The sequence below is a fragment of the Bacillus sp. GW823-FHT06A11 genome (assembly GCF_058795355.1).
This window is the reverse complement of record NZ_JBXAHS010000005.1, coordinates 215,213-272,883: the sequence shown is the minus strand read 5'-3', so window position 1 is coordinate 272,883 and position 57,671 is coordinate 215,213. Positions and strand designations below refer to the sequence as shown.

The following is a 57,671-nucleotide window of genomic DNA, read 5'->3' as shown; positions in this document are numbered from 1 at the left end:
TTAATTGAAGAAAGACATGATTAGATTGATGCATCTTTTTTTGATGTCTGTTTTGTGAAATCATACAAAGCGATTGCACCTAAAAGAACAAGTATACCTCGAGGAGCATCTATCAAAATAGTTTCCCACATTTCTGGCATTGTCCATTTAATATCTGCTGTTGATGCAAGATATGATTGAAAATAACCGATTGAAAAATCAATTATACATAAAAATACAAATATTGTTAGACCAATTCGAATTAATTTCTTATTTGTAAACATATAACACCTCTCAAAACCCATTGGATATTTTTGATTTAAGGTTTTTATATATAAAAATCTTTATATATAATTTTAACATACAAAAAACCCAAATAAATACAATATGCATATTTGCATATTGTAAACAGTATTCCATGATGGTTAAGAAATTCCTACAAGTAAAAAAAGAGCCCACTAGGACTCCTTTTTATTTTAAATTTTAATAGTTAATTATAGCTTGTCCAGCCGGATACCAGGTTCCGTTATTTGCTAGGGCGAAACCATAGACAGTCTGACCAGAGCCTATTTTTTGTTTAACATTATTTAATGATTCATATCCATATGCCTGATAACCATTCCCGCTTTGTGGATATGCTACTGCTAATGTATTATAATTATTTGGATTCGAATAGCTATTTGTCCAAGCTATTTTTTGATAATACGTTGAAGTGAATGGATTTTCTAAGCCTTTTACAGCAAACTCAACAGTGCTCCCATAGACATTAACAGTAGTATATGCCGTACTTAAAGTATTTAAGTCTGCAACCTTTTCCTTACTTAAAGTTGGTGTGTTTTCTGCCGCCATCACACCGCCAGCTCCAGATAACATGACCCCAGTCGCTAATGCTCCAATTGCTAGTTTCTTTAACATAAAAAATCCCCCTTTAATAGTTTTATAGCTTGCACCTTCATCATACTTTTGATTTTCATTTATGTAAATATATTACAATTTTAGAAACATAAAACTATTTATTGCGAATGTTGAGTTAAGATATGTTGTCTGATAATAACGATAGATGGTTATTATCATATGAAAAAGTCCTACATTAAGTAGGACTAAATAGCCTTAGCAATCTCATAAATAACGGAATCATTTGCACCACTTTATAACCGATACCTGCCCTTGAAATTAGACTGAATCCTCGCTCCTGACTACCAACCATAATGAACAAACTACCACATAACGCTACAACGGATGCTATTGGGTATGACACCACTTTAATTAAGAATATAACCGGTTCAAACGCATTTACAATACGATTGTATAATTGGCCCTCTATATAATTCTTTATCTTTCCGTCATTTGATTGGACATCTTTAAATACCTCATTCACATCCGGATTTTAACCATCAGCAAATACATGAGGAATATCTATAATATTGCTGAATATAATTACACTGCCAATCATAATTCTCATTCGCGCCGCCACGGGTGCGTATTTTTTGCATCCTTTTTGAACAAGCTCCACTTTTTCTTCGTGCCATAGTTACCATATGGATCATCTCCTTATTTTTAAATGTCCATTTTGTTCAATAAAAAAAGAACACTATAAAGTGCCCTAAGCTTCTGAGTATAAAATATACGACAATGCCTTGCCCGTTCTAATGGCGCAACCTAAAAGAGCTTTATAGCGGAATATATATAGCTCTCGGAAAAGGAATAAGTTGGTTGGCATTGACTCGATATTGTATGTTTGGGAATTCCTTATGTGCAATAAAAAAGCTCTATACCTATTTATAGAGCTCTTTAAGTGAGTAACGGTGTATTTATATTGACCTGATATTATATGATAAAAGCCTCCTTATGTACAAACGAAAGACAGCACTCCCCCAATAAGTGCTCTCCCTTGAAAAAATATAGGGGAACATGTTGGAAACCGTTCAGTGTCATTATATGATATTCGCCTAAGTCATGTATTAAAGGGGGTTAATGTGTAATTTCTATACAACAAAGAAAAAAGCACCCGAATGGATGCTTAAATTAAACTTATTCATTATCAATATCTCTACTTTCATCATTAACTGATTTAGGGTCTAACATGATTCCTATATCCGGCGGCAAAATTAACTCTATACCAGCTACTGGTTGATTGTCCTCATTAAAATAATACTTCTTTATCTTATTCAATTCTTCATTTTTCTTATTTTCACTCATATTATCCCGCCTTTTATGTATGATATTAAAAACTTTTCTTAATATGTACATTGAGAAAGATAATATACTATTTTTCAACTCTCACACAACTTATAAAATTTTCACATAATAAAAGAACACCCATAATTGATAGGTGCTCTGATATATAAAGTGGTTTCCATCCACACATTCCAATATATGCTCGTCCATCTCGAAAGATGCAAACAAAAAAGCACCTAAATAGGTGCCTTTTCGAAACGTATAACGCGAGTAGCCCCCACCACTCTGTATGGTTCCGTTATCCATTAGACCTTTAATAATTTGTGTTTCTTATTAGCCATCTTCTCTTTTGCTGCTTCAATGCTATTTACTAATTTCTTATGGTCCTGATCAAATTGAATCATTCCATCAAACATAGCTGGTGCTACTGCTTCTTCAACATAAGGAAGAAACAAATTGCTCCCATCTTCTCCGCTTTCTCCAGGTAATCCAATTGATGCTGTGCAATGTTCTTCAAATCAAAACGTGTACCTTTCTCTGTAGACTTCGCTTCAAATGCGATAGCTCGCTTATACACACCGTCATAGTCTACTGTACTTTTAGCTTCATAAAATTCATTTAGTACACGGCCACCTTTATTTAATACCTTCACAGGAGCCGGGCGCTTGCTTATAAGCACCACTCCCCCTCTTTGATACATTTTTTTCATTCGCTAGATTGATAAGCATTCCAAATGCAATCCCACGGTTTCCTAGTCCCGTTGTTACTCCTCACTTTCTATTAAAAGGAGTATTTTGTTCAGTTGTCTCCATTACATACAATAAACGTGCTTCATGATATAATATTTTCATTTACATAAATTTACTATTTCATAAAAGGAGGTAACTATTATGAAAAAATGGATTATTGCTATCATATATTGTTCTCTTTTAACAACATTTTCTTATTTATCTATTAAAACTGTACTTTTATCCGCTACTACCTCTACTTCATTCCCAAATCTTCATTTCTTTGTTGGAATGTTCGGATTAACCTTTGGCATTTGGCTATTCGTATTTGGAATACGAAAATATATTTTGTTTGCCACGGAGGATGAAAAAGAACGCCGAAAACTTAAAACCATGTTTTCTATTATTTCAGTTTTATCTTGCTACGTTGCAACTCTGTTATTTTTTATTTAATTCAGCCTACAGTTTGTACATATACTATTTCTGCCCCTGAATAAAACTCAATATTCCGTCAATACTGTAAACAACCCATTTCGAACCATATTCCATTACCTGAGCAGTTAGCTTTTGCTAGCTGCTCTTTATTTGTACAAGGTACTCAATTGACTGGCGCACATATAATATTCTGAGTTCCTTTCTTTATAAAATAGTCGTTATAAAATGAGACTCGTCACGAGAGCACTTTACTAAGTGCTCTTTTTATATTCCAACTTAATACAAAATAAAATTTTTATTCTAATCTTCTCTAACATCTTCCTTAATGAAAAACGACTCACAGTTTGTATAAGCCAAGCATATATTTACTTAGACAAGACATAGTTTTTTACTGTACATGTACAATTTTTGTGCATGTTTTTTTGTTCAATACAATAACTATTTTATTAAAAATCCTTAATGAGCTACTCCTTAAAGTTTTGTAATATTAATGTCACTAAAATCAATTTTTCCACTATAAACTCTTTACTATAATTTTCTATATACACAAACAAGGAGAGTGTTATATGAAAAAATCATTAGTTATATCTGTATTACTCGCACTATTTTCTAGTTTTGCTATTGGATGCGAAAGATCACCTACTATAAATAGAATGGGAACCGAACAATATTATGTACAGATAACAAACAACGGTGAGATAAAAGGGAACCAACGATTCTATACTTTATCTACTTATAATAAGGATGGGATAGAAAAAACAGTTACATTTGGAAGTGTAAAACCTGGAAATAAACCTCTTAAAGAAAATGCCTTCATCCGCCTTTATGTCAACCAAAAATATGACAACAATACTGAGATAATCATAGAGAGTTGAACTACCCCCACTTTCACTTTGTTTAGAAGTGAGGGATTCCTAAGTAAAGAGTTCTATCGAACTCTAATTGATTAGGCTAACCCCGCAGTCCTTGCGGTTAGAAGCCTTATCGCTTCATTCTTTATATTGATACTTGCGTTAATATCCCTATCATGGTGTGTACGACAAGAAGGACAGTCCCATTCACGTAGGTTTAGATTTTTAACGTCTTTATTTTGATATCCACAACAAGAACATAATTGGCTGGAAGGAAATGTTTTCGATACGACAATGACTTGTTTTCCATACCATTTTGCTTTATATTCCAACATTGTTCGAAATTGTGACCATGATACCTCACTAATTGCTTTTGCTAACTTATGATTCTTTAACATATTCGATACTTGCAAATCCTCTATACCGATAACATCGTGATTTTTGATGATTTCAGTTGAGATTTTGTGCAAGTAATCTTTCCTAGCATTTGATATGTATTCATGAATTCTAGCTACCTTTACTCGTTGTTTATTCCAGCGAGAAGATCCTTTCATTCTTCTAGAAAGAACACGCTGCGCTTTCGCCACCTTATCTTCTAATAATCGAAAAAACTTCGGATTTTTATAGGGTTTACCATCTGACAAAATAGCGAAATCTTTTAGTCCTACATCTATTCCAATGTAAGAATGTGTTTTCGGAAGTTCTTGTACTTCTGTTTCAACTAATAGTGACACGAAGTATCTGCCAGAAGGGTTTCGTCTAACAGTCGCATTTACAATACGTCCCTTTACTTCGCGGCTTTTGGCAAATCGAACAAGGCCTAGTTTCGGCAACTTTATTTTGTTCCCTACAACGGCAATGTTTTCATTTGTTTGTTTTGTGGTGTAAGATTGTACGTTATTCTTCTTGGATTTGAAACGCGGGGCACTATTTTGTTTTTTGAAAAATCGTGTATATGCATCCGCAAGGTTGCGAACAGACGACTGAATCGCAATACTATCCACTTCTTTGAGCCAAACAAACTCTTTCTTCATGGCAGGAAGTTTGGCAGAGCATGTACCATATGTTAAACCTTTTCCAGTCTCTTTGTATACGTGATCCCATAGGGATAGGAAATGATTGAATACAAAGCGAGAACAACCTATCGTTTTGTTAATTAGAATTGCTTGTGCTTGATTTGGATAGATACGAAACTTAAAGGCTTTATTAATTATCATTTAATTCACCTCCATTTCAGTATATGACTATTATATACCAAACGTACATTCGATAGGTAGTGGAGTAAAACTTTCTGTAAGTCGAACAATTAAGATGGCTTCCTGCCATCCCTTGTTCGAAGCCAATTCATCTCCCACCTACTCACTCGGCTGTGACCCTTCACGCTCCTTGAGGAAGGAGTCTTCTTGGCTAAAATGATAAAAACATAATAAAAAAGAGTGCGATTAAGATATGCACTCCTTCAAAAGAATTTACCACTCTCGATGGTCACCGTGATCATGATTACGATCGCGTTCATGATCACGTCTACGACGACACTCATCACAATCGCAGTCACGTCTACAATGACAGTTGTTAAAATCGTTTCTTCTGCGTCTACGACCGCATCCACAAAATACTAAATCATCCCAAAATCTATTACAATCTCGAGAATGTCCAAAATTATTATTCCATCCCATAGATATGATTCCCTCCTCTAAAAATTGAATTCATCATATTCTATGATTAAAAGTTAGAAATGGTTTGTTTACTAGTCTATGTTTCAGACTAATAATATTTCAATTTGCAAATCTATCTGATCCCTAATCTTTCCTTAACAACAAACAAGACGCCACCCAGATTACGGCAAGCGCCTACGATAATTGCTATAAACTTAATCAAACTTATTTATCCTGACTTTATTTATTCCTTTGTTTCCATACCCCATTCTCTTTACGATAAGTATTCTTGCCATCCATGAAGTCAGCTGTATTACCCGGAATGCTATATTTCTTATTTTTTTCTTAGCCTTCTTCTTCAGTCTCTTCTCTTTTTGAATAACTTGCAAATCTGCCTTCCATTGTTTCAACAAATCCTTTTCACGTCGCATCGAATTTGTACCCCTTGGATTAAAATGTGAACTAAATAATTAGATTCTACCTATTTATATAGAATCCTTTAATCCAAATGTCCATTTTATTCTACCCCTCGTTTAATATGTACCAATTTATGTTTTTCCTTCTATATAGGCCAACGATATATTATAATCCTTTATATCCCCAAGGAGGTTTACCATGCTTTATTTCCATAAAATATTTTCCGTCTTAGGATTCTTTTGGTTTTTATACGGTTTTATTGGTCTCATATTTTTATTACTATTCCTTAGCGTATCGTAACAATGCGTATACATGTATGCTTAATGTGTAATTTCTATATAACAAAGAAAAAAGCACCCGTTATGGATGCTTTTGATTACTTATGCGCTTAATTTTCCAGTAATCTCTTCTGCTGTTAAATCGTATTGTTATTCCTCACTGTCTATAAAAATAATTAGTTCGTTAAGTTTCAATATGTAATATTGTATACTCTTTACTTTCAATTTCCATATATGCAATAATTTATTTATAAAAATACAAAATATTAGTAAGGATGATTTATATGAACAAATTCCGGAAGAAGATAATTAAATCCTTACAAACTTCTTGGGGATGCTTAGCATTTGGTGTATTAATATTTGCTATCTTCTTAATTATAGATCTAACAGATACACCTTTAAATACATTAAGTTGGAGAGATTGGCTAGGTTCTTCAGTAGGTGCAGCCATTGTATCTGTAGGAATGTTTACTTTAAGTAACTTGGATTTAAAATAATTTTTCCGTCAATACTATATGTAGGCTGTATGTCAAAACTCATTTGAAGTAATTTTCTTTGTATCTCCTTGTATGGAGCAGTTAACTTTTACTAACTGCTCTTTTAGTCGTGAGCATTATTGACAAGCTATCATATAATGTAGTCATGCCTTTCTAAAAATTAAGTTCGTCACTTGAATTATAAAAATGGGATTAAACCCTATAATCTTTTCAAGAATCAGCCATATTTTATTCCTGAAAAAGTGCTTTATTTTACTGAAAGGTGGTTCCGGAAACAACTGCCTTTTTGTTTATGACAAAAGGATTATTTTTTTCAAATGTTTACTACTAATGATCAATAAATATCTTATAATTATTATATACGAAATAATTTGTTTAGGAGCAGATAAAATGCCAGTTACACTAGAACTTATTCTTTTTATTCTTATAGCAATTAGTGCTGTTGGCTATTTGATAAAAGAATCTCAAAAAACTAAGAAAAGAACACTTGGAATTTCACTAGAACTTTTAGTTCTTTTCTGGTCAATATGGAGAATATCGACTATTATAATCCAAATTTCGGAATATAATCTCTCGTGAATAAAACCCAATATTCCGTCAATACTTTATATGACATTAGATTTTCTCCTTGTTCCCCCTTGGAGAACCGAGCAGTTAGCTTTTGCTGGCTGCTCTTTGTCTGTAAAAATACACTCAATTAACAAGAAACGCATATAATATTCTGTGTTCCTTTCTTTATAAAATAAAGTAGTCTTCACAAAATGGATCTCGTCACGAGAGCACTTAATAAAGTGCTCTTTTTTGGCTTTAAAATAAACAAAATGAAATTTTTATTTATTTTTCTTTCATATATAATATTTTAATATTTGTTTATGATATAGTTGTAACTTTTGTACAACATATAGCTGTATCCAGTGAAACTTCTAAAATTGTACAACCGAGCAATTAGCTACTTTAGCTAGCTGCCTTGTTATGTAAAATAAGGCATTTATAAAAAGCTTTCTCAACACCCAACCGATGGAATTCAATTACCTTTTATGGTAATCTATTGGTAATATCATAAAAATCTATCGTTCCATTAACAGGACCCGTCCCCCTAATCGGGTCCTGTTAAATGTTCTCTATTAAAATGGTGTTTTGGTTCGACTATCGTCTTTACTTCCCCACGTCCTACAATTCAATATGCAATATTACATATTTGGTATATCAAATTTATAAACATGTAATAATTGCTTTATACAATGTTTATAATTATTATCGAAAGGAGAATACTACATGTCTTTCTTTTCGTGGTCTCCTCTTATTTTCTTAACAGTTGTTGCAATCATCATTTCTATTAAAAAGACTAAGAAACAATAGCTTTAAATAGTTACAATAAGTTATTTTTAGGAGGTGTAGTTATGTCATTTGCAGCATGGAGTGCAATTTTTATGACTTTAATCGGAGCAATGTCAGGAGTAATATTTGGTACAATTTCTTCTAAAAGAAGTAAAAATATCAACTAAAAACCTACTAATAAAAATAAATTTTTATTTTAGTGACAGCTGATACAATCTTAATATTCTAGCTGTCATTTTCTATTCAAATAACTATTTTTTCACTTTTTTGATACATTTATGAAACATTTATATGTTATCTTCAGTAGGTTCTTTTCATAAATTGTGTGAATTATACCTACACAAGAAGCTCTAGATCCCTAAATCTAGGGCTCCTTCGTTTAAATAAATATTTTTTCAATTCGATGTATAGACAACTATATATTTAAATGTTAAAATATTATTGTGATTCCTGCATGGTTTCACATACGACTTTTTTTCTTCGGTTATGGGGTTCTTACGTAATAGTAAGAGCCATTTTTTTATTCCAATAATTTTTTTGTTAAAAATTTACACACACGTACTTTTCGATATATAATTAAATTATCAATATATTAGGAGTGTTAAGTATGTCAGGAACAATAATGATTTTGTTATATATTTGTTTCGGAATGAGTGTCGTTTTTAGCTTAATAAGGGAATTTCGAAAACCACAGAAAAACCAGTTCTTAATTTTAGTTGATTCTTTAATTTTGCTAGGAGCTCTATTCCTAGTTAGCAGTATCTTCATCTAAATCAATAACCACGTAACTCGGTACTATTAAGATTTCTTTACCGCATACATTACATTTAGGATTTCCATGTGCAGAAATCCCTTTAATAATTTCAATTTCTAATAAATCTATTTCTGTGTTATCAAATATTTCAATCACATGTAAAAGTTACGTAAAGATTACTATGATTTAATTCTTCCACCCCAGAAACGTTATATAATGAAATTGCAAACATTAGGTTTTTACCTTTCTGTACGACATAATTCTTTGCTAGGAGCAAATCCTAGCCTTTTTTATTTCACCCTCCGTTGATTCGAAGTCCAGATTCCCTCTTTCAATTACATTAGCCTGCATGCTAGTCTCTTTAGGGAATTCAATGTAATCAACAAGTACACTAACCTTCCCTCTAAAACCACTATCCTCAGTTCCAAGAATCACGCGTCATACCACTACGCGGACGTACCTGCAATTCATATCCTGGTGGAATCTCCAAAGCTAATCCCATTTGTACAACCTTTGTTTGGCCCGGTCATATAATCGTGTCCTCTGCTGCTACAAAATCAAAACCAGCACCACCAGACTTTGCATATCTTGGTAACTCCACATCTTTTATAGATTTTCCGAACGGGAAACCCCACTACGGTGCGATAGCACCCACTTTAGGAATGGGATGAGAGTGAGGTCAAATGCGATGTACAAATAAAACACCGAAGGTACGTTCTCTACATCAAGAATTTGAATTGGGATCATTTTCATAATAGGAAAATAAAAGTCTCTAAAACAATCTTGTTCTCTGAAAACAGAATACATAGGAGGTTGAAGTAACAAATTCTTCTACTCCGTAAAATGTATTGAGTCGTCAAGCACAAGACGCTAAAACACATTTGAGAACTCACAATCTGACTCGTTTGGTAATAGAGAATGAGTGCCGTATCTGCTATATGCACTGGATACGGAGTGTTGATGGCACACCGCAATCTTGCACGTCAGCGATACTAGAAATAGACTTCGCCTTTGGTAGTAAGAATCCCACTGACATTAGTCAGCTTGTGGCTTTAGCCGTGGGAGTGTCAATTACCTCCCTTTGCTTTGATTAATAATTGAGTCACTTCGTAAACATCATGTTGTATTTCCATCATTCTTGATACACTCCTTTAATTAGATTCCACAACTCTTGTTCAGTCATCTCATAAAGTTGTCGACCAGTCTTTTCCTCTTTATAAATTCCTTTTTGTAGTAAAACATCGATATAGATTTGTTTCCTGTCCATGTTGCCTCCTAGCTACTTTTCTTCTTAGGTCTCCTTATAGGTGTAGTTGCTGCCCTTTGTGGACTCCATCCTCCTTTTAATACTCTTTTACTAAATGTGCTATATGAAATACCGTTCTCTTCAGCTAAATTGACCATATCTTCCATTGTTGCTCTTAATTTCTTTACAGGCTTTTTTGCTGCTTCCTCTGGTGACATCCCTTTATAAACACGAGTTAAAAATGTTTTCTTTTTAACCCCATTTTCTAATGCTATTCTTAACCACTTTTGTTCCCTAAATTGATATTTCCGAGGCGGTGTATTAATTGCCTTACCAACATCCCATCCCATTTGATACACCCTACGATATAACATGTTATAGCCAATGCCGTTCTTCTCGGCTGCTTGATAATCTTCCTTTTCTAGCCATCTATTTATCATCATGGCGCTATGCCTCCTAATCCAAATTCATAATCTCCTCTAAAGTTCTATCTGAAATATGGGTGGTAATGATTTGTATGTTCCCGTATTTCTTTTTAGCCATTTCTAAAGCTGCGCCCCCGGACTTCGCGTCAAACCAACGGAGCTTCCATTTCTCGTCTTTATCATAAAACTCTACTGAATACGTCATAATGCTATTACGTTTCAAAAACTTATCCGCTGTACTTGTTGCAGTATAATCAAAACTTCCGACTACATCCTCTAGTGTTAGTTGTTTCATGCTCCTAACCCCATTGGGCGCGATTTGATTTTGTTCTTATCTGCCTGATCCATGATTAATGCGGCGATTTCTAGTTGATGCCTTCCTAGCTCTTTTGCTATTTCGAGAATACCTTTATCCTCATCCCACATTTTTCTTAATTGAATCACTTCACTTTCATCAAACACTAAGTCTAATTCTTCTAAAGCGATATATAAGTTACGACGCGATTTCTTCATGTACCTTTCCTGTTGCAACGCCATTATGTAATTCTCCTTTTCCAAATCCGTTCCAAGTCGTGGCATCCCATTTCCCCTCCAGTTGTAATTGATGAATTTCCCTTAGCTCCGCCATAACAGCATGACGTCTTCTATCCACTTCTTCAGGACTGCGATTCCCTGCTTCGCAAATACAAGGTACAAATTGAAAGCAGCCATTACCCATATCGTTCTTAATTATTCCCGTTCCGTTACATGCACACATTTTAATTCCCCCTTTAAAACTGATAATGTCTTTCTTCTGTAATACTTTGTTTCTTTGAAAGTAATCGTTCTGAAGTTATTGAGAATCCGCGATACAATCCGTTCATCATAAGCCCCCTCTAAACACACTCCTGTAAGGTTTGTTGTAAATATAGTAGATTGAACCTTACTATTTTATTTGATCTATTTTTAACTTGTTGTAATTCCTTTTTATAAGTAACCCTTGCTTCTCAAGTTTGTTTATTATCCTTCGTAATGTAGCAGAAGACCATAAAGGAAATTGCTTAAGTCATTCATCGTAACTGTTATAGCCTTCATTGAAATTCTTTAATTTATTTACCAATAATGAACTTGTTGTAAAATATCGCTTCATTTAATACAATCGTTTTATTAATCCCAATAAAACGATTAACGGTTGTTAATGTATAAGTAATTTGCTCATTTAGTTCACTTTCTTCATCCAACACTCATAACTCACATTGTCCTCCATGCCAGTAAACCGAACCTTTTCTCTCCCTCTGAACTTACCTTCATGATAAAAGGTTCTTTCTGCCCTATATATTCGTTTAATTGGCGTTACATAGTCATAACCTCGTTTTTCTAAATCACGAACTGCTATTAACATCTCCTTCATAGACCCACGCCTTACAGGTATCTTAAACATCACGCATTCGCCCTTTCGCATACCGCTATGTTGCCTTTAACCCACTTTGTTGATTTCTTAAGTACTTCTTCTGCTTGTTTTAATGTCAATTCGACAATTTCTTTAATACTTAATTGTCCTTTAATCCTGTCTTCATCTACTTTTCGACGAGTAGCTAATTTTTTATGTTTAATTTAATTGCACTAACTTGTTGAGCATTAATTATTTCCTCTTGGATTTCTAGTAAATCTTCACCCGCATAAATTTATAAACCTAATCCGTGAATTGCAATTGCTTTTACTAAGCACCGCTGGATACTCGTGTTAATGTCAAAGCTGTTACGCTCTGCAATTGGCTTGTTTTGATTGTTTAGTAGTGGGTGACTTTGACTTAGTGATTTTCTTGTACAGTTAATTCCCCCCCTACAAAGTAACCACAATCTGTTTTGAGGTAAGGCCCTCCATTAAATCGTTTTACTTCCCATATTGCTGTTGGATCTACTTTTTAACTGCCCATGATAAGTAGTTAAAACGCCCTTTCTTTTCAACATGTTCCGTGCAATCTATTTAAGCTAATTTAGAAAAGTAGTTTTCAGTTGTCATATGAATTTCCCCTTTTTAAAATGGTGCTATTTCCGTTTGTTTACTAGCTTCATAGACTTGCATAAGTGCTTGTAATCCATATTCGTAAGCTACAACCATTGATGCGGCGTTAGGCTCTTTGCTTTGCTTATATCGTTCAACCAAATTCATTAAAATTTGAATTTCAGCTTCAATTTTGGTTTGTAGTCCCACCTTATTCACCTGCCACTTTCTCTGTAGAATGAGACATTACATATTGCGTAATGCACTCTGTTTCTGCGTGTAAGTAATCACCACCAAAATCTAAGTAACTTTCACCGAAGTATATTTCTCCATTGCAACCTTCACATTCTTCAATAAAGTCTCTTGCTGATGAGTCATGATAATTACCGTAAGTAATTGGATTTTCAATCATATTTCATTCCTCCTTATTTACTGAGAGAAAACGTATGTTATAATACATGTAGCTAATTTTAGGGAATATTTTCTCTACAACGCTCGTTGCCATCGAGCGTTTTTTCATTTTTAATAGATAACTACCTAACAATCTGTTAAAATTTAGTTACCGATATGTGTAACAACTGGCCTGTGCTTCTGTACGGGCTTTTTTAATGCTTTCAGGCATCATAATACTCAGGAACCAGTCTATTAGGTAGGGCACCCTATTAGATTACCGAATATTACGAAAAGCAAGAGCTTGTCGTATTCACTCTATAAAAACGCTATTACAAACATAATCCCTTTTGGCTCCTATGGATTATCAACTTTTTTCATAATTTTTATCTTTGTTTTTTTATATTCATAATTTCGTAACATCTTTATATAATGTTTTAATAGATTTTATGTTAAACTTATAACATTCCAAGAAGTCCTTTACTTTTAGAATCGACAATTCTTCAATACCCTTAGTCTTGCCCTACATCCCCTGTAGGGCTTTTATCATTAGCTAGGGTGGTTATACCTCAACCTTATCTGTTCTGTTATGCACAACTCTAGTTCTTAAATTCCTTATGATCCACAAGATTTTCTTTTGTTCATATTCATCACGCTGCTGCTTATTCGTCATCTTGTTACCATCCCATTTTTTGTCCCAGACATCTATTCATTCGGTGTACCAGGTATTCCAATAAACATATTACTGACAATACTATTACCAGTGATAATGTGCTTTCCTCCATCATTTACATCGCTGCCCTATCGATTTCTGGAATAATTCCGCGTTTCGTTAGTATTTCATGAATAAATCTGTACTCATTGTAAACACTCCTCATAATTTTTTTAATAACAAAGCAAATCAACCATCTTCTCTGTTTTCTTAGAAATTTTTTTATAATAAAGAAAAGCTGATGGATAAAACCTCCATCAGCTTTTCTATTTCTTGCTATTCAATTAGAAGCTAACTGTCGCTGCTTCCTCTCCTGAATTAATCATTCGTTGTTCAATCTTTCCTAGCAGTTCCTTTATCTTACTTGAATAAAGTTTAACTGCTTTCGTAGATTGAGCATTCTTAAGCTCTTCTGTCCATTCTGCTAAATCTTCCTTTTCTTGATCATCTAGATAATCAAAAACTTCCTTTCGAGACATGGGGCTCACCTCAACTTAACTCTTTGTATTTGGCCGTTACATAACCAAATCTCCTCATCTCTCTATTTCTATTTATAACAGATTACTCCTCTTTTATTCCTTATTCTTTTTTTCGAGTTCGGTCAATTTCTTTGAAATAGACTGAAGCTCGTCAGTTTTTACTTGTTCCGTCGCCAAACGATTGTGCAGCAGGAAAGCTTGCCCTGAAATCCCAGCAAGAATACTCACCTTTAGAATATCCATCATTGTTTCAGGGTTAAACATTGCAACACCAACGAGTGAAGCAATACTTCCTACAAACATCTCTCCCAAGAAACCCGGGTGAAATGCAAGCTTTTTCTTACGAGGCAACAAAAACTTTTTGTTTGTGATGTAATGACTAGCCAATCCTGAGACCATACCAGCGACAACTGACACAATTACTGTAACCAACATAATATGCACCCCTTTTCGAAAAACTTTTGACATTGCAGCAGCAGTTTCTATTTAATAATTAGTTGCTATGACACAGCATCACCCCTTTCAGGCAAAAACAAATAACCTTCCAGGAAAATGAATTGTTTACACAATGAAATAAAGTAACATAAAGTTCCTTTTTGTGTAATTTCATTAACCCGAAAGGCTATAAGTAGTTAGTGATATAAAAAAGAAAAATAAAAAAATGCAACTAAATTATATCACAATGAAGTTCGTTTCATCTTTAAATTCAGAAAATTTATTCTGTTATTTAACTTTCTCAAGTTAACAAATCAAATTCTTTGATACCTTTACACTAATAATTCGAAAGCCTGATTATTATTTATTTTTTCAATCTGCCATCAATTATGCTATAGATTACAATACAATTTTGATGAATATAGAATTCCAGTATCTCAAATGCTACCTTTTTATCCTCTACATTTTCAAAGTTACATAAATTTATTATTCTAGTTCCTGTGATTTCGCCTAAATTAGTATGATTTTCAAACAATTCAGGTCTCATATAATCCTCAGCTGCGACTATTGATTCAAGTTGAAAGTTCTGATTCAATAATTCTTTAACTGAGAATGACTCTTTACGTATAAACTTTAGAACTTCCGCTAAATCAATAGGTACCATTATAACGGCCACTTTTTTATAATTTTCATAGCCGATATATCCACCCTTCATAGAAAATAAAAAAGACAAGGAATTAATCCTCGTCTTTTTCATAACCGCAGTCATTTTTTTCTTCATATTCTATTACCATAACCAAAAGCGATTGGCCTTGTTCACGTTCCATGAACCCGTTTGGTGTTATTTTTTTAACCATTTTCTCGTAATTTGCACAATACTTCAAAAAGCTATTCACTTCTTCATCAATTCTTAATGCATCAGCAATAACAGTTCTAATTTGCAACATAATAAATCCCTCCAAGTAATTTTTTATTTTAAATATGCAATCTCAGAAATTCGAAATCCGTCTATTTCTGGTACATATTTAAATTCCAGAATTAAGTTGTTTTGTTTTACCAAAAACAATCCTTTTTTTACTTTTGTAACAGTTCTTGGTTTTTTATAATTAAATAGACTTGGTTTACTTATATAAGTAACTTTGTAATTCTTATTTGTACTAAAGTAGTCTGATATAAATTCATCAGCTAATTCTACAGTAGTTACATGATTTCCTAAAAACATTTCTAGTTCTTTTTTGTTTTGATAAATGGTTAGGTGGCCATTCTTATCAATATCATCAAATATTAATTTGAATTGCCCTCCTAAGTCATTAATCACATTTTGTGATAATTCATCTTCAAACAAATAATCGTATTGAATTTTTTGTTTCAAATCTTCTACTTTGATTGGAGTTAAAGCATCTGTTTGAGGTTCATCCTTTATAAAGGTGTTATAAAAAACAAACATCATAGCTAAAACGCCTAACACTAAGAACAATCTCTTAATCTTCATAAATTCTTCATCCTTTCACAATGTGATGTTCTCCAAAAAACGCAAAAAAGCCCTTTTCGGAGTAATATTTAAAAAGAAAGTAAAAGTAAAAAACTTAAACTATCTTTGAAAATCGAAACCCCGAAAGGGCTATAGTGGTTATAGATATAAAAAGTTGAAATTTAAAAAAGGTATACTTAATTTTAACAAATTACACCTTTAAAAACAACAATATTCAGAATATTTAATCCGTTAAATTTATGTTATGATGAATATTATAAACCCTCAGAATGGAGTTTGATTTACAATTGAAAAAACGTCTAATTTCTGTTTTTCCAATATTAATATTTATAATTGGCGTTACCTTACTTTTACTAAGACAGTTCGTTTTTTTTCCATATAAGGTTTCTGGAGTCTCTATGGAAAATACCTTATTTAATAATGACAAGGTTTTAATTAATCATCTCACCCATTCAATAGACGATCTGCAAAGATTTGATATAGTTGTTGTTAATTCCCCCCTAGAAAACACTTCTAATAAAAAAACAATTATAAAAAGAGTAGTTGGTTTACCTGGAGATAGAATAGAATATAAATCACAGATGCTTTATATAAATGGACTTCAGGTAAAAGATGCATACTCAAAAGATAAAACAGCTGATTTTTCATTGAAAAATATTTATGGTTTCGAAAGGGTTCCAAATAATACAATTTTTGTATTAGGGGATAATCGTGAAGAAAGCTTAGACAGTAGATTTAAAGAAATAGGATTTATATCTTTGAATGATATTGAAGGTAAGGTAATTTTACGCTATAAACCATTAAATAAATTTATGAAATTTTAATACAATTAATTAAACATATAAAAAAGGTCCAACTGTAGGAAAGTCGGACCTTTTTAAAATATGATTTTGATTAGTTAAGTTCGACTGATAAAAAACTTATAGATGAACCTTCTAAAATCTTCGCTATTATAGATTTCTGCTAAAATCTTATTTAGCTACACCATTAAAATTTGATGCAAGTAATCCATTATCCTGCTCTTTAGAAGTTGTTCCTGCAGTTTTCTGTTCTGGTTTTTGTTCGGGTTTCTGCTCTGGCTTTTCTTTCTCAAGAACTATAACATTTACTGTTTCAGTTGAGCTATTTCCTACCTTATCGGTTGCCGTTACTTGAACTGATATTGTGCCTGGCTTACTTGTATCATACGCTCCTACTGTTATTACTGGATTTGGATCTTTATTATCTTTTACACTCACTAAACTTTCTGGACTTAATTTATCTCCCACATGTACGGTTACACCTTGTTTCGCTGTTATTACTGGTGCTTCCGTATCCTTCTCCTCTTCCTTTTCTACTACTTTTACTGTTACCGTTACAGTTGAGCTGTTACCCGTATTATCAGTTGCCGTTACTTGAACTGATATTGTACCCGGTTTACTTGTATCGTACACTCCCACTGTTACTACTGGGTTTGGATCTTTATTATCTTTTACACTCACTAAACTTTCTGGACTTAATTTATCTCCTACATGTACGGTTACACCTTGTTTCACTGTTATTACTGGTGCTTCTGTATCCTTTTCCTCTTCTTTTTCTACTACTTTAACGATTAGTGTTGTACTCGAGCTATTTCCTGATGCATCTGTTGCCGTTACTGTTACTTGAATTTCTCCTGCCTTACTTGTATCGTACGCTCCTACTATTACTACTGGGTTTAGATCTTTATTATCTCTTACGTCTACTAAATCGCCTGCATTTAAGCTATCTCCTACATAAACAGTTACACCTTGTTTCGCTGTAATTACTGGTGCTTCTGTATCCTTTTCTTCTTCTTTTTCGACTACGTTGACAGTTACTGTTGTACTTGAGCTATTTCCTGATGCATCTGTTGCCGTTACTGTTACTTGAATTTCCCCTACCTTACCTGTATCGTACGCTCCCACTATTACCACTGGGTTTGGATCTTTATTATCTTTTACTTTTACTAAATCGCCTGCACTTAAACTATCTCCTACATGTATAGTTACACCTTGCTTTGCTGTAATTACTGGTGCCACTGTATCTTTTTCAGGTTTCTCCGGTTTTGTTGTACCACCATCATTACCATCTCCGCCTGTTGGTGGTTTTGTACCGCCTCCACCATCATTACCATCTCCACCTGTTGGTGGTTTTGTATTTCCTCCACCATTATTACCTTCACCACCTGTTGGTGGTTTTATATCTCCCCCTCCACTATTACTTTCACCACCTGTTAGTGGTTTTGCATCTCCTACGTTACTAGAATCTCCAGAAGCTGGCGGTTTTTTATCATGATTAACTGGAGGCATTGAATTATCTGCAATAGCAACCCCATCATTGATATTTAAATCGCCACCAAATACAAAGTTCTTACTATCCTTATTATCCGAAACAGAAGGATTGTTTGTTGCTGATGCTATTGAAGTATTTAAATCTGAAAAACGATTATTTGATTTATCACCGTCAATAACTGATGCTAGATTTCTATCTGAATTTATAGCCGCGGTAGCAATTGAATCAGTTAAATCATCAAATTTCTTTTTAGTTTTGTTATTTTCAATGATTCCGGCTAAATTTTGATCAGAGCTACGTTTTGCATTATCAATGATTTCATCAAAATCGTTAGTATTTAAATTTTCATTCGTTTCATTCTTACTTTCATCTTTTTTCTCATCTTTCTTCTTTTCTTTTTCAGTATCTTTTTTCTTTTTAGATACTGATGCTGTTTTGGTGCTCTTTTTTTCCGAAGAAAACAGCGAGCAGCCTGAAACTACCCCAACACTTAAGGTAGTAGCAGTAGTTGCAAGTAAAACTTTCTTGAAGATTTTTGAATAATCTAAAGGCACAATCAATTCCTCCCCATTACTTAACCTGCACTTATAGTTGCAACAGATGTAGCAGAACTATTAGGTGTAGAATTACTAATTTTTTCGAGTAAATCTTTATTTCCAACCTTTTGAGCAAACTTTTTAGCTTCCTCAGATTTATTTAATTTCAAATAACTATTAACAATAATTCCTTCTCTTCTACCATCTAGTGGCACTTGATCTATTAATTTGATAACTTCTTCATGTTTGTTATCTAACGCAGCAATTTCAAAATTAATTAGTGAATTTTTAGTTTTAAGTTCTTTTACCTTTTTCAAGTTATCAACAGCTATATAATATGAAACTACTGATTCTGCAAAATCTTGCTCTAAGTCAATAGCCTTTTGTGCTTTACCGCTTAAAAGATAAGTAAATAAAACTGCCTTTTTATCTTCTTTTCCTAATTTTTTATAATCCACTTTATCAAATTCCAAGGCAGCATCTTGATATTTTTGAACTGCAGATAGCCTTAATCCATTTATTAAATTCGCATTAACTTCTAAACTATTTACATTATTTGCAGATGCAGCCTGTGAATTCTTCAAATTACTAAAGGCAAAACCTGCTACTACTAATAAAACAATTGATGTGACTCCTATAATAGCGTACTTATATTTTTTCATATTATTTAAGATTCCTTTTTTATCGATTACAACTTTCTCTTTTTGTTCAAATTTAGTTTCATTTGGTAGATCTCTTTCCTTATTTAAATTAATCTCATCACTTTCTGGTTCACTTTTAGCTACAACTATTTTTTGTCTCTGTTGTGCTTCTTTTATTTTCTTTTCTTCCTCTAATCTTCTTTTTCTTACTTCTTCAAGTTTTCTCTCTTCTTCCTTCCGTCGAGCTTCTACCTCTTTTCTTGCTTCTTCTTCGGCCCTTCTATGCGCTTCTGCTTCTGCTCGTTTTCTTGCTTCTTCCTCTGCTTTTCTACGCGCTTCCGCTTCTGCCTGGTTTCTTGCTTCTTCTTCGGCTCTTCTACGCGCTTCTGCTTCTGCTCGTTTTCTTGCTTCTTCCTCTGCTTTTCTACGCGCTTCCGCTTCTGCCTGGTTTCTCGCTTCTTCCTCTGCTTTTCTACGCGCTTCCGCTTCTGCCTGGTTTCTTGCTTCTTCCTCTGCTTTTCTACGCGCTTCCGCTTCTGCCTGGTTTCTTGCTTCTTCTGCCCTTCTACGCGCTTCCGCTTCTTCACGTTTCCTTGCTTCTGCTTCTGCCTTTCTACGTGCTTCCGCTTCTGCTCGTTTTCTTGCTTCTTCTTCTGCCTTTCTACGTGCTTCTACTTCTTCACGTTCCCTTGCTTCTTCTATTTTTAAATCATTTTCAGAAGTGCCTGCCTGTTTTTGAATTGTAGTGATCCAATCAAGAGCTGGGTTACTATTTGAAGATTCATTTTTAGGTGAATTTACATTTACACTTTCTTCACGTTGGTTCCGCGGTTGTTCTGAATGCTCTTGTGGTATTTGCTCACTTATTGTATCTTTATAGACATCCTCATATTGTTCTTCTTCCTCTGCTAGTAATCGCTCACGTCGTTCTTTTTCTTGTCTAATCCTTTCTTTAATTACGTTTCTTTTTCTATTATTATGCATATAACAACAATGGCCTCCTTTCTATTGGTACCTCATAAATGAGAGTAATTAAATTATTTATCCTTCATAATTAATCATGAGATATTTCTATAGAAAAACTAAGGAAAAATAAAGATAATATTATTTTTTTAAGCATGATAAATAAAAAAGGATAAACAGGTAGCACCCATTTATCCTTCTTTTTATTTTACATCTATTGAGTTTTTAGTACATGTTATCCCCTTAACACACCCCTTTTCTAAAATTTTCAGACAGAAAAAGGATACAACACGCTCGTTATACTGTATATTCTGATGAATACAAAAATATATTTTCACACCATATTAAGTTCATCCATTACTTTCAACTTTTCATGTAATAGATTAAAAATTTCTTCTTTATAGTCACATTTCTTCAATTTTTTAATTGCTTCATCCTTTATTTGTGACACTCTTTCAGTTGTTATCATAAGTGCTTTTGCAATTTCTTTATGCAAATATACTTTACCATCTAGAAGACCAAAACATAGATTTAGTACCATCTTTTGCTTTGGGTTTAATACTTCATCAAATATTAACCATATCTCGTAATTTAAGTCTTCAATTACCATCTCATTTGTTGACGGAATTGCTGAACTATCATCATAGAATGGATTTAATATACCTATATCTTCATTTATTGTATCTACATCCAAAGTAATAGTAGTAGCTCGCTTATAATATACGTTGTGCTTAATGACTGTTTCGCTAGTTACATTTAACTCTTTTGCTACTTCTTCCACTGAAGGGGTTCTGTTGTACATTTGTAGATATTTATCTTCTAACTCGACATATCTTAAATTAAATTGATTCACATAATTAGGGATTTTAAAAGATCCGGACTTTTTTTTACATATAATTCCTAACATACTTTTTTGTATCCACCAAAAAGCGTACGTGGAAAAGCAATACCCTAATGCCGGATTAAAATCTTCCATTGCCCGTAACATTCCCTCATTACCTTCTTGGACCAGATCATCAAACTCTATATCAGGGTGCTTGTTTTTGTACTTTCTTGCAATAGATAATACTAGTCCTACATTCACATGAAACAAATAATCACGTAGATCCTTTTCACCATGTTTGTACCGCTGAAATAATTTTAAACTTTCTTGTTTTGATAGTACCTTATAATTCCCAATTTCCTTAATTTCAAAAGTGTTTTCTTCTAGATTTGCCATTGGCTTAATACTTCTTGCAGTAGAACTTTGTGTTATAGTTTTATCTAATGATTCATCGCGATTCAAGCTACTATATGAATGATTCATACTTATTCCTCCCTTCTCATTTTTAACGAATTGTTTCTAAAAACATCTTTGTCTCCTTTTGTACGTTACTAATCAACTTACAATTCCTTGCACATGTATTGGCAACTTCTTTATGTGCTTTCGTTTTTCTCAATTCTATATAAATATCGCATCCTTTGCAGATGCTACTAATACCTTCCATTATTTCTAATTGTCTTCTTCTCTCATATAAAAACTGCTCTTTTGTTTTCTTCTCGCTTACTCGTCTCCCCATTTGTTTCACCTCGTATACATGAATAGTATTATTTAGTAATTAAAAACTACTATCGGTATTACATAGATACGAAACTTCGCCTTCAAAACTCTTCCAAATTTCTCCTGTATGTATATGATATAGGATTATAACAAAATGTAAAATAAATTATTCTAAAATTTCCAAAAAATTACCGATATATTAAAATATCCATCATTTCCTTATGATTAAACTAATTATATTTATATAAATCTTGATAATCATCAAAGTTTATATATACAATTTAAACCCTTATGACTATCAAGAACACGTATAAAACAATGGATGTATTGTATTCTTCTATACAATACATCCTTCGATTTTATAAAAACCACTCATTCTAGTTATGGTATAGAAAAGTACTTAATCATTTCTAGCCCTTATTAATATATCTCTTAATTTATTTCAAGTGAACTACCCGCCACTTAACGTCCTAACGGACTGTTTGAAGTCGGGGCTTCTCGGTTAGTCGTTACTTTTGGTAGCTAACGAATTCGTCCTAAGACAGCCGAGCTAACTCCCTTGTTCCAAGGGTTATTTTATTGCTATCTATGCTAACGCTAATAGGCGTATTGCTTCATTTTTGATATTGATAGCTGCGTTATAATCTCTATCGAGATTTACACCGCATATACAAGAGTAGACTCGCTCAGACAATGACATACTTTTCACATTTCCACAACTGCTACATGTTTTTGTGGAAGGAAACCATTTGTCTATTTTCACAAGCTGTTTGCCTTGTTCATTTAGTTTATAAGCTAAGAAAGAAGTGAACATACCCCAAGCATTATCAGCAACGCTTTTTCCAAAATGAAGTGCTTGCGATATTCCCTTCATATTTAGACCTTCAATAGCGACAACATCAAAATGAGTAGCTAACTCTTTAGACTTATGATGAAGGAAGTTCTTACGTTGGTTTGCTACTTTTTCATGCAGCTTAGCTACACAGATACGTTGTTTATTCCAACGCCCTGAACCTTTTGTACGTCTTGATAATACTCGTTGAGCATTTGCTAATCGGTCTAACATTTCACGATAGAACTTAGGATAATTGGCTCTCTCATCCTCAGAACTGACGTATAATCCATCCATCGCAAAGTCTAATCCAACAACTGTTTCTACTTCTTTTTGTACGATCTCTTTTTCGTATTCAGTCAAAATGGACACATAGTATTTACCAGTAGGTGTCATAGAAATCGTACATGATTTGATTATATGGCCTTGTGGTATTTCTCTATGCTGTTTGATACGTACCATTTTCAGTTTTGGCAATTTGATATGACCGTTAAGCAACATAATATTTCCGTTCACTACATTCGTTGTATAAGACTTTCTGTCTTTTTTGCTTTTGAATGTTGGGAAGTCATTTTGACCACGAAAGAAATTTTTATAGGCAGTTTGCAAGTTTAGTTGAGCATTTGCCAAAGCTAATGAATCAATTTCTTTTAACCACTCAAATTTTGCTTTGTATTTCGCAGGAGTGGGAAGCTTTTGTTTCTTTAGTTGATCCTTATCATCTTTATGTTTTTCATACGCTTCTTTCCGTTCAGCTAACATTCTGTTATACACGAAACGTACACAACCGAAGGTTTTACGCATAAGATGTGCTTGGTCTTCTGTTGGATACAAACGGAATTTATATGCTTTATTCTGCTTTGTCATATCATTTCACCTCACTTTTCACTTTGATTTTCAATATATGTTTTTACTACGTCTATTGGCGAACCACCAGTAGTTAGCAAGCAAAAGCTTCTTGACCAAAACATCTCTTTCCAAAGTTTCTTTTTCACTTGTGGAAAGTCTCTTTTAATAAGTCGAGAACTTGCACTTTTATAAGCATTAATGAATTTTGTCATTTCTGTATTAGGGTGTGCCTTGAACAAAATATGAACATGGTCTACATCATGATTCCATTCAACTAATGTGATGTTATAGTTTTCAGATAGTCGAACAAACATATCTTTTGCATAGTCTGACATATCATCATCAAACACATTTCTTCTGTATTTCACGACCAACACAAGGTGATAATACAACAAGAATACTGAATGGTTATTACTATCTAATTTCATTTATATACCAGCCTTTATAATTTATAAGACTGCTTATATCAGAGGCAAAATAAAAAGGAAAACCTTTGGGCTACGCCAAACCGAAATTCATCTCCCACCTACCGTTGGGCTACGCCCTTCACACGCTTGAGGAAGGAGAATTCTTTCGGGAAATTCGTTAAAATAGCGTTTATCTCACTTTCTCTATTGCTGGAATATAATCGTTTAACAGTAAATCATCTAGCCCCTTTCCAAGATTAATATCCCAACTTGCATAATTAATACTTATCCCTTCTTGATAAAGCGCTTGCGCACATTCTAATAACGACCGTTGAACATCTGAATTTGTAATCATATCCATATCTAAAGCGAACGTCGCCTGTTTAACTCCCATTTTTTTTAATGGTTCAATTAATATTCTCCATACTTTAACCCCTGGTATTGATACAACTGTGGTACCATACATTACTTTTTCCTCATTTGTTAGAAGCTCCTCTAAGTTTTCAGCAGAAATATCAGATTTTAGACTCCCTTCTGAAATCCATACATTATCCTTTTTTATTAGTTCTCCACGTTCCAAACTTTTCAACTCTCGACTAGGTACTGCTACATGTATTGGCAATGGGTTCCCAGCTGCTGTTCCATGGAATTTCCCACCTGAGCTGATCCAAATATATTTACTTTCTAACTTTAATTGTACTTCACCTAATTTTTCACCTTCATAATTAATCTCATACCATTCTGTAACATCGATTTTACCTTTAAATATAGACTCTATCTTCCCATTGATTTTATAGGTCACCTCTATAGTATTGGGCTGCTCAATAACTTCTGCCTTAAAGCTTGGTTTATGATTTTTTACAACTGTCATATATTCAGGATTATCAATTCTACATTGAAAACCGCATATCTGATTATATATATTTCTCTGCGGTATTAATAAAGAATCTCTCCTTCCTGCAAACGTAAAATATCTTCCATCCTTTGTTTCTTTTGCATAAAATCCTGGAATTCCAACAATATAGCTTGTTTTCCCCCCTACTTTTTTTATTAGCTCTTTCGTAGTATCCCAAGGTTTAATAGGAAAACTTTTGTAATTCCTAACATTTATTACTTCTCTTGTAATCCTACGTTTTGATCCCATTAACATTTTAATATGTTCATCTCGCACGTCTAAAAATTCTAGGAATAAAGTGTAAATAATATCAAGGTTGTAATCATTTTTCTTCTTATGTTCCTTAATCATCTGATTTTGAGAAAAGTCATATCCCCTTTTTTGATCTTCAGCTATTATATGTAAATAGCCTGCTTCCCCGAATACTGTTTCAGATGAAATTCGTCCACATATTATTTTAGTTTCAGAATCATTAACCATGCACCATCCTTGCTTACCACATATAGGGCACGTTGTTCTATAATATTCAAACCATCTCTCATTACTCCCCTTATTCATGCTTCTTACTGGCCTTAATATTCTACTTGCTGCTAACTTTTCAATTGACATCACATATCTCCTTTCCTCTTGAGCAAATAAAAAAGCCCTTTGGAATACGGAGGTTAAATACCACACAAACGTGTAATTTAATCCGTAACCCGAAGGGCTTCATGTAATCACTAGAAATTTTAAAAATTAACAAGTTATAATAAGAATATACTAAAAATTCTTTATTTAATCTAGAGGTTAATTATAATATTATTAAACTCCACACTATAATTATACATAGGCATCTCACTGCTTAACCCCCTTTGGACCTTTTGAAGCGAGAACTTCTTCGGAATTAGATACTATTTTAGCAATCTATATTTACTAAACTATAAGGGACCTCCTTATTAACCGTTCACTAATGGTTTTCTGCATACTTTTTTGGGTACAGTATAATCTCTACTAACCAATTAATTGCGCTATTAAGCACAATCTTGTTAACCATAATCAGTTTCTTGTAAATAATCATCATAACATTATATTTTGTTTGAAATTAATTAATTCTACCCAAAACCACTTTAGAATAAGGACTATAAAACAGTCATATAATTATCAATCTCATGTTGATACCAACAGAAAATCAATACATCTCACCTATATTTGACATTGATATATCAACTAAGATTAACATATCAAATGAAGCGCACCAACTTTATCACTAGTATTCACCGGTTAACATCAACATAACATTAACAAGCGATTACTTATCAAAAACGTTTGCACCTATCTAAACTTCAAGATCTATATTAGTTGAACATTAGTCCATTGCAACAGATTGCGCGGAAATAAGTTAATTAATAAACTACCTATAAAAATGTTTCAATGCTAGTAAGACATAAAAAAGAAACACCCTGAAACTATCAATCTCATGTTAATACCGAAGGAAAGATAACTGGTTTTTAACCTTTTCATTTGTTATTAACATATCAACTGAAATTAACATGTTAACTGACTGTTTTCTTTTGTTATCGATATCGTTTCGAATAAGATTGACATAACATTAACAATAAGGTGTCAAAAAAGAAGAATCATTTATAGCTTTCAAGATTTCAAAATCTATATCGGTTGAAATTTTTCTGCTGCGGCAGTTTTCTCGAAGTGAATCTAGTGACGATCTATCCTAGAAAATGACTCGACACCATCAAAACATAGTTAAAAATTTAATCGGGATAATAAATAATGACAGCATTTTACCCTTTATTTATCATTAACATATAGTCTAAAAACAACACATAGAAAGGAATGCTATCTATATTGTCAATGTCATATTAATGTTAAATGAAAATTATTGATATGACATTGACAATTAAGTAGTTCAAATACGCATTAATACAGATCTTGGGTCTTGGCGATCTGTATTAATTATAAATTTATTTACTACAACAGGTTTCTAATGAAAAATCAAAAATACTCTAATAGAACTATAATTGCACATAGAAACTAACAAGAACTCCATACAATTGATAGTTTCTTATTAGTGACACCGAAAAATTAACAGTTTTTCCTTTGTCTATCATTGACATATAACCTGAAATTAACATGTTAAGCGATTGTTTTCTTTTGTTATCGATATTATTCTGATTGATATTGATATAACATTAACAATAAGGTGTCAAAAAGGAGAAGTGTTTATAACTTTCAAGATTTCAAAAACTATATTGGTGATTTTTTTCTTCTGTGGCGGTTTGCTCGAAGCGAATCTAGTGATGATCTATCCTAGAAGTTGTTTTCACACTATCAAAAAATAGTTAAAATTTAATTACAATAACAAATGACGACGGTAATTCAATGCTTTTCAGCCTTTGTTTATCATTGATATATGGTCTAAAGGCGATACGTAGTTAGAAATACTGTCTATATTGTTAATGTTATATCAACAATTTTCGTTAAACATTGATATAACATTAACAATTATGTAGTTGTAATACGCATAGATGCAGATCTTGGATCTTCGAAATTTGCATTAGTTAAAAATTTATCTACCACAACAGGTTTCTATTGAAAAATTAAAAAAGAAAACATCCTAAAAGAAGAAATCATCTGTAATTGATATGTAACCTGAGATTAACATGTTAATAGAGCTAGTTATCTATTAATGGTAGTGTCATATCGACTATCACTCATACGTATTGACATGACATTAACAATCATTGATTCTAAAGTTGAAAATATACATACAAATAGAGTTTTAGATTCTACATCTATTAAAAGGCTTTTTTCTATAGCAAAATTCACTGGATAAATCGGAGAAGATATCATTCTCGAAAGTATTTTGATAGTAACCAAAAACAATAAATCACTTTTTATTAATTCCGATTTAAAAGTGGCAATTGTATGAATCAATTTTGATTATATAGAGATCACTTGTAAGGGGTGATACCCCCCTAGAAAAAGTGAGTTTATATTAAACCGCATAAAAGTACTTCAACAACCTATAATAGCCTTCACGTGCATTCTAAAGACCTACTGAAACCAATTAACTATACCGTTCATGGTTTTCTAATATCGAGTATCATAAATTACAATAAATATAGGCCTTTATTTACTATTAGTATGGGCTTTTCGCTTTAGATTTATACATACTTTTTAGTTTTTAAGTCTTTAAGTTTAATGCTATATCCTTATAATTTATTTACAAATCACTAATATTTTCTTATCATTAATATATTGTAGACTAATTTGTTAATTTCATAGCAACAATAATCATTAATAACTAACGGATTATTAACTGGACATTAGCAATAGTTAATCCCAAACCCTTATTTATCAACTTTATGTTAACAAGTGGTACTTTATATATCAATGACACATTTCATGTGAATGTCAATCGATAAAGGTATTGAGGTTTATATCGTCGAAAGACACTTAACATGTCCATCTCACTTTATATGTTAATTCCATTTTGCTATGGCCATTATATTTCAAGGAGGTACAACGATGATTGAACAAGATAACAAAAATACAACTGAACATATGGAGTCAAATAATACAAACTCTAGTCATGAAGATGCTTTTGAAAAAGCTTGGCGAATAACAGAGTTTTCAAAACTAGTAGGCCGACATCATAACACTGTATACAATTGGTTCAATATCCTAGAGGAAAAGGGGTTACACGGAACATTAAGAACCAATAATACAAATGAAAAGCTATATAACACACTGGATTTAGACATAGCTTTATTTATCAAGCTAAAAAGGGATGAAAAGTGGTCGCTAGATGCAATTATTGAGCTTTTACCACATCAATTTGAACTAAGACCAGTTTCTCCAGAAAATCAAACCAGTGAAGTCTCAACCCAATTAAACATGCAGGAAGCTGCAGCGACTATTGAAAAAATAGTAGAGCAAAAGATTCAAATGCATTTACAAAACATTGAATTAGAGTATCAAGGTAAGTTTGAAGATGCTATACGTGCAGTGCTCCCTGAACCAGAAGACCCTGGAATGTTAAAAGAGCGCCAAAGACAAGAAAGACTAGATAATATGATAATTCAACATAGAGCGCGTACAGAATTAAGAAAACAAGCTGAAAGAGAGTGGAGTTCACAACCAGAAGAAACTCGTATTAAAAAAGTTGGTTGGTTTAAAAAAGAGGAAGATCTTGCGAGAAAACAACTTTTCATAGAAAACTATATTGATGAGAACATGATTGAATACATGAAAAATGTAATGAAAACAGAAAAATAAGCCTGGAAAACTCCAGGCTTATTTTTTATTTTGTTCCGAACATCTTATCGGGATCCATAAATGCAGCTAATTCTTCATCATTTTGCGTTTGTGGTTCTTCATCTTTAACTGGTTCTAATTCAAAGTAATCACCAAAGTTAATATTGAAGTCATCGTCCGAGTCCTGCGCTTCAATAGTATTAATTTGTGACTTTGTATATTGAATTTGACTCTGTTTTTCCTTAAATTCGTTATATTCTTCAACTAATCCTTTAGATAAACGTGATGGTAGTGCATCTGTCTTATAGAAAGTATACACGCTGCCCATAAAGTCATTTTTACTCACTAAATAACCATTAAAAACAGTTCCATTGATTGGTAGTTTATTTGTCACTTCTACTTTTGCATCATCCATAAATGAATCATCAATGTTCTTCTGTTCATCTAAAATTGCTAACATACCAAAATGATGTACCTTCGATGCCTCTAAATCTCCATTTTCATTTGTCTTCATCAGGTCAATAGGGTGATGGAATGAGCTTCCTTTCAATGATTCTGAGAACATATCTACAATTTCTTCACTGTTTTCAATTTGATTCATATTACGTGAAATCTTATTAATTACTAAACAGCCTGTTCTTTCTAGTAAAATTCGTTTAAAGTCCTGAGAATCTAGAATTACTGATGTTCCTGAACCATTTGCAGCTGTATTTAACTCATGAATAATATCTCCAATGCGTTGATTTGCATAGTCGCGTGAGTTTCCAATGCCTTTTTTCTCATTTTCGTTTAATCCCTTAAACTCATCATAGAAGTGTTGGTTATCTGCAAATACAACAAATGCAACGCCTTTCGCTGGATCATTAGCTAACTTCCAAATTTCTTGTGAAAATTTATTCACCTGTCTTAGTACATCAGGCCCATCCGCCCTAACTGGAAGTGTAACTACAATACCCATTTTAATGAAATCTTTACGCTCAATAGCATTATTGAAAGCAATTCTTGCATACTTTTGTTGATTTTTTATTAATTCTTCTCTAGGAATTTTCATTGCCATACTTTTAAGTTCTTCAGCAATTACAGGTTTATTATGAAAAGCGGAGAATTCTTCAATTGCTTGAATAATTGTAGATGTGCCTGTACCACCGCCTAAACCTGCAAAAAATAGTACTAATTCATCAGTTGGTCTAACACGTTCCGTTATAAATTCTTTTAATTTATCTTTAGCTTCTTCATTAGATTCTAAAACCTTTACAGCACGCTCAGGATTCTTACCCAAACCACCTAATTTTAGTGAAACTTGGTTACTTTTCGGCACATTTTTCAGTTCAGCTAAATCCCCATCATTACTATTCAAGGCTAGGCAATTATAAACTGCTGTACCGTCTGTATGCTTATACTCAGCAAACTTATCTACCATTCTAGTTCCAGCTTGACCAAAACCAACCATAGTCATTTTCACAGCTACTTCGTTTTTCAGAAAGTTTTTTGCCATTATTTTATCTCTCCCTTATTCTCATTACTATTTTTACGTTTCCCTAATTCAACTAATACTTGTTGTCCCCTAATAGTTGAAATTAAAAACTTATACGGATGCATAATTTTTTCTGTTATTAATGACATTGAAGCTAAAGTAGCAACACTACCTTCTGCCGATCTTCTTGAAATGTTAGTTCTTTCAAGTTCTAATGAATAGGATTTACCCTTAGGTTTCTTTACTCTCCTATCAATAACAACACTTTCTACTATTTCATTTATTGAGATTCCTCTCATATACTTTGTCTCTTGGTATTGTTTGTTTACTTGAGATCCTATGTAATGAAATACATTGTAGAGTATTTCGTCTCCTTCAATAATGTCTGCAAACATTTCCACAACTTCTTCAGTGAATTTGTTTTGTTTATATTTTTCACTTAATACCTCGTTCAAGTTGTCCCCCCCTTAAAACGTTGGTTAATTATTCCTAAAAATATATTACATCATTGTAAGACGTATATCAAGTCATTATATATAAGCCTTATATTAAGTTGTTATATATAAGACTTATATAATATTTACAAAATGTAAAATTGAAACAATGTCCTATATATCAACGTCAAATATATAAGACGTATATGAAAGTCGTTCATATAAGCAGTAAATAAAACATGTTAATATCAGGTTTCATATAACTAACAATAACCATTAAATAATAAATATGAGTGCAGTATTTATGTATATTTTAATCTAGAATTATAATTCCAATATATAATACTCCTAAAATAACGTACTATTATCATGGTCATTTGATTTATACACCTTATATATACGAACTACATATAAGACGTATGTATAAACACTTATTATTAAAGCTTTTATATGATTTTATATTAATTTCATATCAATAGAATATTACCACGGATTATTACACGACTCATTTAAAGGTCTTATATGAAAGACTTATAAATAAAACGTGTATATAACCCTATAAAAAAAGAGTAATACTTTTTAAGTATTACTCTTTTAACTATATAGTTTTATATAAAACACTTAGTTTATTGAAAAGAACTTCATAATCTTGCTTCTTATTTACCAACTCATTTCTCCCTTTGTTGTCAACAGAAAGGAAAGGGGATGTTAATGTCATATTATATTTAGTTATTTCTTTTATTAATTCTGTAGTAATTTCAGAGATTTGCAGGAATAATACATAAAATTGTGATTCATTTTCATTCAATTGGCTAGTTTTATAGTTAAGTTCTACAAACTTGTCAGTATAACTTGTCAATTTCATATCAATATAATCTCTATAACTAACATGTGAAGTCATAATGCTGTTAAACTCAGCTAAATTAAATAATTTCTTTGTTAGACATAGGTTTACTAAATAAATCCTGTATAAAGCTTTAAATGAAATAACATATTTAGCTCTTTTTTTTATTAATTGGATGTATTCACCGTATTTGTTAATTAAATATCTTAACTGATTTGATTTTATCCTCAAAATTCTACTAACCTGTGAGGTATTATACGTTTTATAAGGATCTAGTGCTGCAAACTGTAATGGAATTATCTCATACTCATTATTTAATGTGTTGATTACTTTAGTATAAAGAAAGTCTGTTTCAAATTCACTTTGTATTATCCTTGTTATTAACCCATATTCTGTCTTCCAATTCCGCATTTTTTCACCCCTTAAATCAGATTGTAACATGCAAAATATGAAATATACACAATTTTCATTTACTTTATTATTTTCATTTACTTTATTATGTTTATTTACTTATTTCTTTTATGATGTAATTTTTCCTTCTGACAAACGGATACCTCTACAGAATTAAATACAATTCTGTTTAATACTTAATTTTATCCATGCAAAAGTATATTCACTGTACATTTTAACTATTTTTGATACTCTACACCTACATGACGAAGTACATATGACGAATCCTTTTTTTATCATTAGAGTTCGTCATATGTTCTCTTATCTATGTCGAAGTACATATGACGAACTCTAATAGAAATTTTCTACTTGATATCATTAGATTTAATTACCCACACCTGACGAAATAATATATGTTTTTAAACCGAGAGTTCACAGGGGATAATGGGTTACTTTTTTGTAAATTTCAGTTAAAATATACTTTAATCATTTTTATGTACTGAACTGCTTAATTTATCCAACATTAATTACTTTCATTTGTTGACAATTGCACTCAATTTTATGCAAGTTTCCGTATGCTATTTTCATATCAAGGGAGTGTTTAAAATTGAAAAAATCATTTGATTATACCGTTAAATATATCGTCGGGGAAAATGATCGTGGAGTTTATTTTAATCGTTCTGACATTTTTACAGTTTTATTTTTATATGAACAACGAACAGTATCTCAAATTCAATTACGCAAATTTTATGAATTGATAAGTGGAGAACCTATAAGTCGAACTACATTTTCATCAAAGCTAACCAAATGGGCTAAAATGAAATTAATAAAAAAAGAAAACATAAGTGTGAGAAAAAAGCGCGGATTTACATTGGATTTTGTTTCTATCTCTTCAAAAGGGGTTGAAATATTATACCGATTGAAATTAATTTCTGATTGTAGTACCTCATTTGTTACCAAAAGGCAGTATGAACACAATATAGCTATTACACAATTTGTATTAAATTTACTTGAAGCAGAATCCCAAAATGAACATACTGGTGCAATTGTAGGTGGTAAGGGAGATTATCTTTTTCCGCTAAACTCGATTGTGAAGCAAAACTTACATTTACCAAACCTAATGTACTCCAATTCAAATAATGCTTACTTTTTATACGAAGATGAAGAGTATCGCGAAATGTTTCAACCAGAACTTCAACCCGTTTCTTTCCTACCAGATTTACCTCAACTTGTATATTCATTTCGTCCATCTAAAGAATTTTATCCTGACTCAAAGGGAAACCCATTAATCATTCCTGATTGGGTTATTACTTGTAACAATTCTATTATCAACATTGAAGTTGATACAGGATCGGAAAACATTCCGTTTTTAGAAAATAAGTTAAAAAAATATCTCGATATCGCTGCCGCTAGCCCATCTAAGCAGTATTACGTGTTATTTTCTGTTATCGATGACTCCTACCATACCATTTCTACTTACAAAAAACGGACCACACGTGTAACAAATTTGAAAAAAGCCTTTAGCACTATACCACGTTTATGTGTAGTGGATAACCTCAATGTTTACGTATGCAATATGGGTGGGGCGGCACTTGTAGTAAATAATATTCTTCAAGAAATTCGCAAAACTAATAGTGTAAGTAAAAATCACCTACTCAAAAAAATCACTGAACGTTTAAACATAAATTCTTCTTTCCCTTATTCGGTAGAGTGGATATCTAATAAAAATGAAATGCAAACGAAAGGAATGCAGCATTCTAAACTACTTGAGCTAACAGATGACATTTTGGTATTACGAAAAAAATCATCTGATGAAGAAAAAAATTCTTTAGATTACTTAGAAATATTATGTATATCAACAATACTTAGGGTAGGGGAGGTTAACGCACACTTTAAATTACAACAATTATCAGGATTGTTGGCCATGCAAAATCAACACCGAACACTAAACCCAATTAAGATTTTGGGGATATATGAAGCGGATGAATTAGAGCGTGGGCAGCAAGCCATTTTTACTGATTTGTTTCACAATTCCATAGCACCAGAGAATATATTATTGGCTACTTCTGCTGAATTGCTTAATTTCACCGCTGCTTTTTATTCGTTAAAAGAGAGGGTGAAACAAGAATTTGGAGAATGCAGTTCAAAAGAATACTGAACTCAATAATGCACCAGGTAATGGGGAGGACCCAAAAGCCGGAAAGAGCAAAAAAATTCCTATACAGTTACAATCGATATTTCGAAAAGCTGGAAATGTCGTTTAGCAGCCCGCTCATCTTACTATGTTGTGACATTACTACTTCTGCTAGCTTGGTATTTTGCTTTTAGAGGAATTTATAAATACGCTTCTTTCTGGTCGATACAAATGGGGGCTTCATTACCTACTTTAAGTATCTTCGGTAATCCATTTGAAACTAATTATTACATTGAAACCTTTTTTAGCTTTTGGATTTTAATTTATACTTGGCAACTATCAACCAAGGTTAAGACCTACCAGGAGATAAAGCGTAGATGGTTTATATTCTCGATGATGTTAATTGGTATAGTTGCCCAGTACTTATGGGCGTTTAGTGTTCCATTAGCTAAGATATTTATTCCATTCTTAAACTCGAAAGCTGGAGAGGTTTCACTAAATGACAAAGGATTAGAAGATACTATCCTTTCAAATTTCAGTAATATCATGCACCTTGTATTTGCTATACCTGTAATTATTATTATTCTCGTACTCTTATGGCTCTTTAAGATTTTTTTTGAACATAAAAAAGAGCTTTTAGATGCATTCGGAAAATGGGAATACGTATTTAAAATACCTGGTTGGATGCTTTCCTTTTTGAATGATGATCGACAACGAAAACTTGCTACTTCATTACACAAATTTTTCACTGAAAAAAATCCATCAAAATTGCCAGAACCCGATATCTTTCTTGGTCCTAACAGTGCTACACGGGAAATGGCAGTTATACAAGGCAAGTCTCTAACGCTTAATATAATGATCATCGGTAACATTGGTACAGGGAAATCCGCTGCACTAGGTTTGCCAATTGCCAATCAAATTCTTGACTATATGGCTTCCATGATTAATAACTTTAAAACTTTATATGCAAGAAAAGATTATCATTCAGAGGATGTAAAAGGAACGCAGGTTAATGGTCTTACTGTTATCGAGCCATCAAATGACTTCTGCGAAAAAGTATATAAATTGGTATTAGCACACAAAATTCCCGAAAGTGTTATTTTCTATTTAGACCCAACAAATCCTGATACCCCTTCAATAAATTTTGTACGTGGTCCAGTCGATAAGGTTGCTGAGATGTTATGTTCAGTATTAACGGGGCTCTCTGATAATGGCGCGGGAAATCCTTTCTTTGTTCAATCTGAGCGTTCGCATCTTAAACAACATATTTACTTGTTAAAACTCCATGATTCAAAATTTGAAGCTAGATTTGAACATTTAATTGATTTGTATAATGATGCTAATCTCGTTTTTGAGATGCATCTCAAGTTAAAAGAGCGACTTCCTAATGATATTGAATCTATACCTGATAGAGATGAACGAAATCATTGGCGCATAATGAAGCAAGTTGATGAATGGTTTGATTTAAATTATGTACCTGAAATTTCTGGCGGTCGTGGGGGAGGGGAAGTTGTTTATCATACTGAAGGGAAATACTATGGGCAGCCAAAGATTATTGATAAACAAGAAACCTTCGTTCGTGGTTTACGAAACACATTAAATGATATTTCAGCTCAACCTCTGCTCCGTCGTGTATTATGTGGTCCATCAGATTTTGACTTTGAAAAGCATTTGGAATTTGGAGGTATCCTTTTAATCAATACAGCGAAAGGGGAACTTTCTGACCTATCTGATGTATTCGGCAAATTATGTTTATATGCAGTGCAAAATGCAATTTTCCGTCGTAAACCTAACGTATCTCCATACCATCCCGTTTTAGTTGATGAGTTTGCTGATTACATTTATAAAGCATTTAAAAGTTTTCCTGCTCAATCACGTAAATATAAAGCTCCTTTAATTGTTATTGCACAAACAATTAGTCAATTAGCAATTGAACATGGCCCAAGATTCATGGATATCCTGTTAGGTACATTTCGTAATAAACTTGTTTATGGTGATGTTACTAATGAAGATGCTAAATTGTTTAGTAAGCTTATGGGTACGAAAACAATTTATGAAGCACGTGAAGGTGATCAAGAAATTGATATGGTAACAGCTGAAACGAAAACTCAAAGTACACGTAGAACATCCTACTCTTATTCGAAAACAGAGGTACCCATTCTTTCTGAAAATGATATATTGATTCAAAAAGCATTCCAGTGTGCTGCTAAAATTGTAAAAGATAATGCTCCTCAAGGAGGAATACAAGTAAATGCAAACTTTGTTCCTGCCACTGAGTTTAAAACAGCTAAGATTCAAGTTGATGCAGAAGCAGCTGTTTATTGGCTAAAAATTCGTGAAGAATCATTGAATGCAGAAATTAAATATGATGATTATGTCACAGATACAGATGTTGATAGCGAAGAAACTGTAATTGAGGAATTGAGTATGCCTAAAACAGCGCCTACTGCAATAGAAGGTTGGTTACAAACGTTAAACCCTGATACTTACGATTTTTATAATAATGACGATTATACTGACAGTGAAGGTGAGTTAACAAATAATCAGTCTGTGCAAGATTACTCAAGAAATTCTGCTCCTAAGCTAAAAAAGGGGGACGCTACAGCATCAATTCCTACTTCTAATACAACGGAACACGCAAAAATTAATGAAGTGATTAATTTGCAAAAAGAGAATGTACCAGATACCAGTAAACATAGAGAACCTATTGAACTTATCAAGAAAGCACCAGTTATTACTGAAACTCCAATAGAAGTGCCAAGAGCGAAGCATACACCACAATATAGAGAGCCTGCTTACACATCGACTGTTACCCATAATCAGCAGGAACAGGAAATTCAACGAACTGCAGAAATCAATGGTAAAAATACAACATCTAACTTAACAATGCAATGGTTACAGCAACAAATGGCTGCTACTGTTTCTCAAGATGATAAAAACACATTACCTATAGATGAAATGCAAGGGGGCTCTCGACTTCACAATCGGAAAGTGGCAGAAGTAACTCCAGAAAGTGCCGCAATTAAGGCTAAACTCAATCAATATATCGAAGGTGACATTGATCATGAGTGATAAGCTATGCATATAACGAATTTTTCTACCAGTAAGAAGGTGTGGGCTGTAAGCTCATACCTTCTTACTTTTTAAGATGATATTTCCGAAAAAAGACTTTTTATGAAACAAAACCAGACTTATGGCCTTATAGCAAAACTTGATTAGAATCCTGTGTTAATGTGCAGGATTTTTTCCTATTAAGCAATCGGGCCAGATTACGGAATAACTCATTACTGAATAAGATTTTAAAGAAGAAAATTAAAACTCAGTAAGGAGGGGTTTCTTAATCTCGCATTGCCCCAGCTTCCCGGGAAGTCATTGCTCCTTGTCCTGCTCTCACATCATTTTGAATTTCTTGTTTTACTTTTTGCGCATCAGTTTCTGCAAAATTTGGTTTTATAATAGAACCAGACTTCTCTATAGCTTTTTTATAATTTTGCATACAAACCCTCCTCAATTTAACGTTTAACAATCTTATTTTGTACAAAAGTACACTCGGTATACCCCGGGTAGTTGAACGAATTTCACGTAAAGTAAAGGAGAGGAGAGGAAATTAAATACGTGGTTTCTGTTTTTAGGAATAGCAAATAGAAATTATTCCAATGTCAAGTGCGATTATGGAGCCATACATATAGAAAATGAAAAGACTAAAAAGAAGCAGGTACCTCTGTAAAGGTATCTGCTTCTTTTTACATAGATTCTATAATCATTTGTCTTTCATACCACTTGTTAAGTTTTTCATTAACACTTTTTGAAATGCGTTTCATTTTTTTATTACAAAATCTTGAGAGTGTAGCAGGGGATAGACCTATTTCATCTGCTATCTCACGCATTGTTTTATTTTGATGCATATGCTGATGCATAATTTTCTCTCGAACCATATCCTCTGATCCTACAGTAGGTTGTTTTACTGTATCTACAATATAACGCTCCTCTTGCTTCTCTTGCGTATCTATTGATTTTTTCTTCACCATGCTATCTATATTATTCATCAATTCTTTTGGAGGTAAAATAATGATTCCCAACTTTTCAAAGTAATTCTTAAACCAATTGCGTTCTCCTATCTTTGTTTCATCCAATTCTTCTGCATATGCCCAATGTGAAATGACATTTTCTTTTTCTAAATCATTTAAAACATTTTCTAGTTGTTCACGAATTCGAGTTGGGCGCCCCTTTGTAGTTGTAATACCCATTACAGACAGTAAACCTTTTTCTCCACCAATGGAGTATGGTCTTTTTAAAGTACTGTATTGTTGACGGATTCGCCACTGCCAGGATAAATAACGTATTAAACGTTTATGAAACTTGTGTCTATAGCTATTATACTCTAATGCTTTTTTCGATAATAAAGCAGTTGTGCTATTAGATCCATACAAATAGCCCGATAAAAAACTACCTGGTTTAATCTTACAGGATTCTATCCCCATATATTCATTAGTATTCTTATCTCTCCATAACACTACAGAGTCCAGTACGAATAGCCTTTTGATTACTTCACGTTTTACTTCAAATTTTTCCCCTGTTTCAGCTTGATCGTTCAATACTACAACTTCATTATCATCATTCAAATAAATAAAGATGCTCGCTAACGCTGCAATACGTTGCGCTACTTTTATCTTATCTTCTGCACGATAATACTCTACACCGTTTGCTGATGCTTTTGGCATATTACATAATTCCAACACATTTTCATAGCTAAAATCTATGAATTCATCTGGAGATTTAGCTTGATTTAACCATTGTATTGTAATGGTATCCAAACAGTCTGCTGTAAGATCATCCATATTACTAATTACTCCATCAACCAATATAGACCATCTTTCTGCTTCGTTTGTATTCACTAATCTCAAATCCTCATCCTTATGTGATGATAGTTGTGCAACTCCGCTTGAATTTTTTGTTTCTAATGGCAGTACCGGTTTTGCTACTGCTTCATCTTCCTCAAAATGATTTTTTGCTATTCCATCACGTAATTGATAGTACATTGCGTCATTGGTTACAGGATAGTAATCATCCGATATATCTTCTATATGTTCTGTTACCTGACTATCTTCAAAAATTGAAATTTGAGTTGGTTCAACTGCTTCAACTTTTTCTCCGAATTCTTGTTCAATGATCTTATCTAGTACATTTTGAATCTCAACTTTATATTTATTCAGATTGGCATAAATGTTTAACAACGATATTCCTTGCTCTTGTTTCTGACCTAACCAAGAAACAAGTGTCGAAAAGGAAGGGGACATATTAGCTGATGTTACTAATTTATCATGATTCTCTTGTACTTCTTTATAATATTTATTCCATTTGGCCCATAACTGCTTGTTTTCTTCATAAATTGGAGCAGCAAGTAGGAGGGCATCACTAAACAATGCTAACACTTTCTCCATAATTAAATACCTCCTAACAATGTTAATTACAAATATAATTTGAATCTTAAAAATGTGAAACGTCATAGCTATATGATGGCTATATAACCTTTAAGTTGAAACATTATCAGAATAATCCGCACGATTGTTGATTTTTACTCGTTCTATTGTGGATCATTTAAATTCTCTTTACTTGTCTTTAATTATATAAAACTGCTTCTATTTGTAAAATCATTACTTTACAATACAATTTCAATTTTTAAAAGTTTTTAATGCTCAAATTCAGTTACTGTTACATTTTTACATCTATATTTTTGACTCAAAAAGTTGTAAACCTGAGTGGTAAATATGTTGATGTAAATCCTTGAATATCATATTCTTCAGTTTTCCATTCCCTAAATCTTCTTCATCAACAATAATAGTTTTTGGGGCGACTCGATTTGTTAGCTTGATAATTATGGGGCTTTCCTCTAAAAGAACCAAAGCAAACAATAAAAGCGCTTGCATAATTAAAAATCCGAGTTATAATACTTGTATACAAGTATACTTGATTAACATGAGGTGAATTTATGGCGAAATCAATGGAATTTCTTTATCCTGAAAAATGGCTTTCAAAAGCTTCTACAGGGGATCGTGTTGCGAGCGAACTGAGAATGCGCATTATTGCAGGGGAAGTTGAAAGCGGTACCATCCTGTCGGAAAATAAATTAGCTGCCGATTTTTCTGTAAGTCGGTCACCCGTTCGTGAAGCATTAAAAGTACTAGCTTCTGAAAATATTATTCGCTTAGAAAGAATGGGCGCAGTTGTCATTGGTTTAACCGAGAAAGAAATCGAAGAAATATATGATGTTCGTTTACTTATAGAAAAGTTTATCTTTGAGCGACTTGTAAAGATGGACACAAATGATTTAGTAAGAGAACTAAATAAAATAATGGAAATGATGAAAATCGCCATTAAATATCATGATTCTGATGAGTTTTCTTATCAAGATCTTTTATTCCATGAAACGATTATTCGAACCATTGAGCATTCCTACATCCTGATGATTTGGAATAATTTAAAGCCTGTTATGGAAAGCTTAATCCTTTTATCAATGCGTAATCGTTTCAAGGAAAAGTACGAAGACTTTGAACGGGTTATTAAAAATCATGAGCTTTATATAAAAGCAATCGAATCAAAAGATCGAGCCCTCATGATTGAGGCCTTACATCTAAACTTTGATGATGTTCAAGGGAAAGTTGAAGATTTCTGGATGTCACAACAAATGTTATCTAAAGGAGTAGAGCAAGGACATGAGTAGCTATATGTTAGGTATAGATATCGGTACAACAAGTACGAAAGCAGTTTTATTTACTGAAAAAGGCGAAGTCATCCAAACCGAGAATATTGGTTATCCACTTCGCACACCGGATATATCCACAGCGGAACAAGATCCAGAAGAGATTTTCCAAGCTGTTTTACAAGCAATATCAAATATAACGAAACAGCATTCAGATAAAAAACCATCGTTTATCTCATTTAGCAGTGCTATGCATAGTGTCATTGCCATGGATGAAAATGATCAGCCGCTGACACCTTGTATCACTTGGGCAGATAATCGCAGTGAGGCATGGGCACATAAAATCAAAGATGAACTGAATGGCCATGAAGTTTATAGACGAACAGGAACACCTATTCACCCCATGTCACCATTAAGTAAAATTACATGGATTGTGAATGATCATCCGGAAATTGCTATTAGAACGAAGAAATATATTGGAATCAAAGAATATATCTTCAAACAATTCTTTGATCAATATGTTGTTGATCATTCCATCGCCTCGTGCATGGGGATGATCAACTTAAAAAAACTAGATTGGGATGAGGAATCTTTAAAAATTGCTGGTATAACACCAAGTCAATTATCTGAACTCGTACCGACCACCCAAACATTTAGCAACTGCAATCCAGATTTAGCCCAAAAGATTGGCATCGATTCCCAAACACCGTTTGTCATTGGTGCCAGTGATGGGGTGCTTTCTAATCTAGGTGTGAATGCAATTCGGAAAGGGGAGATTGCTGTCACAATTGGAACCAGTGGTGCTATTCGGACCATCATTGATAAACCACAAACAGATAAAAAAGGAAGAATATTTTGTTATGCCTTAACCGAAAAGCATTGGGTAATTGGTGGACCGGTAAACAATGGAGGAATGGTCCTTCGTTGGATTCGTGATGAACTTGCTTCATCAGAGGTAGAAACTGCGAAAAGACTAGGAATTGATCCATACGATGTATTAACTAAAATAGCTGAACGTGTGAGACCTGGTGCAGACGGATTATTATTCCATCCATACCTCGCAGGTGAACGTGCACCATTATGGAATCCAGATGTACGTGGCTCCTTCTTCGGTTTAACGATGTCACATAAGAAGGAACATATGATTCGTGCAGCTTTAGAAGGCGTTATATATAATTTATACACTGTATTCTTAGCGTTAACCGAATGCATGGATGGTCCTGTAACCCGTATTCAAGCAACAGGCGGCTTCGCAAGGTCTGACGTTTGGCGACAGATGATGTCCGATATTTTCGCATCTGAAGTCGTTGTTCCAAAGAGCTACGAAAGCTCTTGTCTAGGTGCATGTATATTAGGTCTCTATGCCACAGGAAAAATTGATTCTTTTGAAATCGTTTCCGAAATGGTTGGCAGTACCTACAAACATACACCGAAAGAAGAAGCAACAAAAGAATACAGACAATTACTGCCTATATTTATTAACCTATCAAGGGCGCTAGAAGACGATTATACACGAATTGCAAATTATCAAAGAAATTTAATAAAGTAAAACTTTCATGAGTAATCCCCCACGCCTCGCTTCTATCTAAATCTCGAGGTGGGGGGCCTTACTGCCCACGAATAGTGGGATAAATATAAATACAAATACAGCTAAGATTAGGGGGGAACTACGATGCCATTAGTCATTGTAGCAATTGGGATTTTAGCATTACTTTTACTGATTATGCGCTTTAAATTAAATACCTTCATTTCATTAATCATTGTATCGGTCGGGGTTGCTTTAGCACTTGGAATGCCGCCTCAAAAAATTTTTAAAACCATTGAAGCGGGATTAGGGGGAACACTTGGTCATTTAGCACTCGTTTTTGGACTTGGTGCGATGTTAGGTAAGTTGCTTTCAGATTCTGGGAGTGCACAACGCATTGCCATGACCCTTGTGAAAAAATTTGGTGAAAAGAACATTCAATGGGCTGTTGTGACTGCCTCATTTATTATCGGGATTGCATTATTTTTTGAAGTAGGTTTAGTATTATTAATTCCGATTGTATTTGCAATTTCAAGAGAATTAAAAGTTTCTATCTTATATCTCGGTATTTCGATGGCAGCTGCTTTATCTGTAACACACGGATTTTTACCACCACACCCAGGACCAACTGCTATCGCTGGTGAATTGCATGCAAACATCGGTGAAGTATTACTTTACGGTTTTATGATAGCGGTTCCAACGGTTGTGTTAGCTGGACCTGTATTTACTAAACTTGCAAAAAAGCTAGTACCTGATGCGTTCACAAAAACCGGTAATATCAAATCTTTAGGTGAGCAGAAAGTATTTAAACTTGAAGAAACTCCTGGCTTTGGAATCAGTGTTTTTACCGCTTTACTGCCTGTTCTTTTAATGGCAGTCGCTACAATTATTACTTTGCTGCAAAAAACAATGGGATTCAAAGATAATAGTTTACTAGCAACGATCGAGTTTATTGGGAATGCGGATACTGCCATGTTGATATCCTTACTAGTTGCGATCTATACAATGGGATTGGCAAGAAATATTCCAATCAAAAACGTGATGGAATCTTGTACAACAGCGATCTCGAATATTGGGATGATGCTCTTAATTATTGGTGGAGGCGGCGCTTTCAAACAAGTATTAATTGATGGCGGCGTTGGTAACTATGTAGCCGAATTATTCAAAGGTACTTCATTATCACCGATCTTGCTCGCATGGATTATCGCTGCCATTTTACGTATTTCATTGGGGTCTGCTACGGTTGCTGCATTAACAACTGTCGGTTTAGTGATTCCGATGTTAGGTCAATCTGATGTTAACCTTGCTTTAGTTGTCCTTGCAACAGGGGCTGGTAGTTTAATTGCTTCACATGTGAACGATGCTGGTTTCTGGATGTTCAAAGAGTACTTTGGTTTAAGCATGAAAGAAACATTTGCAACATGGACTTTACTTGAGACTATCGTTTCTGTAGCCGGATTAGGGTTTACTTTATTATTAAGTTTATTTGTATAGATCTTTCTAAACAGTAAAAGGGATACGGAAGCTGTTTAATGTGATTTTTCATAATTAACCGGTTATTTTTCATGATTGATTAATAAGGATGCAAATTTCTCTTTATTTTTTAACTTGATAATGATGTGCCGTGTCCCTATAACCTTTTGCACGAATACTGGCAGAGCCTATTGAAATGAAAAAGATTGATTATTTGATTAAAGTGTTATTTTAGGTATATATACTATAATACAGAGTAACATACATGGAAAGGAACGATGGAATATGGAAAAGTTACAAATTGGAGTTGTTGGTGTGGGCGTTATGGGAAAAAGCCTCGCACTTAACTTTGAGAGTAAAGGGTATTCTGTTGCCCTATATGATATTTCAAAGGAAAAAGTTGATGAAATCATTGAGGAAAACCGTGGTAAAAACTTAGTTGGTACTCATATAGTTGAAGAGTTTGTTAACTCACTTGAATCACCTAGAAAGATTTTATTAATGGTTAATGCAGGGGAAATTACAGATAAGGCGATTGATTCTCTAGTCCCTCACCTTGATAAAGGTGATATTTTAATTGATGGTGGTAATACATACTTTGTCGATACAATTCGCCGAAACAAACGTCTTGCCGAAGAAGGAATCAATTTCATCGGGGCAGGTGTGTCAGGCGGCGAAGAGGGTGCATTGAAAGGACCATCTATTATGCCAGGCGGACAGAAGGATGCATACGAAAAAGTAAAGGATATGCTTGAAAACATCTCTGCAAAAGTGAATAACGAGCCTTGCTGTTCTTATATCGGACCTAATGGGGCAGGACACTATGTAAAGATGGTTCACAACGGTATTGAGTATGGAGATATGCAATTAATTTGTGAAGCATATTTCTTCTTGAAACAAACACTTGATTTGACTGCAGAAGAGTTCCATGAAATATTTGCTGAATGGAATAAAGGTGAACTGAACAGCTATCTAATTGAGATTACAGCCGATATCTTCAAGAAGAAAGATGAAGAAACTGGTAAGCCATTAGTTGATGTTATTCTTGATACTGCAGGACAAAAGGGTACAGGGAAATGGACAAGTCAAAGCGCACTTGATTTAGGCATCTCTCTTCCTATTATCACGGAATCTGTATTTGCCCGTTGCATTTCTGCTTTAAAAGAAGAGCGCGTGAACGCAAGCAAAGTTTTATCTGGCCCTAAAGATAAAACAGCGATTGGAGTTGAAAAAGCTGAATTAATTGAAGCAGTGCGCCAAGCTTTATATATGAGTAAAATTTGTTCTTATGCACAAGGATTCACGCAATTGAAGGCAGCTTCTGAGGAATATGATTGGAACCTTGATTTTGGCAGCATTTCTATGCTTTGGAGAGGCGGATGCATTATCCGTGCTGCCTTTTTACAGAACATTAAAGAGGCTTATGAGACAAACACTGACCTACCGAACCTTTTACTTGATCCATACTTTAAAGAAATTGTAGAGTCATATCAAGGCGGATTACGCCAAATTATCTCAATGGCGGTACAACAGGGTATTCCGATACCTGCATTTTCAGCAGCAATTTCTTATTATGACAGCTATCGTACTGCCAAACTACCTGCAAACTTGTTACAAGCGCAGCGCGATTATTTTGGAGCGCATACGTATAAACGAGTAGATAAAGAAGGTACATTCCACACAAAATGGATATAAAATAAGAAATGGACTAAGATTAAATTCTTAGTCCATTTTTCATCCCACAATTCGCAGGCTATAAGACTCCCACTGATGGAATTTCACTTTAAACGAATGACTGAGTCAAAATGCGTTTATTTTTCCCATTTAGATGAAAAACTACATAACCTTTAAGGTGAAATGTTATCTGAATAATCCGCACAATTGTTGATTTTTACTCCTTTTATTTTGGATCATTTAAATCCTCTTTATTTGCCTTTAATTATATAAAACTGCTTCTTATTTAAAACTACATAGCCTTATCTTGGCTATAAACTCTTATTTGAAACTATATAGCCTTATCGCGGCTATTACTTCTTACTTGAAACTATATAGCCTTATCGCGGCTATTACTTCTTACTTGAAACTATATAGCCTTATCGGGGCTATAAGCTCTTATTTGAAACTATATAGCTTTATCGCGGCTATAAGCTCTTATTTGAAACTATATAGCTTTATCGGGGCTATAAACTCTTATTTGAAACTATATAGCCTTATCGCGGCTATTACTTCTTACTTGAAACTATATAGCCTTATCGCGCGGCTATTACTTCTTACTTGAAACTATATAGCCTTATCACGGCTATTACTTCTTACTTGAAACTATGTAGCCTTATCGCGGCTATTACTTCTTACTTGAAACTACATAGCCTTATCTTGGCTATAAACTCTTATTTGAAACTATATAGCTTTATCGGGGCTATTACTTCTTATTTGAAACTACATAGCCTTATCATGGCTATAAACTCTTATTTGAAACTATATAGCCTTATCACGGCTATAAGCTCTTACTTGAAACTATGTAGTCTTATCATGGCTATAAACTCTTATTTGAAACTGCATAGCTTTATCTTGGCTATTACTTCTTATTTAAAACTACATAGCCTTATCTTGGCTATAAACTCTTATTTGAAACTATATAGCCTTATAACAGCTATTACTTCTTACTTGAAACTACATAGCCTTATCTTGGCTATAAACTCTTATTTGAAACTATATAGCCTTATCACGGCTATTACTTCTTACTTGAAACTATGTAGCCTTATCATGGCTATAAGCTCTTATTTGAAACTATATAGCCTTATCTTGGCTATTACTTCTTACTTATAATAATGAATAGCTATATTGTGGTTATAATTTCGTAATTTATGAAACGTTATAGCTATATGATGGCTACAACTTTAAAAAAATGAAACGAGAATATCCTGAAAATCATTCGACTAAAAAAATTTTTATTCTATGTAATTTACTAATAAACGTTGATATAAAGCCATTTCATTAAATATGAAAGAAAAAACAATAAAATCATTATAGCTATATGATGGCTACAACTTTCACTTTAAAACTTCAAAAAACCTATATATACCAAGGGTTACAGCAGCTTTCAATAAAATATAACTTGTTTTAAAAACATGAAACGTTATAGCTATATGACGGCAGGAAACATGAAACGAAATGAAACGTTTATAGCGGTATGATGGCCACAACTTTTCATTTAAAAACAGTTATAACTCCCTATATATCAGTGTTTATACGAAATCTATAGAAATTTCTTAGTCAATCCAAAACATGAAACGTTATAGCTATATGATGGCCACAACTTTAAAACGAAATTAGCGTAAAACCCTATAAAATCAATGGTTTAGTAAGATTTCCCCCACAACATACTACGTTTCATATTCAAAAAACTTCATAGCCCTATGGTGGCAACAAACTTTTTTTTATGAAACGTCAAATCCCTTGTCCCCCAAGGGATTTGGGCACGTTTCATTTTTTTATTTTTCCTCTTAAAGGGACAGATTTCACCAGCATTCGATTTGATATAATCAAAAATGAAATTCTATATCTAATTGTGGGGAAAACTGCAACTTAACATAAAAGGAGGTGAAAAAGATGGCAAAACCTTTCGTTATAAAGAACAAACGTAGTTTAAATGGTGAAACAACAACACCGGTAATAGTAACAATTAAATCATGGCAAAAGTTAGTAGAAGCTTTGGAAGGTAAGTATTACAGTTTTAAAGATACCTATCTAGAAGACATTGTGAATTCAATGTCCTATGAAGAACGAATTGCAGATGAAGAGGGATTTGTTGCTAAAGCAAAGCCATCTTTTTCACTGAAAATGAAAAAGATTGTAGATAAAGTAAGTGAATTTGATAAAAACGAAGGCAGAAAACATAAGCTATATGGTATTACAAATGCTGATTTAGAAGTATTTCTATTTCTTCATAAAAAATGTAATACATATGGTGAACTTTCGCATGTATCGATCCACATGCTTTGGGAAGATTATAAAAATTATAAAGAAGCATTTTCACATATTCACCACTCACAATTTTATGTGGCTTTGAAGAAGTTAAGTTTCCATAACATCATTACAATCGAAAATGAGTACAGTGGTAAATATAAAATCACCTTAACTGATTTCATGAATAAAGAAACGAATAAAGCAAATGCATATACATTTATTAGCCCGATAGTATTTACCAAAGAATTCTTTGAGTTATCCATTGCAGCTAAGAAACTATTCATGGATGTAGCAATGCAGCAGAAACGCGAAACTACCCTGAAACGTTCTTTATTCAAAGTTGATGAACAAGGAAACTCAACACACTTTGGTGGTATGTATCGTTACTTACATAAGAAATACCCACATCAGATTCGTGCTGTACTTGAGGAATTAGAAACAAAACTTTCTGCTACTGGATCTCCTTTATTTAAAATCTGCAAGTTAGAAAAAGGGAAGAAGAATAAAAAGCAATATACAACATTGCATTTATCTGTACATCCTGATTTCTTATGCGCGAAAGAAGAAGGAGCAGAATACCGTGACCCATTTACACCACGAGATACATATAAGCGTAAAGCTAAATTCATAGAAAACTTGTTAGTTGAAATGAACATTGCTGAATTTGCAAAGGATATGAACCAATTCATTAATGTTTTAAAACACTCCTGTCATCGTCAAATTCGCCAAGTAGTTCGTGGCTTACGGGAAATGATTGATCGACAAGAAGGATATCCGAAAAAGCTTGTTTATACACTAAGTAAATTATTAAAGCAATCTTCTCAATATCGTGTATTAGACACAGCTGCTAAAACTGGAATTTATCCTTTAATTACACATAATGTACCTAAACATGATCAAGAAGAGGCCATTTTTAAATTTGGTACTCATTTTGCTATATACTCTTTACGCAATGTTCAAAAGCTATTCCGTAAAGCGCATGACCTGCTTCATGCGAAATATGCTGTACCTGTAACTATAGATGCATATCATCGTAATTACATGCAGTATCAAGAGGAATCACTATTTAGAAAATATGCTTATGAGCAAGGAGTAAATATTAACGCATATACAGCATTAGAAATTGAAATTCGTGAACTATTAAAGTCTAGCGGGCATCAAGGAACTAACATGCCTAGTGATATTCGTGAACTGTTCATTGAAAAAGTTGATAAATTGCCGAAGGAAAAGATTCGTGTAATTGAGGTCCCTGAAGACTTTGATTTAATTCAGTTTCTACAGTCCTTAGAAGCATACTACCGTTCAAAAAGTGAAACACCACATTCGGTTGATCAGCTGCTTCCTGCAATGTAAAGATACAGCTCTCTATTTTTGAAAAAAACAAAAGTGGAGGGCTATTCGTGTTGAAGATCCCCTGTGAAATGCATTACTTCTAACAAAACAGAGAGAAAGTTTTCAATGTTAATGATTACGCCTCTCTATTTTTTATGCAATTACATACATTGAACATAAATCAAAATGAGATATTCACAATTTCCGAACTGTTAAATCTGAATTTTCAGTCTTTTTGTGTCATTTCATCTACAAAAAATCAGAAATATTTTTTATAATTCTGTTGATATCTTAATAATTTTGACCTGATGTGTATAACATAAAGCCTTAAGCGCTGTTCTTATCATCTTCTATCTCTAAATCTACTTAAAATCAGCAAAACTTCTGTTAGTTATGTTTAAAAAGTGGATTCTGTTCCTAACTTTGACCAATTTGTTAATAAATTGTGTGTAGTTTTTAAGAAATGTGGAAAGTTTGTTCATAAATCAGCAAAATTTGTATTTATTATTTATGCATTCACTCGCATCAAATTAACGATGATAAAATGTAGTTTTTAAATACCTAATTTACGATATTTTGTAGTTTTTAATCATCATCCAGCTCATTAAGTACATTCCCAGTATTTACTTTTTATGATTTTTTACGGCTAGAGTAATAATGAACCCTTAGCATAGCAATGTTAGAACACGATTTTTCCTCTGTATAAAAGTTTTATCTTTTTTCTTTATATATATTAAAGATATATATTATATTAGGTTTTAATATTGTGTAGTACTTACTATAGTGAATAGTTCCTGTGTATAGCCAATTTCATTTTTTAATGGAATTGGTTTTTTTATGGACTTTAATAAATATAATGTTTATTTTTAATTACTCTCAAAAACTTTGATATAAAAACATAAATTTTTTTATTTCTCTTAGATTTCCGAAAAAAATAAATCATACTTAAAGTAGATAGTTGATTAGTGGAAATTACAATGAACTTTGTAATCTCCTAACCATTTAAAAAGAGAGGTGAAGACATGGTAAAAAAGAAATCTCAGAAAAACGCCGAAAAAAAGAAATTTACATTCTTTAAAAAAGCAAAGAATAAAACAACTGAAATATTAGATATGCAACTAGAAAATTCAGAAGCACTTAAAGAAAAGAAGAAACGTAAAACAAGGGAGAAAGTTCCGGCGATAACAGGAAGAAAAGTAGGTAAGGTTACATTTTGGTGTGTGATGGGATTCGTGTTTGCAGGAAGCTCTCTTTCATTTATCCAACTTGCCGGTCCTCCTAGAGCAGTAGCTGTTCAAGAAAAGAAGGAGGAACCCGTAGAAATTAAAATGTCAGAAGCAGAATTAATTGCATATGCGAATAGTTTTGCCGCAAATTATTTTAACTGGAAAGTTGATATGAATGTAGCTGAAGAGCGAAAAAAGCGATTAGAGAAATTTCTAGTTGAAGGATCCGATGCGCAAGGTGGATTAAATAGAGACACTTTAAAAAACGCCTCTAGTACTTTAGTTAAGTCGGAAGCTGTAGAGGTTCGGCAAAAAGGAAATGAAGCAGAAGTAACATTGAAAATCATTCAGAAACTAGAACCTGTAAATAATCCTGCTCCAGGAATGACTCAAGCCCCAGATACACCAAAAGAGCCTAAAGAAGTTACAAGGTACTTCTCTATTCCAATTTTAATGGAGAAAGGAAAAATGGTCGTTCCTAACAATCCTACAATCGTTCATGGAGAGAGAGAAAAGGCATCTTATAAAGTGGCTACCTTCAAATTAGAAGGACGAGAAATTAATACAGATGCAGAAGTGAAAAAAGTAGAACAATTTTTACAATCAGTATTTAAAGTTTATACAGAAGGAACACCAGAAGAAATTGCTTACTACTTTGAAAAAAGCAATATAACAAATGGACTAAAAGGCATTATGACATTTAGCAAATTAGAAAACCTACGAATTTATGAAGATAAGGATAAAGGATACAGAGTCTTAGTTGATGCCAAGTTAAAAGACAATGATAGCAGCTTAGAGTACACATACACATATGATTTAAGTCTAGTAAATAAAGATAACAAGTTTTCAATTAGCTCTATGAAGAAATTTGAAAACACATTAGAGAAAGTGGAGGGTAAATAATTATGGAGCTTTTGGGATTAGATATGGTTGCTCAGCAATTACCTGCTATTACAGATGCAGCGGTTCTAGGTAACATTAATTTTGGGGTGAATATTAAAAACTGGTTAGTAGCTCAGTTAGGTCCAATCTTTTTAGTTTGTACAATCATCGGTGTAATAGTGCTACTTGTAAAACGACAAATGGCAGGTTTAATTGGTTGGCTGGTACTTTGTGCAATTGTTTCAGTATTTGTATTCTCACCAGACGTATTTAAAGACCTTGGAACAAAATTATATAACTTAGTTTTCAAATGATAACTAGTAAAACTCATAAATTTTTAAGGAGTTGGTATAAGTGACTCAGAAACCGACTCGCAAGGAAGTAAGGACTTACAACTCTATTTGGGATATTCCAAAGAGTTTATATGGGATAAGGGACATAACACTCCCTTTCCCAGTCCCTTACAGACAACTGGGAATCTTTGTTGGGACACTTTTAGTAATTATATTTCTAGATCAGTTTTTACCCTTAGGAGAGAATGTCTTTTTCAAATATTTAATATTACCTGGTGGTATAGCGTACTTCTTTGGAAATGTTGAATTAGATGGAAAGAGCCCACACAAATTTATATATCGATTCTTTGCATTCATATTTGAAAGAAAGAAGTTGAGTCGTTATAAGGATATAACTGGTAATATTGGAAGCTATCAATATAAGACGGTAGTCCGGTTTAAGGATGATTCAATTAAGAAAAAGTAATTAATTAGTCTATACAGAAGAATTATTTTAGTCTCATATTCTTCTCTAAGGAGGCACAAATGAATCAGGTTGAATTTCCAGTCAAATATTTTCATGAGAATTTGATTTTTAACCAAGATGGTTCTTGCTGGGCGTATTATGAGGCATACGGGATTCCTTACGAATTTAAAGGAGACGATGATAAAAATACGTTGTTTATGCGACAACTCGGTTTATTTTGGAATTATGAAGAAGAGAAACATCTACTAATGATTCCTGTTTATCAGAATTTCAAAGAAAAAGCCGATGAGTTTAAAGAAACAGTAAGTGGTGAACTAAAAGAGCTGGCAATAGATCATACTGATGACGTTGTCCATGAGTTAGAAAGAAAATTTGGTAAAAACGCTGTAGAATATCGTTATTTTATAGGTGTGAAATTAAAAGTAAGACACATACAAGAAGGACTTAAGGAAATGCTTTATACAGCATTTCATACCTTTAAAAATACTGCAGAACAGTTTGGATTACTTGGTGATACCAAAATATTAAAAACTGATTTAGAGATGTTTAAACGGGAATCTAGCGCTTTTAAAAACAAAATAAGAAAACATTTAGCAGTAAGAAGTCTAGAAACAAATGAAACTCAATGGATTGTGTTACGAAACTTCTATCGTACATTAGAGGCACCTGTTACAGCAGGATGGACGCCCCCAGTAGTTGATGACGATTCTGCAATCTTTCCAAACCAAGAGAGTTTATTGCGCTTAACAGAATCAGAAATAGACGTTAAAGGAAGACATATAGAAATGTCCCAAATTGGTTCTGATGGTTTAGAGTATCCAGCATATATGAGCTTTTTATCAGCATCGAAGATTCCATATACAATGGAATTTCCAGACCAAGAGTGGATGTATATGATCCAAAATATAGATTTCCCAATTGAACTGAGTGTTCGCACTGAAAATATTAACCATCGTAAAGCCCTATCCAAACTAAATAAAAAGAAAAAAGATTTAGAAGACCAAGAAGCACATGCAAGAGAAAATGCACAAACTGTTGGGCTAAACGTGTATGAAGGCGTTCAAGAAGCTACTGAATTACAAGCACTTATACAAAAGACACGTATGCCACTAGTTAAGACATCAGTATCTTTCTGTATATGTGTTGAAGATTTAGATACAATGCGTCGAAATACCAATTCACTCATTTCTATTTATAGAGAGATGATGATTGAACTAGTAAGGCCGTATGGAGATCAGTTCCTACTGTTTAATGAATTTATCCCTGGTTCAAGAAGGTATGTAAATGATTATATACACTTTATGGAGCCTGGAGTGCTTGCAGCCGGTATGTTTGGTGCAACACAAGATTTAGGTGATAATATCGGATTTTATATAGGTACAACTGGTATTTTAAACAAAGCAGTTTATATGACACCTTCTCTCGCAGCGACAAATACCGTTGCAAATCAAAAAACGAGCGCACTTTCAGTTGCAGTAACAGGAAGTACTGGTTCTGGTAAATCATTTGGAACAAACTTAATTGTTTACCTAGCGGTACTAGGAGGAGCCCAAACACTGATTGTCGATCCCAAAGGTGAGAGGGGGAACTGGACAGAAGATTTACATGGCTTAGAAGGTAAGGTAAATGTAATTACACTAGGGACTGATAGACGAGATGAAGGGAAACTAGACCCATTTATCATTCATAAACATAGCCGAAAAGATGCAATTGAGTTGGCAATGACAATTCTTACTTTCATTACAGGTATTAAACCAGATAACTCGGAAAAATTCCCGCGCTTAGCTTCAGCTGTAGAATTCGTAGCAGGAATGGAAGAACCGTGCTTAACAGCTGTATCTCAATACCTTGAAGATAGTGAGGATAAAGTGGATCAACAATTAGCCGCTCATATTCAAGCTTTTGAGAATTTATCCTTTGCACACTTAATCTTTGGTGATGGAACAAATAGAGATATTGAACTTGATACGGCAGTAAATATCATACAAATTCAGCATCTTGACATGCCAGACATTCAAAAAGATCCGAAAGATTATACCCTACAAGAAAACTTATCGGTTAGTATGTTGATGTCTCTATCTTCTTTTGCAAGAAAATTCTTTCAAAAGGATCCTACTAAATTCAAAATTGTTCTATTAGATGAAGCATGGGCAATCATGGGGACTTCTCAAGGGCGAGAGTTAGCTCGTAAGCTGTCGTGCCTTAAACTCTGCAGTATACTTTGCTACTCAAAGTGCAAGTGACCTTGGAGATGAGACATTTAAGAATAATATCGGTATGAAGTTCTCATTCCGTAATACCGACAGTAAAGAGATTTCTTCAATCTTAGATTTCTTTGGATTACCTGATAATGAAGAAAATCATGCGATTATTACTAATCTAGAAACAGGACAATGTTTATTCCAAGATATCCAAGGAAGAACAGGTGTTGTCACAATGGATGTAGTGTTTAAGGATTTATACGATGCATTCGATACAAGACCAAATGCAAGAAAGAATTATAGACAGTCAAATGATGAAGAAAAGCAGGAAGTTAATGCAACCCTTGTCGAAGAAGGGGGAGAAAAAATAAATGTAGGAGTGAGTTAACATGGTAAAAACTAAACTAAAAAAATTAATGCTATCTAGCCTATGTGCTGGCGCTCTAATTCTGAGCGCGGCATGTGGAAATAGCGAAACAAATGTAGGAGAAGAAAAAGATAAACAGGGGCACACTCCAAGGGAAATGATGTTGGATTTTGTAAAGGCCGACTTACAACATGATTATAAAACAATACGTAAATTAGTTGTCGATGGGGAGAAAAATAAAATATTGGACCCTAATAAAGGACCTCAAAATAATTTATCATACAAAGATTACACTGTAAAAGAATATGTGGTAGATAAGGACACAATTATGTATAACTTTATTTCAAAGAAGCCCCCTAAGAATATCGATAAAGCAGTGAAATGGGTAAGAGTAGTCCGTACAGAAGACGGGTTCAAAGTTCGAAGCTATACCGGACCTGAACGAAATGAAATTGATGAAGTAGCAAATGCTAAACCGACAAATGAGTTTAGTTCCAAAGATTAATGGTTTTCCCATAAAAGGGGGAGTAACATGTAATGAAAAAGTTTATTACCCTATTGTTATTAATTTGTACTTTGCTTTTAGCATTTAATTTACTTTTTAAAGCTGCTCCAGTATATGCAGAGGAAGAACCCAGACCTTCTCTTATAGACGATATCATTCCAAAGAATAAGGAAAAATTAAAATATGAAGAATATCCACCAAGTAGTTATGGAATCGATGTTTATACTCCAGAAGGTGGATTTGGAGAATCTCTTAAATTTTGGAAATGGAAAGATAATATTAAAGAACAAATTGTAGCAACTATTTTTATATTAATTAGTATTGGGTGGTCAGTAAACCTTGCAATTAGTAGTTTTGTGACTAGTATGGTAGGCCAATCAATGAGTTTAAATATAGTAGCTGATGTTGGAGATAAGTTAGGTGATGTAATCTCTAAAGCGGCAGGCTTCAATGGTTCTTGGGGTAATGGAATATATAGTGAATTAATTGGACTCATGTTAGCTTTATTAGCTTGCTGGGTTATCTGGGTAGGCTTTGTACAACGACGCCAGTCAGAGATGCTAGGAGGATTGTTAAAAGCATTAGGTATCTTAGTTTTCACTTTAGGTTTTTTTGCGAATTCAAGTTATATCATCAAAGGACTTAATACTTTCTCCGAACAAGTAAATAAAACTGTTCTTGACTCAACTCAAAGTATTAGTGGAGCAAGTGAAGGATATTCAAGTGGTGTCGATTCTATCACTGATTTAACGCATACTCTATTAATCAAACAACCTTATACGTTATTACAGTTTGGTACAACAGATATGAAGAAAATTGGTGATGAGAGAATTAAGAAAATGTTAACAACGACAGATCCTGATGAAAGAAAAGCTCTTTTAAAGGATGAAGTTGAGGTTCAGAAAAACCAAACACTCTCGTTAGATGCTACTTTCGAAAGAGGGGCACTTGTATTATTACTGGGAGCAATTAATCTACCTTTATGGATAGTTCTTGGATTATGCAGTATGGCGATGTTATTCTATCAATTAATGTTTATAATTGTAGCTTTAATGTCACCTGTAATGTTATTAATGGCATTAGTTCCAGCCTGGACTGGAACAGCTAAAAGGTTCTTAGCTGAATTGTTTAGAACACTTTTAATGAAAGTAGCAATAGGCTTTCTGGTAACTTTAATGTTTTGGGTTTCTTCAATCTTATTTAGCGCAACAGATAAGTATGGTTATTTAGTAGTTGCCGCATTACAAGTACTTTCATTCTTAGGTGTTTGGTTATATCGTAAAACTATTTTCGATGCTATTACTACGGTACCAGCAAGTGCAGGAGCTGCACGCGCATCAGATGCTATGAGTAATATTAGGCAGAAATATCGTGATGTTAGACGTGGAACTAAGACAGTTGGAAGAGGTGTAGCAGTAGCTGGAGCCGCGGGTGTTGCAAGTGCGGCAATGGCCGGAAAAGTGGGTAAATCAGGCTATAGTAAGTTTAAACAGTTGAAAGAAAACTATGCTGATAGAAAAGAAAAGGTAGCAGATGGTAAACGCAAGGAAAAAGAACAAATGCAAGCAGAAAAAGAAAAAAATATTAGTCAAATGAAAAAAGAAGAAAATTTAGGTGTTCGTGTTAGAAAAGGACATCAGGAGCAAGAAATGGTTCAGGAAGAAGTAGCCGCAACTAAAGAAAATCCAGAATTAGCAGTACGAGAGAAATCTCAAGATAATAATATTGAAGTACAACAAGCAGAATTAAAAGATAAAGAAGAAGATGTAAAGGCGAATGTTAAACCAGTAGCACCATTAAATGAGGAACTTGGTAATAAAGAAGAAGATGTAAAAGCGGAAGTAAAACCATTAGCGGCAATTAAAACACCAACAGGTCAAACAAAGCCAGTTACAACACCACAGTCAGGAACGACACCATTACAATCGAATCCGATGGAAAGCAAACCAATCACAATACCACAGTCAGGAACGACACA

Annotated in this window: 48 protein-coding genes and 9 pseudogenes; 19 read left to right on the top strand and 38 right to left on the bottom strand. The window is 33.4% G+C overall.

All coding sequences use genetic code 11. From position 1 onward, the window contains the following. Nucleotides 1-20: 20 nt before the first annotated feature. From AC1Q8L_RS23515 to AC1Q8L_RS23495, 5 genes and pseudogenes are all read right to left on the bottom strand, one after another. Nucleotides 21-284 (bottom strand): DUF3937 family protein, encoded by a 264-nt coding sequence (locus tag AC1Q8L_RS23515; RefSeq protein ID WP_025118347.1) that lies wholly within the window; start codon nucleotides 282-284, stop codon nucleotides 21-23. 178 nt (nucleotides 285-462) lie between these two features. Then, a complete protein-coding gene (locus AC1Q8L_RS23510; protein WP_000914195.1) occupies nucleotides 463-894 on the bottom strand; it encodes a hypothetical protein in 432 nt (143 codons plus the stop codon). Nucleotides 895-1,069: 175 nt separating this feature from the next. Then, nucleotides 1,070-1,515, bottom strand: a pseudogene (locus AC1Q8L_RS23505) (hypothetical protein); the annotation flags it as partial. A gap of 495 nt (nucleotides 1,516-2,010) precedes the next feature. Beyond that, nucleotides 2,011-2,178: a hypothetical protein gene (locus tag AC1Q8L_RS23500; RefSeq protein ID WP_001293569.1), complete on the bottom strand. Its 168-nt coding sequence runs from the start codon at nucleotides 2,176-2,178 to the stop codon at nucleotides 2,011-2,013. Nucleotides 2,179-2,462: 284 nt separating this feature from the next. Further along, a pseudogene (locus AC1Q8L_RS23495) lies at nucleotides 2,463-2,885 on the bottom strand (Holliday junction resolvase RecU). A 162-nt stretch (nucleotides 2,886-3,047) separates the two neighbouring features. On the opposite strand from AC1Q8L_RS23495, the gene AC1Q8L_RS23490 reads away from it, so the two are divergent. Next, nucleotides 3,048-3,338 carry a hypothetical protein gene (locus AC1Q8L_RS23490; RefSeq protein ID WP_000758756.1) on the top strand — a complete coding sequence of 97 codons (291 nt, stop codon included), beginning with the start codon at nucleotides 3,048-3,050 and terminating at the stop codon, nucleotides 3,336-3,338. A 548-nt stretch (nucleotides 3,339-3,886) separates the two neighbouring features. Beyond that, nucleotides 3,887-4,195: a DUF1093 domain-containing protein gene (locus AC1Q8L_RS23485; protein WP_025118345.1), complete on the top strand. Its 309-nt coding sequence runs from the start codon at nucleotides 3,887-3,889 to the stop codon at nucleotides 4,193-4,195. 71 nt (nucleotides 4,196-4,266) lie between these two features. On the opposite strand, the gene tnpB is transcribed toward AC1Q8L_RS23485, so the two are convergent. From tnpB to AC1Q8L_RS23470, 3 genes and pseudogenes are all read right to left on the bottom strand, one after another. After that, entirely contained in the window at nucleotides 4,267-5,388 is a 1,122-nt protein-coding gene (gene tnpB / locus AC1Q8L_RS23480) for an IS200/IS605 family element RNA-guided endonuclease TnpB (protein WP_000586182.1), read from the bottom strand. Between the two features lie 252 nt (nucleotides 5,389-5,640). Further along, nucleotides 5,641-5,847: a hypothetical protein gene (locus tag AC1Q8L_RS23475; RefSeq protein WP_002094308.1), complete on the bottom strand. Its 207-nt coding sequence runs from the start codon at nucleotides 5,845-5,847 to the stop codon at nucleotides 5,641-5,643. A 219-nt stretch (nucleotides 5,848-6,066) separates the two neighbouring features. Further along, nucleotides 6,067-6,257, bottom strand: a pseudogene (locus AC1Q8L_RS23470) (hypothetical protein). Between the two features lie 548 nt (nucleotides 6,258-6,805). On the opposite strand from AC1Q8L_RS23470, the gene AC1Q8L_RS23465 reads away from it, so the two are divergent. Both AC1Q8L_RS23465 and AC1Q8L_RS23460 read left to right on the top strand, forming a co-directional pair. Next, nucleotides 6,806-7,018: a hypothetical protein gene (locus tag AC1Q8L_RS23465; protein WP_001032093.1), complete on the top strand. Its 213-nt coding sequence runs from the start codon at nucleotides 6,806-6,808 to the stop codon at nucleotides 7,016-7,018. 390 nt (nucleotides 7,019-7,408) lie between these two features. Beyond that, entirely contained in the window at nucleotides 7,409-7,597 is a 189-nt protein-coding gene (locus tag AC1Q8L_RS23460; protein ID WP_001145518.1) for a hypothetical protein, read from the top strand. 1,837 nt (nucleotides 7,598-9,434) lie between these two features. Here AC1Q8L_RS23460 and AC1Q8L_RS23455 read toward each other — a convergent pair. The 18 genes and pseudogenes from AC1Q8L_RS23455 to AC1Q8L_RS23370 all read right to left on the bottom strand — a co-directional run. After that, a pseudogene (locus AC1Q8L_RS23455) lies at nucleotides 9,435-9,711 on the bottom strand (dUTP diphosphatase); the annotation flags it as partial. Between the two features lie 531 nt (nucleotides 9,712-10,242). Next, a complete protein-coding gene (locus AC1Q8L_RS23450) occupies nucleotides 10,243-10,377 on the bottom strand; it encodes a Fur-regulated basic protein FbpA (protein WP_000375383.1) in 135 nt (44 codons plus the stop codon). Nucleotides 10,378-10,385: 8 nt separating this feature from the next. After that, nucleotides 10,386-10,799, bottom strand: a complete 414-nt coding sequence (locus tag AC1Q8L_RS23445) for a hypothetical protein (RefSeq protein ID WP_000973344.1) — start codon at nucleotides 10,797-10,799, stop codon at nucleotides 10,386-10,388. A gap of 13 nt (nucleotides 10,800-10,812) precedes the next feature. Continuing rightward, a complete protein-coding gene (locus AC1Q8L_RS23440) occupies nucleotides 10,813-11,076 on the bottom strand; it encodes a hypothetical protein (RefSeq protein ID WP_000811970.1) in 264 nt (87 codons plus the stop codon). Further along, nucleotides 11,073-11,360, bottom strand: a complete 288-nt coding sequence (locus tag AC1Q8L_RS23435) for a hypothetical protein (protein ID WP_031313036.1) — start codon at nucleotides 11,358-11,360, stop codon at nucleotides 11,073-11,075. Before AC1Q8L_RS23435 ends, AC1Q8L_RS23440 begins: the two co-directional genes overlap by 4 nt. Beyond that, nucleotides 11,275-11,538: a hypothetical protein gene (locus AC1Q8L_RS23430; protein WP_000332347.1), complete on the bottom strand. Its 264-nt coding sequence runs from the start codon at nucleotides 11,536-11,538 to the stop codon at nucleotides 11,275-11,277. The genes AC1Q8L_RS23435 and AC1Q8L_RS23430 overlap by 86 nt, the downstream gene beginning before the upstream one ends. Further along, nucleotides 11,511-11,699 (bottom strand): annotated as a pseudogene (locus AC1Q8L_RS23425) (hypothetical protein); the annotation flags it as partial. The gene AC1Q8L_RS23430 and the pseudogene AC1Q8L_RS23425, both read right to left, overlap by 28 nt. Nucleotides 11,700-11,706: 7 nt before the next feature. Continuing rightward, a pseudogene (locus AC1Q8L_RS23420) lies at nucleotides 11,707-11,793 on the bottom strand (replication protein); the annotation flags it as partial. A gap of 76 nt (nucleotides 11,794-11,869) precedes the next feature. Next, nucleotides 11,870-12,001 carry a hypothetical protein gene (locus tag AC1Q8L_RS23415; protein ID WP_257147332.1) on the bottom strand — a complete coding sequence of 44 codons (132 nt, stop codon included), beginning with the start codon at nucleotides 11,999-12,001 and terminating at the stop codon, nucleotides 11,870-11,872. After that, nucleotides 11,980-12,201 carry a hypothetical protein gene (locus AC1Q8L_RS23410; RefSeq protein WP_000472844.1) on the bottom strand — a complete coding sequence of 74 codons (222 nt, stop codon included), beginning with the start codon at nucleotides 12,199-12,201 and terminating at the stop codon, nucleotides 11,980-11,982. The genes AC1Q8L_RS23415 and AC1Q8L_RS23410 overlap by 22 nt, the downstream gene beginning before the upstream one ends. Further along, nucleotides 12,201-12,746: pseudogene (locus tag AC1Q8L_RS23405) on the bottom strand (Sak single strand annealing protein). Before AC1Q8L_RS23405 ends, AC1Q8L_RS23410 begins: the two are co-directional and overlap by 1 nt. A gap of 51 nt (nucleotides 12,747-12,797) precedes the next feature. Then, nucleotides 12,798-12,974 (bottom strand): hypothetical protein, encoded by a 177-nt coding sequence (locus AC1Q8L_RS23400; protein ID WP_000524193.1) that lies wholly within the window; start codon nucleotides 12,972-12,974, stop codon nucleotides 12,798-12,800. A 1-nt stretch (nucleotide 12,975) separates the two neighbouring features. After that, nucleotides 12,976-13,176, bottom strand: coding sequence for a hypothetical protein (locus AC1Q8L_RS23395; RefSeq protein WP_000572102.1), 201 nt, complete (start codon nucleotides 13,174-13,176; stop codon nucleotides 12,976-12,978). Between the two features lie 974 nt (nucleotides 13,177-14,150). Next, the gene (locus AC1Q8L_RS23390; RefSeq protein WP_000087400.1) at nucleotides 14,151-14,345 is read right to left on the bottom strand and encodes a hypothetical protein; all 195 of its coding nucleotides are present in this window, start codon (nucleotides 14,343-14,345) and stop codon (nucleotides 14,151-14,153) included. A gap of 93 nt (nucleotides 14,346-14,438) precedes the next feature. Then, a complete protein-coding gene (locus AC1Q8L_RS23385; protein ID WP_000961788.1) occupies nucleotides 14,439-14,780 on the bottom strand; it encodes a DUF4257 domain-containing protein in 342 nt (113 codons plus the stop codon). Nucleotides 14,781-15,144: 364 nt separating this feature from the next. Further along, nucleotides 15,145-15,513 (bottom strand): hypothetical protein, encoded by a 369-nt coding sequence (locus AC1Q8L_RS23380; RefSeq protein WP_029948481.1) that lies wholly within the window; start codon nucleotides 15,511-15,513, stop codon nucleotides 15,145-15,147. A gap of 4 nt (nucleotides 15,514-15,517) precedes the next feature. Then, entirely contained in the window at nucleotides 15,518-15,727 is a 210-nt protein-coding gene (locus tag AC1Q8L_RS23375) for a hypothetical protein (protein ID WP_000939331.1), read from the bottom strand. 23 nt (nucleotides 15,728-15,750) lie between these two features. After that, on the bottom strand, nucleotides 15,751-16,272 hold the full coding sequence (locus AC1Q8L_RS23370; protein ID WP_098312225.1) for a peptide ABC transporter ATP-binding protein: 522 nt from the start codon (nucleotides 16,270-16,272) through the stop codon (nucleotides 15,751-15,753). A 287-nt stretch (nucleotides 16,273-16,559) separates the two neighbouring features. Between AC1Q8L_RS23370 and lepB the strand changes: the two genes are divergently transcribed. Next, nucleotides 16,560-17,096 carry a signal peptidase I gene (lepB, locus tag AC1Q8L_RS23365; protein ID WP_000746562.1) on the top strand — a complete coding sequence of 179 codons (537 nt, stop codon included), beginning with the start codon at nucleotides 16,560-16,562 and terminating at the stop codon, nucleotides 17,094-17,096. Between the two features lie 147 nt (nucleotides 17,097-17,243). Here lepB and AC1Q8L_RS23360 read toward each other — a convergent pair whose 3' ends face one another. From AC1Q8L_RS23360 to AC1Q8L_RS23330, 7 genes are all read right to left on the bottom strand, one after another. Further along, complete coding sequence (locus AC1Q8L_RS23360; RefSeq protein WP_098312224.1) at nucleotides 17,244-19,118, bottom strand: adhesin; 1,875 nt, start codon at nucleotides 19,116-19,118, stop codon at nucleotides 17,244-17,246. A 20-nt stretch (nucleotides 19,119-19,138) separates the two neighbouring features. After that, nucleotides 19,139-20,725 carry a hypothetical protein gene (locus tag AC1Q8L_RS23355; protein ID WP_492339502.1) on the bottom strand — a complete coding sequence of 529 codons (1,587 nt, stop codon included), beginning with the start codon at nucleotides 20,723-20,725 and terminating at the stop codon, nucleotides 19,139-19,141. 313 nt (nucleotides 20,726-21,038) lie between these two features. Then, nucleotides 21,039-22,010, bottom strand: a complete 972-nt coding sequence (locus AC1Q8L_RS23350; protein ID WP_001016824.1) for a sigma-70 family RNA polymerase sigma factor — start codon at nucleotides 22,008-22,010, stop codon at nucleotides 21,039-21,041. A gap of 22 nt (nucleotides 22,011-22,032) precedes the next feature. Beyond that, complete coding sequence (locus AC1Q8L_RS23345; RefSeq protein WP_000533697.1) at nucleotides 22,033-22,263, bottom strand: hypothetical protein; 231 nt, start codon at nucleotides 22,261-22,263, stop codon at nucleotides 22,033-22,035. Nucleotides 22,264-22,830: 567 nt separating this feature from the next. Beyond that, entirely contained in the window at nucleotides 22,831-23,943 is a 1,113-nt protein-coding gene (locus AC1Q8L_RS23340; RefSeq protein ID WP_000166233.1) for an RNA-guided endonuclease TnpB family protein, read from the bottom strand. A gap of 11 nt (nucleotides 23,944-23,954) precedes the next feature. Then, the gene (gene tnpA, locus AC1Q8L_RS23335) at nucleotides 23,955-24,353 is read right to left on the bottom strand and encodes an IS200/IS605-like element ISBth16 family transposase (RefSeq protein WP_000762752.1); all 399 of its coding nucleotides are present in this window, start codon (nucleotides 24,351-24,353) and stop codon (nucleotides 23,955-23,957) included. A gap of 169 nt (nucleotides 24,354-24,522) precedes the next feature. Then, nucleotides 24,523-25,836, bottom strand: coding sequence for a DUF3854 domain-containing protein (locus AC1Q8L_RS23330; RefSeq protein ID WP_000021185.1), 1,314 nt, complete (start codon nucleotides 25,834-25,836; stop codon nucleotides 24,523-24,525). A 2,916-nt stretch (nucleotides 25,837-28,752) separates the two neighbouring features. Here AC1Q8L_RS23330 and AC1Q8L_RS23325 point away from each other — a divergent pair. Further along, complete coding sequence (locus AC1Q8L_RS23325; protein WP_098312219.1) at nucleotides 28,753-29,502, top strand: MerR family transcriptional regulator; 750 nt, start codon at nucleotides 28,753-28,755, stop codon at nucleotides 29,500-29,502. Between the two features lie 25 nt (nucleotides 29,503-29,527). Here AC1Q8L_RS23325 and AC1Q8L_RS23320 read toward each other — a convergent pair whose 3' ends face one another. The 3 genes from AC1Q8L_RS23320 to AC1Q8L_RS23310 all read right to left on the bottom strand — a co-directional run bounded on the left by AC1Q8L_RS23320 (nucleotide 29,528) and on the right by AC1Q8L_RS23310 (nucleotide 32,674). Continuing rightward, entirely contained in the window at nucleotides 29,528-30,976 is a 1,449-nt protein-coding gene (locus AC1Q8L_RS23320; RefSeq protein WP_001097024.1) for an FtsZ/tubulin family protein, read from the bottom strand. After that, nucleotides 30,976-31,410, bottom strand: coding sequence for a hypothetical protein (locus AC1Q8L_RS23315; protein WP_071714760.1), 435 nt, complete (start codon nucleotides 31,408-31,410; stop codon nucleotides 30,976-30,978). The genes AC1Q8L_RS23320 and AC1Q8L_RS23315 overlap by 1 nt, the downstream gene beginning before the upstream one ends. Before the next feature lie 577 nt (nucleotides 31,411-31,987). Beyond that, complete coding sequence (locus AC1Q8L_RS23310) at nucleotides 31,988-32,674, bottom strand: hypothetical protein (RefSeq protein WP_072941369.1); 687 nt, start codon at nucleotides 32,672-32,674, stop codon at nucleotides 31,988-31,990. Between the two features lie 556 nt (nucleotides 32,675-33,230). Between AC1Q8L_RS23310 and AC1Q8L_RS23305 the strand changes: the two genes are divergently transcribed. Together AC1Q8L_RS23305 and AC1Q8L_RS23300 are read left to right on the top strand one after the other, a co-directional pair. Next, the gene (locus tag AC1Q8L_RS23305; RefSeq protein ID WP_492339501.1) at nucleotides 33,231-34,781 is read left to right on the top strand and encodes a replication-relaxation family protein; all 1,551 of its coding nucleotides are present in this window, start codon (nucleotides 33,231-33,233) and stop codon (nucleotides 34,779-34,781) included. After that, nucleotides 34,753-37,829 (top strand): annotated as a pseudogene (locus AC1Q8L_RS23300) (type IV secretory system conjugative DNA transfer family protein). Before AC1Q8L_RS23305 ends, AC1Q8L_RS23300 begins: the two are co-directional and overlap by 29 nt. Before the next feature lie 265 nt (nucleotides 37,830-38,094). Here AC1Q8L_RS23300 and AC1Q8L_RS23295 read toward each other — a convergent pair. Continuing rightward, nucleotides 38,095-38,253: a hypothetical protein gene (locus AC1Q8L_RS23295; protein ID WP_001181914.1), complete on the bottom strand. Its 159-nt coding sequence runs from the start codon at nucleotides 38,251-38,253 to the stop codon at nucleotides 38,095-38,097. Between the two features lie 247 nt (nucleotides 38,254-38,500). Then, on the bottom strand, nucleotides 38,501-40,198 hold the full coding sequence (locus AC1Q8L_RS23290) for a helix-turn-helix domain-containing protein (protein WP_050845179.1): 1,698 nt from the start codon (nucleotides 40,196-40,198) through the stop codon (nucleotides 38,501-38,503). A 548-nt stretch (nucleotides 40,199-40,746) separates the two neighbouring features. Here AC1Q8L_RS23290 and gntR point away from each other — a divergent pair. From gntR to AC1Q8L_RS23235, 11 genes and pseudogenes are all read left to right on the top strand, one after another. Beyond that, entirely contained in the window at nucleotides 40,747-41,478 is a 732-nt protein-coding gene (gene gntR / locus AC1Q8L_RS23285) for a gluconate operon transcriptional repressor GntR (RefSeq protein ID WP_001130027.1), read from the top strand. Next, nucleotides 41,471-43,006, top strand: a complete 1,536-nt coding sequence (gntK, locus tag AC1Q8L_RS23280; RefSeq protein ID WP_098312217.1) for a gluconokinase — start codon at nucleotides 41,471-41,473, stop codon at nucleotides 43,004-43,006. The genes gntR and gntK overlap by 8 nt, the downstream gene beginning before the upstream one ends. A gap of 123 nt (nucleotides 43,007-43,129) precedes the next feature. Next, nucleotides 43,130-44,476 carry a gluconate permease GntP gene (gene gntP / locus AC1Q8L_RS23275; RefSeq protein WP_025118426.1) on the top strand — a complete coding sequence of 449 codons (1,347 nt, stop codon included), beginning with the start codon at nucleotides 43,130-43,132 and terminating at the stop codon, nucleotides 44,474-44,476. A 264-nt stretch (nucleotides 44,477-44,740) separates the two neighbouring features. Further along, nucleotides 44,741-46,150 (top strand): NADP-dependent phosphogluconate dehydrogenase, encoded by a 1,410-nt coding sequence (gnd, locus tag AC1Q8L_RS23270; RefSeq protein ID WP_000413550.1) that lies wholly within the window; start codon nucleotides 44,741-44,743, stop codon nucleotides 46,148-46,150. A gap of 1,914 nt (nucleotides 46,151-48,064) precedes the next feature. Beyond that, nucleotides 48,065-49,774, top strand: coding sequence for a hypothetical protein (locus tag AC1Q8L_RS23265; RefSeq protein WP_025118267.1), 1,710 nt, complete (start codon nucleotides 48,065-48,067; stop codon nucleotides 49,772-49,774). A 1,001-nt stretch (nucleotides 49,775-50,775) separates the two neighbouring features. After that, a complete protein-coding gene (locus AC1Q8L_RS23260) occupies nucleotides 50,776-51,882 on the top strand; it encodes a conjugal transfer protein (protein WP_098312015.1) in 1,107 nt (368 codons plus the stop codon). A 2-nt stretch (nucleotides 51,883-51,884) separates the two neighbouring features. Further along, nucleotides 51,885-52,175 (top strand): hypothetical protein, encoded by a 291-nt coding sequence (locus tag AC1Q8L_RS23255; RefSeq protein WP_098312014.1) that lies wholly within the window; start codon nucleotides 51,885-51,887, stop codon nucleotides 52,173-52,175. 40 nt (nucleotides 52,176-52,215) lie between these two features. Continuing rightward, on the top strand, nucleotides 52,216-52,620 hold the full coding sequence (locus tag AC1Q8L_RS23250) for a TcpE family conjugal transfer membrane protein (RefSeq protein WP_000192356.1): 405 nt from the start codon (nucleotides 52,216-52,218) through the stop codon (nucleotides 52,618-52,620). Nucleotides 52,621-52,679: 59 nt separating this feature from the next. Then, nucleotides 52,680-55,209, top strand: a pseudogene (locus AC1Q8L_RS23245) (ATP-binding protein). Nucleotide 55,210: 1 nt separating this feature from the next. After that, entirely contained in the window at nucleotides 55,211-55,693 is a 483-nt protein-coding gene (locus tag AC1Q8L_RS23240) for a hypothetical protein (RefSeq protein ID WP_000241152.1), read from the top strand. A gap of 32 nt (nucleotides 55,694-55,725) precedes the next feature. Beyond that, nucleotides 55,726-57,671, top strand: a 1,946-nt coding sequence (locus AC1Q8L_RS23235) for a CD3337/EF1877 family mobilome membrane protein (protein ID WP_492339500.1), incomplete at its 3' end; no start/stop codon positions are given.

Coding starts and splice junctions, on each gene's coding strand:
- AC1Q8L_RS23515 (WP_025118347.1), bottom strand. CDS start 284: ATGGGTTTTGAGAGGTGTTATATGTTTACAAATAAGAAATTAATTCGA.
- AC1Q8L_RS23510 (WP_000914195.1), bottom strand. CDS start 894: ATGTTAAAGAAACTAGCAATTGGAGCATTAGCGACTGGGGTCATGTTA.
- AC1Q8L_RS23500 (WP_001293569.1), bottom strand. CDS start 2,178: ATGAGTGAAAATAAGAAAAATGAAGAATTGAATAAGATAAAGAAGTAT.
- AC1Q8L_RS23490 (WP_000758756.1), top strand. CDS start 3,048: ATGAAAAAATGGATTATTGCTATCATATATTGTTCTCTTTTAACAACA.
- AC1Q8L_RS23485 (WP_025118345.1), top strand. CDS start 3,887: ATGAAAAAATCATTAGTTATATCTGTATTACTCGCACTATTTTCTAGT.
- tnpB (WP_000586182.1), bottom strand. CDS start 5,388: ATGATAATTAATAAAGCCTTTAAGTTTCGTATCTATCCAAATCAAGCA.
- AC1Q8L_RS23475 (WP_002094308.1), bottom strand. CDS start 5,847: ATGGGATGGAATAATAATTTTGGACATTCTCGAGATTGTAATAGATTT.
- AC1Q8L_RS23465 (WP_001032093.1), top strand. CDS start 6,806: ATGAACAAATTCCGGAAGAAGATAATTAAATCCTTACAAACTTCTTGG.
- AC1Q8L_RS23460 (WP_001145518.1), top strand. CDS start 7,409: ATGCCAGTTACACTAGAACTTATTCTTTTTATTCTTATAGCAATTAGT.
- AC1Q8L_RS23450 (WP_000375383.1), bottom strand. CDS start 10,377: ATGGACAGGAAACAAATCTATATCGATGTTTTACTACAAAAAGGAATT.
- AC1Q8L_RS23445 (WP_000973344.1), bottom strand. CDS start 10,799: ATGATGATAAATAGATGGCTAGAAAAGGAAGATTATCAAGCAGCCGAG.
- AC1Q8L_RS23440 (WP_000811970.1), bottom strand. CDS start 11,076: ATGAAACAACTAACACTAGAGGATGTAGTCGGAAGTTTTGATTATACT.
- AC1Q8L_RS23435 (WP_031313036.1), bottom strand. CDS start 11,360: ATGCCACGACTTGGAACGGATTTGGAAAAGGAGAATTACATAATGGCG.
- AC1Q8L_RS23430 (WP_000332347.1), bottom strand. CDS start 11,538: ATGTGTGCATGTAACGGAACGGGAATAATTAAGAACGATATGGGTAAT.
- AC1Q8L_RS23410 (WP_000472844.1), bottom strand. CDS start 12,201: ATGTTTAAGATACCTGTAAGGCGTGGGTCTATGAAGGAGATGTTAATA.
- AC1Q8L_RS23395 (WP_000572102.1), bottom strand. CDS start 13,176: ATGATTGAAAATCCAATTACTTACGGTAATTATCATGACTCATCAGCA.
- AC1Q8L_RS23390 (WP_000087400.1), bottom strand. CDS start 14,345: ATGTCTCGAAAGGAAGTTTTTGATTATCTAGATGATCAAGAAAAGGAA.
- AC1Q8L_RS23385 (WP_000961788.1), bottom strand. CDS start 14,780: ATGTTGGTTACAGTAATTGTGTCAGTTGTCGCTGGTATGGTCTCAGGA.
- AC1Q8L_RS23375 (WP_000939331.1), bottom strand. CDS start 15,727: ATGTTGCAAATTAGAACTGTTATTGCTGATGCATTAAGAATTGATGAA.
- AC1Q8L_RS23370 (WP_098312225.1), bottom strand. CDS start 16,272: ATGAAGATTAAGAGATTGTTCTTAGTGTTAGGCGTTTTAGCTATGATG.
- AC1Q8L_RS23355 (WP_492339502.1), bottom strand. CDS start 20,725: ATGCATAATAATAGAAAAAGAAACGTAATTAAAGAAAGGATTAGACAA.
- AC1Q8L_RS23350 (WP_001016824.1), bottom strand. CDS start 22,010: ATGAATCATTCATATAGTAGCTTGAATCGCGATGAATCATTAGATAAA.
- AC1Q8L_RS23345 (WP_000533697.1), bottom strand. CDS start 22,263: ATGGGGAGACGAGTAAGCGAGAAGAAAACAAAAGAGCAGTTTTTATAT.
- AC1Q8L_RS23340 (WP_000166233.1), bottom strand. CDS start 23,943: ATGACAAAGCAGAATAAAGCATATAAATTCCGTTTGTATCCAACAGAA.
- tnpA (WP_000762752.1), bottom strand. CDS start 24,353: ATGAAATTAGATAGTAATAACCATTCAGTATTCTTGTTGTATTATCAC.
- AC1Q8L_RS23330 (WP_000021185.1), bottom strand. CDS start 25,836: ATGTCAATTGAAAAGTTAGCAGCAAGTAGAATATTAAGGCCAGTAAGA.
- AC1Q8L_RS23325 (WP_098312219.1), top strand. CDS start 28,753: ATGATTGAACAAGATAACAAAAATACAACTGAACATATGGAGTCAAAT.
- AC1Q8L_RS23320 (WP_001097024.1), bottom strand. CDS start 30,976: ATGGCAAAAAACTTTCTGAAAAACGAAGTAGCTGTGAAAATGACTATG.
- AC1Q8L_RS23310 (WP_072941369.1), bottom strand. CDS start 32,674: ATGTTACAATCTGATTTAAGGGGTGAAAAAATGCGGAATTGGAAGACA.
- AC1Q8L_RS23295 (WP_001181914.1), bottom strand. CDS start 38,253: ATGCAAAATTATAAAAAAGCTATAGAGAAGTCTGGTTCTATTATAAAA.
- AC1Q8L_RS23290 (WP_050845179.1), bottom strand. CDS start 40,198: ATGGAGAAAGTGTTAGCATTGTTTAGTGATGCCCTCCTACTTGCTGCT.
- gntR (WP_001130027.1), top strand. CDS start 40,747: ATGGCGAAATCAATGGAATTTCTTTATCCTGAAAAATGGCTTTCAAAA.
- gntK (WP_098312217.1), top strand. CDS start 41,471: ATGAGTAGCTATATGTTAGGTATAGATATCGGTACAACAAGTACGAAA.
- gntP (WP_025118426.1), top strand. CDS start 43,130: ATGCCATTAGTCATTGTAGCAATTGGGATTTTAGCATTACTTTTACTG.
- gnd (WP_000413550.1), top strand. CDS start 44,741: ATGGAAAAGTTACAAATTGGAGTTGTTGGTGTGGGCGTTATGGGAAAA.
- AC1Q8L_RS23265 (WP_025118267.1), top strand. CDS start 48,065: ATGGCAAAACCTTTCGTTATAAAGAACAAACGTAGTTTAAATGGTGAA.
- AC1Q8L_RS23260 (WP_098312015.1), top strand. CDS start 50,776: ATGGTAAAAAAGAAATCTCAGAAAAACGCCGAAAAAAAGAAATTTACA.
- AC1Q8L_RS23255 (WP_098312014.1), top strand. CDS start 51,885: ATGGAGCTTTTGGGATTAGATATGGTTGCTCAGCAATTACCTGCTATT.
- AC1Q8L_RS23240 (WP_000241152.1), top strand. CDS start 55,211: ATGGTAAAAACTAAACTAAAAAAATTAATGCTATCTAGCCTATGTGCT.